This window comes from Leptospira jelokensis (assembly GCF_004769635.1).
Classification (GTDB): Bacteria; Spirochaetota; Leptospiria; order Leptospirales; family Leptospiraceae; genus Leptospira_A; species Leptospira_A jelokensis.
The window spans coordinates 1-57,671 of sequence record NZ_RQGH01000033.1; the positions used below are offsets into that span (position 1 = coordinate 1).

At 38.7% G+C, this 57,671-nt stretch carries 45 protein-coding genes, 2 rRNA genes and 1 pseudogene (1 of these 48 running past the window's edge); 15 read left to right on the forward strand and 33 right to left on the reverse strand.

The window, feature by feature from the left end; all coding sequences use genetic code 11:
* The 11 genes and pseudogenes from EHQ62_RS15510 to EHQ62_RS15565 form a co-directional block, all read right to left on the reverse strand.
* Positions 1 to 2,994: pseudogene (locus EHQ62_RS15510) on the reverse strand (biopolymer transporter TolR); the annotation flags it as partial.
* Between the two features lie 592 nt (positions 2,995 to 3,586).
* The gene (locus tag EHQ62_RS15520) at positions 3,587 to 6,421 is read right to left on the reverse strand and encodes a TolB family protein (RefSeq protein ID WP_244241808.1); all 2,835 of its coding nucleotides are present in this window, start codon (positions 6,419 to 6,421) and stop codon (positions 3,587 to 3,589) included.
* Positions 6,418 to 6,993, reverse strand: a complete 576-nt coding sequence (locus tag EHQ62_RS15525; RefSeq protein ID WP_135644519.1) for a DUF1318 domain-containing protein — start codon at positions 6,991 to 6,993, stop codon at positions 6,418 to 6,420. The genes EHQ62_RS15520 and EHQ62_RS15525 overlap by 4 nt, the downstream gene beginning before the upstream one ends.
* Before the next feature lie 7 nt (positions 6,994 to 7,000).
* Positions 7,001 to 10,036, reverse strand: a complete 3,036-nt coding sequence (locus EHQ62_RS15530) for an LIC_11026 family protein (protein WP_135644521.1) — start codon at positions 10,034 to 10,036, stop codon at positions 7,001 to 7,003.
* Positions 10,037 to 10,057: 21 nt separating this feature from the next.
* Complete coding sequence (locus EHQ62_RS15535) at positions 10,058 to 10,399, reverse strand: STAS domain-containing protein (RefSeq protein WP_002989181.1); 342 nt, start codon at positions 10,397 to 10,399, stop codon at positions 10,058 to 10,060.
* A gap of 63 nt (positions 10,400 to 10,462) precedes the next feature.
* Positions 10,463 to 11,275: an RNA polymerase subunit sigma-70 gene (locus tag EHQ62_RS15540; protein WP_135644523.1), complete on the reverse strand. Its 813-nt coding sequence runs from the start codon at positions 11,273 to 11,275 to the stop codon at positions 10,463 to 10,465.
* A 95-nt stretch (positions 11,276 to 11,370) separates the two neighbouring features.
* On the reverse strand, positions 11,371 to 12,741 hold the full coding sequence (locus EHQ62_RS15545) for a Na+/H+ antiporter NhaC family protein (protein ID WP_135644952.1): 1,371 nt from the start codon (positions 12,739 to 12,741) through the stop codon (positions 11,371 to 11,373).
* 3 nt (positions 12,742 to 12,744) lie between these two features.
* Positions 12,745 to 13,992, reverse strand: coding sequence for an NRAMP family divalent metal transporter (locus EHQ62_RS15550; protein ID WP_135644524.1), 1,248 nt, complete (start codon positions 13,990 to 13,992; stop codon positions 12,745 to 12,747).
* Positions 13,993 to 14,030: 38 nt separating this feature from the next.
* Positions 14,031 to 15,998: a PAS domain-containing hybrid sensor histidine kinase/response regulator gene (locus tag EHQ62_RS15555; RefSeq protein ID WP_135644526.1), complete on the reverse strand. Its 1,968-nt coding sequence runs from the start codon at positions 15,996 to 15,998 to the stop codon at positions 14,031 to 14,033.
* A 963-nt stretch (positions 15,999 to 16,961) separates the two neighbouring features.
* A 5S ribosomal RNA gene (gene rrf, locus EHQ62_RS15560) occupies positions 16,962 to 17,078 on the reverse strand.
* A 57-nt stretch (positions 17,079 to 17,135) separates the two neighbouring features.
* Positions 17,136 to 18,083, reverse strand: a complete 948-nt coding sequence (locus tag EHQ62_RS15565; RefSeq protein WP_135644528.1) for a hypothetical protein — start codon at positions 18,081 to 18,083, stop codon at positions 17,136 to 17,138.
* Positions 18,084 to 18,320: 237 nt separating this feature from the next.
* On the opposite strand from EHQ62_RS15565, the gene EHQ62_RS18595 reads away from it, so the two are divergent.
* Positions 18,321 to 18,482, forward strand: a complete 162-nt coding sequence (locus EHQ62_RS18595; RefSeq protein WP_167482888.1) for a hypothetical protein — start codon at positions 18,321 to 18,323, stop codon at positions 18,480 to 18,482.
* A gap of 115 nt (positions 18,483 to 18,597) precedes the next feature.
* Positions 18,598 to 20,934, forward strand: a complete 2,337-nt coding sequence (locus tag EHQ62_RS15570; protein ID WP_135644530.1) for a TonB-dependent receptor family protein — start codon at positions 18,598 to 18,600, stop codon at positions 20,932 to 20,934.
* Positions 20,935 to 21,023: 89 nt separating this feature from the next.
* On the opposite strand, the gene EHQ62_RS15575 is transcribed toward EHQ62_RS15570, so the two are convergent.
* A complete protein-coding gene (locus EHQ62_RS15575) occupies positions 21,024 to 22,208 on the reverse strand; it encodes an FAD-binding oxidoreductase (RefSeq protein WP_135644532.1) in 1,185 nt (394 codons plus the stop codon).
* 60 nt (positions 22,209 to 22,268) lie between these two features.
* On the reverse strand, positions 22,269 to 23,795 hold the full coding sequence (locus EHQ62_RS15580) for a phytoene desaturase family protein (protein WP_135644534.1): 1,527 nt from the start codon (positions 23,793 to 23,795) through the stop codon (positions 22,269 to 22,271).
* A gap of 202 nt (positions 23,796 to 23,997) precedes the next feature.
* On the opposite strand from EHQ62_RS15580, the gene EHQ62_RS15585 reads away from it, so the two are divergent.
* On the forward strand, positions 23,998 to 24,627 hold the full coding sequence (locus tag EHQ62_RS15585) for a TetR/AcrR family transcriptional regulator (RefSeq protein WP_135644536.1): 630 nt from the start codon (positions 23,998 to 24,000) through the stop codon (positions 24,625 to 24,627).
* An 87-nt stretch (positions 24,628 to 24,714) separates the two neighbouring features.
* Here the strand turns inward: EHQ62_RS15585 and EHQ62_RS15590 are convergent, their stop codons facing one another.
* Positions 24,715 to 25,419: a glycoside hydrolase family 25 protein gene (locus tag EHQ62_RS15590; protein WP_135644538.1), complete on the reverse strand. Its 705-nt coding sequence runs from the start codon at positions 25,417 to 25,419 to the stop codon at positions 24,715 to 24,717.
* Between the two features lie 251 nt (positions 25,420 to 25,670).
* A 5S ribosomal RNA gene (rrf, locus tag EHQ62_RS15595) occupies positions 25,671 to 25,787 on the reverse strand.
* A gap of 91 nt (positions 25,788 to 25,878) precedes the next feature.
* Between rrf (EHQ62_RS15595) and EHQ62_RS15600 the strand changes: the two genes are divergently transcribed.
* Positions 25,879 to 26,343: a GyrI-like domain-containing protein gene (locus tag EHQ62_RS15600; protein ID WP_135644540.1), complete on the forward strand. Its 465-nt coding sequence runs from the start codon at positions 25,879 to 25,881 to the stop codon at positions 26,341 to 26,343.
* Between the two features lie 3 nt (positions 26,344 to 26,346).
* Here EHQ62_RS15600 and EHQ62_RS15605 read toward each other — a convergent pair whose 3' ends face one another.
* The 3 genes from EHQ62_RS15605 to EHQ62_RS15615 are packed head-to-tail and all read right to left on the reverse strand — an operon-like array spanning position 26,347 to position 29,341.
* A complete protein-coding gene (locus EHQ62_RS15605; RefSeq protein WP_135644542.1) occupies positions 26,347 to 26,769 on the reverse strand; it encodes a hypothetical protein in 423 nt (140 codons plus the stop codon).
* Between the two features lie 2 nt (positions 26,770 to 26,771).
* Positions 26,772 to 27,536 carry a PrsW family glutamic-type intramembrane protease gene (locus EHQ62_RS15610; protein ID WP_135644544.1) on the reverse strand — a complete coding sequence of 255 codons (765 nt, stop codon included), beginning with the start codon at positions 27,534 to 27,536 and terminating at the stop codon, positions 26,772 to 26,774.
* Positions 27,533 to 29,341: an energy transducer TonB family protein gene (locus EHQ62_RS15615; RefSeq protein ID WP_135644546.1), complete on the reverse strand. Its 1,809-nt coding sequence runs from the start codon at positions 29,339 to 29,341 to the stop codon at positions 27,533 to 27,535. The genes EHQ62_RS15610 and EHQ62_RS15615 overlap by 4 nt, the downstream gene beginning before the upstream one ends.
* 63 nt (positions 29,342 to 29,404) lie before the next feature.
* On the opposite strand from EHQ62_RS15615, the gene EHQ62_RS15620 reads away from it, so the two are divergent.
* Together EHQ62_RS15620 and EHQ62_RS15625 are read left to right on the forward strand one after the other, a co-directional pair.
* A complete protein-coding gene (locus EHQ62_RS15620; RefSeq protein ID WP_167482889.1) occupies positions 29,405 to 30,805 on the forward strand; it encodes a glycine--tRNA ligase in 1,401 nt (466 codons plus the stop codon).
* Entirely contained in the window at positions 30,806 to 31,279 is a 474-nt protein-coding gene (locus EHQ62_RS15625) for a GNAT family N-acetyltransferase (protein ID WP_135644550.1), read from the forward strand. It abuts the gene before it with no gap.
* A 72-nt stretch (positions 31,280 to 31,351) separates the two neighbouring features.
* On the opposite strand, the gene EHQ62_RS15630 is transcribed toward EHQ62_RS15625, so the two are convergent.
* Together EHQ62_RS15630 and EHQ62_RS15635 are read right to left on the reverse strand one after the other, a co-directional pair.
* Positions 31,352 to 33,040 carry a TPM domain-containing protein gene (locus tag EHQ62_RS15630; RefSeq protein WP_135644552.1) on the reverse strand — a complete coding sequence of 563 codons (1,689 nt, stop codon included), beginning with the start codon at positions 33,038 to 33,040 and terminating at the stop codon, positions 31,352 to 31,354.
* A gap of 30 nt (positions 33,041 to 33,070) precedes the next feature.
* Complete coding sequence (locus EHQ62_RS15635; protein WP_135644554.1) at positions 33,071 to 33,772, reverse strand: TetR/AcrR family transcriptional regulator; 702 nt, start codon at positions 33,770 to 33,772, stop codon at positions 33,071 to 33,073.
* Positions 33,773 to 34,039: 267 nt separating this feature from the next.
* Between EHQ62_RS15635 and EHQ62_RS15640 the strand changes: the two genes are divergently transcribed.
* The 4 genes from EHQ62_RS15640 (at position 34,040) to EHQ62_RS15655 (ending at position 38,027) form a co-directional block, all read left to right on the forward strand.
* Entirely contained in the window at positions 34,040 to 34,969 is a 930-nt protein-coding gene (locus EHQ62_RS15640) for an esterase/lipase family protein (RefSeq protein WP_135644556.1), read from the forward strand.
* Positions 34,970 to 35,064: 95 nt separating this feature from the next.
* On the forward strand, positions 35,065 to 36,114 hold the full coding sequence (locus EHQ62_RS15645) for a lipase secretion chaperone (RefSeq protein ID WP_135644558.1): 1,050 nt from the start codon (positions 35,065 to 35,067) through the stop codon (positions 36,112 to 36,114).
* The gene (gene lnt / locus EHQ62_RS15650) at positions 36,083 to 37,705 is read left to right on the forward strand and encodes an apolipoprotein N-acyltransferase (protein ID WP_135644560.1); all 1,623 of its coding nucleotides are present in this window, start codon (positions 36,083 to 36,085) and stop codon (positions 37,703 to 37,705) included. Before EHQ62_RS15645 ends, lnt begins: the two co-directional genes overlap by 32 nt.
* Before the next feature lie 25 nt (positions 37,706 to 37,730).
* Entirely contained in the window at positions 37,731 to 38,027 is a 297-nt protein-coding gene (locus tag EHQ62_RS15655; RefSeq protein ID WP_015676730.1) for a hypothetical protein, read from the forward strand.
* A gap of 124 nt (positions 38,028 to 38,151) precedes the next feature.
* On the opposite strand, the gene EHQ62_RS15660 is transcribed toward EHQ62_RS15655, so the two are convergent.
* Positions 38,152 to 40,152 carry a helicase gene (locus EHQ62_RS15660; RefSeq protein ID WP_135644562.1) on the reverse strand — a complete coding sequence of 667 codons (2,001 nt, stop codon included), beginning with the start codon at positions 40,150 to 40,152 and terminating at the stop codon, positions 38,152 to 38,154.
* 115 nt (positions 40,153 to 40,267) lie between these two features.
* Between EHQ62_RS15660 and EHQ62_RS15665 the strand changes: the two genes are divergently transcribed.
* Genes EHQ62_RS15665 through EHQ62_RS15680 form a run of 4 tightly spaced genes read left to right on the forward strand, consistent with a single transcriptional unit; the run spans position 40,268 to position 44,900 of the window.
* The gene (locus EHQ62_RS15665; RefSeq protein ID WP_135644564.1) at positions 40,268 to 41,572 is read left to right on the forward strand and encodes an ABC1 kinase family protein; all 1,305 of its coding nucleotides are present in this window, start codon (positions 40,268 to 40,270) and stop codon (positions 41,570 to 41,572) included.
* Complete coding sequence (locus EHQ62_RS15670) at positions 41,569 to 41,802, forward strand: FeoA family protein (protein WP_135644566.1); 234 nt, start codon at positions 41,569 to 41,571, stop codon at positions 41,800 to 41,802. Before EHQ62_RS15665 ends, EHQ62_RS15670 begins: the two co-directional genes overlap by 4 nt.
* Positions 41,803 to 41,804: 2 nt before the next feature.
* Positions 41,805 to 43,877, forward strand: coding sequence for a ferrous iron transport protein B (gene feoB, locus EHQ62_RS15675; protein WP_135644568.1), 2,073 nt, complete (start codon positions 41,805 to 41,807; stop codon positions 43,875 to 43,877).
* 30 nt (positions 43,878 to 43,907) lie between these two features.
* Positions 43,908 to 44,900 carry an N-acetylneuraminate synthase family protein gene (locus tag EHQ62_RS15680; protein ID WP_135644570.1) on the forward strand — a complete coding sequence of 331 codons (993 nt, stop codon included), beginning with the start codon at positions 43,908 to 43,910 and terminating at the stop codon, positions 44,898 to 44,900.
* A gap of 13 nt (positions 44,901 to 44,913) precedes the next feature.
* Here the strand turns inward: EHQ62_RS15680 and EHQ62_RS15685 are convergent, their stop codons facing one another.
* From EHQ62_RS15685 to EHQ62_RS15725, 9 genes are all read right to left on the reverse strand, one after another.
* Entirely contained in the window at positions 44,914 to 46,146 is a 1,233-nt protein-coding gene (locus EHQ62_RS15685) for a vitamin K epoxide reductase/DsbA family protein (RefSeq protein ID WP_135644572.1), read from the reverse strand.
* 3 nt (positions 46,147 to 46,149) lie between these two features.
* Positions 46,150 to 46,893 carry a 1-(5-phosphoribosyl)-5-[(5-phosphoribosylamino)methylideneamino]imidazole-4-carboxamide isomerase gene (gene hisA, locus EHQ62_RS15690; RefSeq protein WP_135644574.1) on the reverse strand — a complete coding sequence of 248 codons (744 nt, stop codon included), beginning with the start codon at positions 46,891 to 46,893 and terminating at the stop codon, positions 46,150 to 46,152.
* Positions 46,893 to 47,519 carry an imidazole glycerol phosphate synthase subunit HisH gene (hisH, locus tag EHQ62_RS15695; protein ID WP_135644576.1) on the reverse strand — a complete coding sequence of 209 codons (627 nt, stop codon included), beginning with the start codon at positions 47,517 to 47,519 and terminating at the stop codon, positions 46,893 to 46,895. Before hisH ends, hisA begins: the two co-directional genes overlap by 1 nt.
* The gene (gene hisB / locus EHQ62_RS15700; protein ID WP_051125309.1) at positions 47,516 to 48,097 is read right to left on the reverse strand and encodes an imidazoleglycerol-phosphate dehydratase HisB; all 582 of its coding nucleotides are present in this window, start codon (positions 48,095 to 48,097) and stop codon (positions 47,516 to 47,518) included. Before hisB ends, hisH begins: the two co-directional genes overlap by 4 nt.
* 259 nt (positions 48,098 to 48,356) lie before the next feature.
* Positions 48,357 to 48,824 (reverse strand): LIC11177 family protein, encoded by a 468-nt coding sequence (locus EHQ62_RS15705; protein WP_135644578.1) that lies wholly within the window; start codon positions 48,822 to 48,824, stop codon positions 48,357 to 48,359.
* Positions 48,825 to 48,873: 49 nt separating this feature from the next.
* Complete coding sequence (locus tag EHQ62_RS15710; RefSeq protein WP_135644580.1) at positions 48,874 to 49,827, reverse strand: rhomboid family intramembrane serine protease; 954 nt, start codon at positions 49,825 to 49,827, stop codon at positions 48,874 to 48,876.
* 180 nt (positions 49,828 to 50,007) lie between these two features.
* A complete protein-coding gene (locus EHQ62_RS15715; RefSeq protein ID WP_135644582.1) occupies positions 50,008 to 50,706 on the reverse strand; it encodes a Crp/Fnr family transcriptional regulator in 699 nt (232 codons plus the stop codon).
* A 65-nt stretch (positions 50,707 to 50,771) separates the two neighbouring features.
* Positions 50,772 to 51,590 carry an enoyl-CoA hydratase/isomerase family protein gene (locus EHQ62_RS15720; RefSeq protein WP_135644584.1) on the reverse strand — a complete coding sequence of 273 codons (819 nt, stop codon included), beginning with the start codon at positions 51,588 to 51,590 and terminating at the stop codon, positions 50,772 to 50,774.
* Entirely contained in the window at positions 51,574 to 52,101 is a 528-nt protein-coding gene (locus tag EHQ62_RS15725) for a hypothetical protein (protein ID WP_135644586.1), read from the reverse strand. Before EHQ62_RS15725 ends, EHQ62_RS15720 begins: the two co-directional genes overlap by 17 nt.
* A 92-nt stretch (positions 52,102 to 52,193) precedes the next feature.
* On the opposite strand from EHQ62_RS15725, the gene EHQ62_RS15730 reads away from it, so the two are divergent.
* Positions 52,194 to 53,483 carry a PilZ domain-containing protein gene (locus EHQ62_RS15730; RefSeq protein WP_135644588.1) on the forward strand — a complete coding sequence of 430 codons (1,290 nt, stop codon included), beginning with the start codon at positions 52,194 to 52,196 and terminating at the stop codon, positions 53,481 to 53,483.
* Here the strand turns inward: EHQ62_RS15730 and EHQ62_RS15735 are convergent.
* The 3 genes from EHQ62_RS15735 to EHQ62_RS15745 all read right to left on the reverse strand — a co-directional run.
* Complete coding sequence (locus EHQ62_RS15735; RefSeq protein ID WP_135644590.1) at positions 53,475 to 54,638, reverse strand: tetratricopeptide repeat protein; 1,164 nt, start codon at positions 54,636 to 54,638, stop codon at positions 53,475 to 53,477. The genes EHQ62_RS15730 and EHQ62_RS15735 overlap by 9 nt on opposite strands.
* A gap of 78 nt (positions 54,639 to 54,716) precedes the next feature.
* A complete protein-coding gene (locus EHQ62_RS15740; RefSeq protein ID WP_135644592.1) occupies positions 54,717 to 57,233 on the reverse strand; it encodes a penicillin acylase family protein in 2,517 nt (838 codons plus the stop codon).
* 3 nt (positions 57,234 to 57,236) lie between these two features.
* Positions 57,237 to 57,671 carry the final stretch of a hypothetical protein gene (locus EHQ62_RS15745; RefSeq protein WP_135644593.1) on the reverse strand. 768 nt of this gene lie beyond the right edge of the window, so the window shows 435 of its 1,203 coding nt (coding positions 769–1,203); its start codon lies off the right edge, out of view; its stop codon occupies positions 57,237 to 57,239.

Consider the following 57,671-nt stretch of genomic DNA (forward strand, 5'->3'; position numbering starts at 1 on the left):
TCGGTATTTGTCAGATAATGATTCACGTAAAATCACTTCCTGGCTTCCAGCTTCAGCGGATCGGAAGTAACGGACCAATTCTCGGTAAATTGATTTATTATCAGGGAAAAGTTCCCGTCCAAGTGACTTACCACCTGCAAAACTAAGCAAATACGTTTTTTTACCTAAATCAAAAATACCATGAAACTCTTGTTTGCCGATCATTTTCTTTTTTAATTTTTCTGCATAAATATCAAAAGTTGGGATGTCCCTTACATATAGTAATTCATTTGAATATCTCTCCGAAGTGTAACGAAAGATTTCCCTTGCCACCGCTAAGTCAAAAAAACTTTCAGAACTGTTTTTATCCAAACATTGTTGCAAGAGGTATTGGAATAAAAATTCATATTCTTTTTTCAAGTCTGGACTTAAATATTCATTTTTGTTTTTTCGATTTAAATCGTTTACTAAGGATATATAATCTTCTGGTTTTTTACTCTTGGCTAACTCGTATACTTTCTGAAATGAATTTTCTGGATACTTACCATTACCCGTTTGTTTTTTGAGGTAATCACGTTTCCATAGAAAATCATTCCACTTGTCCAACCAATAGGAATTCCCTGGCCCTAAATCATTCGTTTGTTTTTGAATTTTAGACACCAAGGACTCAGCGAGTTCAAAGTCACCTCGCAGATACAATGTTTTTGCGAATTCTAATTGAAAAAACAAAACTCGATAATTTCGCCCCTCCGCTTCTTCCATTTGCAAGAGTAATTCAAACAAAGAATTCACTTCTTGGTTTTTCTGAAATGGAATGGAATTCACTAACAAATGAAAAAACAAACTTCGATTCAAATGGGAAAGTTTTGTTAAGACTGATTGCCCATTGGTTAAATATTCTGGAGTTAAGGTAAGTACTTCAGTATAACCTGTTTGTAATAAATCCTTCCAAGAGGAATAAAGTTTCAATCGATAGGAATCATAAATAGAATCGGAATAACCAAATTTCGTGAAATCTCGAGAGAGGATCTTTTCATCGAACTGTTTCCAATCTTTTTTAAATCCATAATTATAGGCTGATGTTGAATTCAGAGGAGTGATGTAAATATCTTTGTCACCAAATACAAAAGCTTTGTGGAAATATATTTCCAAAATTCGATTTTTTACTACATTTTTTTCTTTTGCAGTTTTAGCGAACGAGGAGAGTTTTTTTGTTTCTCTTTCTGCCTCATGAAACATATAATTCTGGATGTATAAACTACCCAATCGATAGGCTTGTAAAAAGGGATCTTCTTCTTTTTCTACTTTAGCCCGTGTTTCGTCTTTGGATTTAAAATCATTTAATTTTCCACTTCTCAGCTGCGAATAAAATCCAAGAGCTCCTAAATAGAGATCACGTTCATCCCCAATGAAATTTTTTGATTCATAAGAACAATCTTCCTTTTCCTTGGAAGAAAAACAGGAGACTAAATATTCGTATCGGATTTGATTTTGATAAGGAGAGTTTTCATATTTTTTCCACAACGGTCTAAAAATTGATTTTTTGGAAACGAGTGGAAAGATCTCAGTTCGCAGTTTTGCCAATTTCAATTCTAATGCTGGTAGTTTTTCATTTGCATCATCTAACAAAGTAGATGCGGTATAATAATTCTCATATGCCTCGTTTATTTCTTTAGCTTTTTCATTCTGAAAACCCAACTCCATAAACTGAATGGCACTTTGGGTTAAGTTTTCATTGGAAATTTTAAATGGCCTCCAATTCCCTATGATAAAAGATTTTTGTCTTTTAGCAAAATCTTCAAGCGGAGAAGGAACGTATTCCTTTTCTTGTTTTAGATCAACGGGAATGATATTCTGAATTCTTTTGGAACGTAAAACTTCGTAGATATATCCCAGCTTATCCCAATGTTTTTGAGAAACAAAATTATCTTGGCTTAACCCAACAATCGAAATTTCCGATCCACTGCCTTGGAACATTTCTCGCAGAGGTAATACTTGCGCACCATCATCACCGAATAAACTCCTTTGGTTTTCCAATTTTTCTTTCGAGATCAAATAGTCAGTATTGGATAAAAGAATTCCTAAATTCCCTTCATTCACAGTTCTAATATGTGAATCTCGAAACTTCTGCTCATCACCTCCAAAAACAGTCACCCATTTCAGTCGCCTTTCATTGCGTTCATCAAAAAGTTCATTATGATTTCGATCAAAAATAATGGATGGATGTTTGCCCTGTTGTTTTGCAAACGAGACAATATGATTTAACATTTGCCCATCGATCCTTTTGCCTAGTAATTGAATTTGAGGGAATTCATACATTAGGTTTGGAGTACAAGCATTTACATTTGATTCTGCATTACAGATTTGATGGGTCTGTTTCCCATCTTTAAAATAAAAACTGTGGATCATATTTCCAATTTGGAAATACCCATTCCATTCGGAAAAAAATCGATCATTTGGACTTCGGCTTGGTTCTAAAAAGGATTTTCGTTCGGGTGAGATGGTTTTTAACTTTTCTAATAGATTTGATAATCGATTGGATTCAGATGTTTCCTGTTTGAGAAGTGAGGTAACGGATTCTCTTTTGATCGTTTTTTCTATGGTTTGCGATGCAATCCGTTTGTATTGGTTGTACCATTTTCGAAGGTCTTGATAATTTAAATTAAGTTTTGAATCTTCGAATTCAAACTGAGCAGATATTAAATCACGAAATAATTCCAAACTGCGAAAGTTTTCCCAAAGATTCACCAATGGTATGAAATTCGATTTTTGTAATTGTACCTTTGAATATATGTCTAAAAAGCCAACCAATCTTTGTTTAGGCGTAAACATCCGAACCGGCAAATTGGTTTGGTAAGTTTGGTAAGCATCTTTTAAGTAAGGATCAAATTTACCTTTGGAGTCTGCACTTTCAAATTCCCATTTGGAACGAATGACATTAGACCAAAATCTTTCTTCATCCAAACGAAATTCATAGGCCATCTCCGACGTTTCTTTCCATTTTTTCTCAGCCATCAGTTCATCACCTAGCATCATGTAAATGGAATATAAATTCAGTAATACCCTTACTCTAGTTTGCCTATAACAAAGAAGTAAAGTTCATTAGTCCAATCAACTTATCAAACTACTTGGCGATCGCCTTTCAAAAAAGTGGTCGTTTCCGAGATTCCTATCAAATGTTGGATCTGGCAGAAATGGAATATAAGGATTCTAAAGAATCGTTGTATAGCCGTTGGAAGAAGTGGAGTTTATGGAATTTAGTTCTCGGAGACAATGTTCGGGTGATTGGAGATGGCCGATTCCCAGGCGAGTTCCCACACGACTTTAAATATTTATTAACACTAGGTATCCGAATTGAAAATCATATCGAACAAGAAGAGTATGTTGCCGCCCTTAACGAAATCCATAATCGTAACGATTTGATCACGTCAAAAGGATTGGATGGAACCATCATTGGAAAAAATATTTTAGCGAAATCAAGGCAAGTGGAAGCTCAGATTTACCAAAAGAGTGATCTTTTGGAAGAAGCTAACAAGCGGTATCAGGAACTAGTGGAAGTTCTTTTTAAATCCGCCACCAACAAAGATTTGGATAAACTTTTTCATAATTATAGCCAATCAGTTTTTATGATCCAAGAGGCATTTGGATTACAGGATGGAATTAAAAAAAATGTTTTAACCGAATATTTTTCTGATTTGAAATCTTGGAAAGAAAGAGAGTTGGCAAATTGTAAACAGGGCCTGGAAACTTGTTTTACAAATTTTAGAATTTCCGCCTTACGAACATCAGTCATCGTTCCTGTTGCATAATAATAAGATTCATAAGTTACATACTTATTGATCAAATAATAAGAATAACCATATAAGGTAGCTAAATCCAAATAAGGCCTTGCCCTAGGAACTGCTTGTTTATAATATAACTCTGTCCATCCAAGTGCCTTCGCAGACAATACCTCAATTTTTTCAAAATCTTTTATGTTTACAATCCCTCGAACAAGTTCCCTATCGGTCACGATAGAAGTGATACTTGCCAAGTTGCCAATCAGATTGAGTTTATCCTTACTCAGGATATTGATTTGATTTAAGAGTGCACGTTCTTCTTCTTCCCTGATCTTTTTACCATAACTAAAGATAGTATCCACCATCTTTCTTTGGTAATAAATCGCGTATTCTTTGTACAATGAATCTAAATACAAATTCCTTGTTTTAACCAAAAACATATTTTGGTTATTAAAAAAATAGTGAAATGATGATTGTAATAAGTCCCCTATTCTTTCAAATTCAACGGCTTTGTTTTCAAAATAAAAAAATGCACTTTTGATATCTTCCGCACCCAAATCCACTCCAAGCAATGGATCATAGAACTCTAAATAAATTTTTAAATTCCGAAGGGCATCAGAAGTATTCCCTGCTGCTTTTTGGTTATAATACTTTAAGAGGTTGGCACGTAATAAAATCGGGTTCTTGTATTCGGCCATAAAACTACGGGTCTCAAAGACCGATGGTTTCCCAGGAGGTTCCAAATCCATTTGAATGGGGATTGGAATTATGGAGTCCAATACTTGATTGGATTCATTATATCGGCGCAAATCAGAAAGTGCTTTTGCTTTAACAAATAGGAGAGTTTGTTTGAAAACCTGGTTTTTTGGAGCACCATTTCCATCCAATACCGAATTCACATAACTTAAAACGAGTTCACTATTTTTGGAATCAGTGATTTTAAAGATTACATCCTCCAAAAGATAACGTAAATCTCGTTTACGGTCATTTGAAAATAAATGGCTCGGATCATTTAAAAAAATTTGTTTTTCCTTCTCCCAAGAGAGAATCATATCTTCATAAAAACTCGATAACTGATTTTCGTTAGGATTAAACTCATATCCACCTAATCTACGTTTAATTTCATCTATTTGATGATAATTTGGATAAAACAAATAAATTTTCGATAAAACCTCTTTTGCAGAGGCATATTTTTTTTCTTTTTCGAGTTGATCTGATAAAAGGTGGTATAATACAGCTTCACCATCTAAGGTAAACTTTGTATGAACACTTTGTTTGATTTCATTATCCAAATTAAATGACAAGCCATTTTGTTTTGCTTCATTCCATTTGAGTAAGAGGATAGCAAATTGGTTTTTTTCTAACTCAACTTTTCTTTTGAAATTTTTGATCAGATTTTTTGCTTCTTCGGATTTACCAACCCGATTCAATGTGGAATACTTTAGATACACCACTTGTGCTTCATAAACGGGAAATAGTGGATCTTCTGAATAAAAAAGTTCAACCGAATCCAATGCTAAAAAATAAGACTCGATGCTTTGCCCTGGAGATAAGGTCTTTGAATACTGAAATTGTTCTTTGATATTTGGTTGTTTAGGAATGGATCCATTTTCTGGAATAAAATAAATATTAATCGCATTGAAATAAGATGCGGAAAATAAGATCGACCCACCATTAAAATTGGAATACCTGACATCAAAATTGGATGTTTCCCCTGATGAGAGAACACGTTCTTCTCCCGTTGTTAAGTTCTTTTTGACTAAAAGGCTATGGTCTCTGTCATCCAAACGTCCGTTTCCATTGGTATCTTTACGAATCGAAGCATAATATAAATTTTTCGACCGACTATCCACCGTAGGAGAAAAATCAAGAAATTGATCGTTTGTGATCCGGTTCACCGATCGATTCGAAAGTTGGAATTGGTAAACTTCACCTTTTTTATCTTCAAAATACGAAACAAAATAAATAAATTGCCCATCAGAAGAAACATATGGTGAAGTAACACCGACTGTTGTTAGCTGGTTGATTTCTTTTAGTTGATTGAGCTGGATAGAACATAAATTCGGAATGCCTGGAGTGAACCGATCAGAAACAAAATAAATCGTTTTTCCATCGGGTGACCAAACTGGATCTGTATCAATGATGCCTTTTTGGTACTCGCCTTTTCGATTTGGTTGGTTTGTGAGATTGACAAACTCATCACTGATAAAACGATTTCCTTTCAGATATTCTTTGATCCATTCTTCAGTTTCAATAGGCAACAAAACCAAATCACCTTCCGAATCAAATTCTTCGGACACAAATACAAGGTATTTTCCATCCGGTGAAATGGCTGGTTTCGTTTCCGAAAAAGAATTATCAGTGATGGGAACAACGATGGAGCTCTGTAGGTCACGAAACCAAACGTCAAAATTACCTTTTTGGTCTGTTGCATAAAAAAGATAACGACCATCCTTAGTGGTAGAACTGTATAAATTATTTCCCCTTTGCACTGTTAGCGGGAATGGTTTTGATTGCGATGGAGAAAAATAATTTTTGGAAATAGCCGAATAATCAAAATTTACATTCGAATATTTTACATTGGATTGGAATAAAGCACAATTGGTGGCAAAAAAATAGATAAAAAATAAAAGGAATAAAATGAAACGTTGGTTGGATTTCATTGGTATTTTTCCCATCGACCAAGTGTTGTTTCAAAGTATTCTCCAATCGAAATATTTTTATAATACTCATCAATGAGTGATTGTTTGAGTTTGAGTAATTCGTCTTCCTTTTTTCCTTTTTTCTTTTGAGTGGATATTTCTTTTTCCATGATGAACTTTCTAGACTCATTTAGAAATAGGATTACGTCCTCCACTCGTTTTCGTTTTGCTGGGATTTCATAATGTACATATGTAGGCAAAGAAGATGCCAATGGATTAATTTTGACAAAACCAAGTGGTGTTTCACCCAAAATTCCATCTGCTTTGTATTTCTTAATTTCAGTGGAAAGATAATTTAATCGTACGCGGTGGGCTCGAATTTCTGGATCGGAATCTTCTTTCGCCAATCTTTCTTGGTTATTTTGTCCGTTGGTGGAAGATTGGATGGAACCAATCATCCATCCTTCTTTCTCCAATTCACGATCTTCACCTACCATCTGTTTTTCGGCGGCAGTTTGCGCATTGGTAATGGTAATAGGAGGTACTTTTAAACTACATCCCATCAGTAAAAAAATAACCAATATACGTTTCATAACTACCTCACTCTTGGTATGTCTGGATTTCGTTTTGTGCTCTTTTCAAAAAGTTGGCAAGAGGCATCCTTTGTTGCGAAATTTTCCCATCTTCTAAATTCATAATTAAAGACAATAAAGACCTATCAAAGTAAACATCTGCGTAAACCAATCCCTTAGATAAAGAAACATCAATTTTACTGATAGGATAACTATCAGTGATCCTATCGATTAAAAAGTTCTGAGCTGAAATTACATTGAGTGCACTTTTCCCAAAATCCCTTCCGATCTGAAAGATAGAAAAAAATAAGTCTAAGTTAGCAATGGGTTCACTCAAATCTCTGACTTTGATATTCAAATCAGCTTTGAGTTTCCCATCGTCAATTTTGTCCCTAACCTTAGGAGCCATTAATTGTTTGAGATCAATGTCTCGAATGAGTAAATTCCCACGAAACTCCATGGACTTAGGATCTAAATTCCCCAAATTCAAAACTAAATTTTTACCTAAAATGATTCCATCCATGGAATAGGATTTAAGTGATTCGATGTTTGCAAAATTTTCTTTGTATTCTATAAAAGCACTGAAACCAGGAGAATCGTTTTGTTTTTTTACATATTCAAATGGCAAATTGGGAATATTCGGATGGGTTCCGATCACCTTTCCGATGGTGACATTTGGTGTGTTCATCCTTCCATAGTTTTTGATGAAAATTGATTTGTCTCCAATGATCAAACTTTCTTCTGGTTGGAAGGCAAGATTATGTTGGATAGGAATTTTGGAATTGATTTCTTCAATTAAGTATGCCTTACAATTTTCACCAGGGCATTTTTGATTGTTATACGCCAGTGCGGGCAATTTTGTAAAAAACTCTCCATTGATATCATAATCTTTGATTTTTAAGTTTAATCCAAGGTCACCATGAACGGAAATTCCTTTGGCCAAATACTGTTTCGATTGAGAATGGATTAAAACATTCAAATCTAAATTTCCAAAATATGGGCCAAGGGGTGGTTTTTGTTTTTCCAGTTTATTCAGTTTTCCACTTAATGATGACTGTAACACACCATTAAAAGCCATAAGTTTTAATTGTTTGATTAGAATTTCATTGGCATTGGCGCCAGAGATGGAGAGATCCGTAGTTAATTTTAGATCTCTCATTTCCAATCCAGGTAAATCTGCATTTATATTTGCCGATATTTGTTTTGCATTAGGTTCTTGCACATAACGGGCATTTAATTTAATTTTTGGCTGCACACCGAGCAAATTCTGAATCGGGGAAATTTTTTCTTTTAATACAAGTGGCAGAACAACTAATAAATTCGGAGTTGTTAATTTTAAATCCAAAGCGGACAGAGAAACAAACATGGTTTGGCCCAATTGGACATTGCCTTTTACCTGCAAATCCAAGGCTTTGTTTCCTGTGATTGTCTTTTGGTCTAAGAACAAATTTGAGATTTGAATTTCTTTTAATCCAAATGGCTTATCAAAAATTAAACTTGTTTCTAAATCCAAACCTAGGTTGGAAGCAGGAGACCTTGAACGATCAATTTGGTACCGAAAACCATCAATGTTAATTTTCGATTGTAAAAACAAATTTTGAAACGTCTCCCCTAAAACGGTTAGGTTTAATTTTAATTTCCCGTTTACTCCCTTTGCATATTCACCTAATTGGAGTTTATCTAACGAGAGGGATAAATTGACCCCTGACTCTTTTGCATACTCTCCAGATAAAAAAATCGATGTTTGGTTATATACTAATTGGGAAGGAGTGATTCGAAATGATTTTAGGAATGGCAAAGGGAATTCAGCAGTTTTTTCCTTTTGATTTGCCAAATTGAGTGTTGCTGTTAAATCTAGGTTGGCTGTCTCAACTGAATGTGGTTTCGTTGTGCCAACACGCGCATACACTTGATTTGCTTTTATTTTCACATTGGCACTCGACTCATTCCAATTCCCGTGAATGCCAGTCCCCTCCAAAGAAAGATCACCTGATACTTTTAATTCTGGTAGAATTCCTTTTAATTGTTGTAAGGTGTTTTGCAAAGCACCCAACTGTATTTGAGAACGAACTACATCTAAATTTACGTCAGGAGTTTCTTTGGATAAATTGGAGATGGAACCAAATAATTGGATCCATGTTTGGCCAACCACCCGAAGGTCAAATTGTTGTACCTTTAAAACATCTTCTTTTGCATCAAAATGGATATCGGTTAACAAACGTAAACCTGTTTGGACTGCCTTTCCGCGAACATCCAAGTTGATCTCATCCTTTCCCATATCGGTCGCAAATAAAAATAATTCGGGATTCTCAGTACGATCCCATTCCAATCGCAAAGACATAGGAAAAGATTCTTTCCATTTGACCCCATTGGAATCCAGTTCTATGAGGAGTGGCCTCTCAGAATTCAAATGGACAAGAACCTCATCTAACTGGTCTAAGGCTTCAATGCCAAGTGGGATTGAAGTAAATCGATTGGTGACAAGTTTTGTTTGAAAATCAAGATTTTGAAGTGAGAAATAACGAAGGTTCCCCGTTTCTCGAATGTATTGGAGAGATATTCCTTTTAAGTTTAGATAGGCACTGAGTTGCAACGGAAGGTAGGTAGAAATTTCCGTGATAGGTTCTTTCGGTTCCTCTATTTTTGGTTCTTCCTCGGCTTCTGCCTTCGGTTTCAATAGGTAGGCTAAGTTCCACTCACCTGCTTTCTCTTCCATGCGAAGGTTGGCTTCCGTAAGGCTGATGTCTGAAATTCGGATTTTACCAAATGTGAGGAAAGGGAAATTGTAACGAAGTCGGACTTCTTTTGCTGTGAGTAGTGGGGATTCTGAAAATGGACCACCTGGAGTCACCCGCAGGTTTTGGATTTCGATTCCAAAGAATAGGGAAAAACAAGTAAACTCCCCTTCGAGTTTTGCCATTGTGAAATGGGAAACAAGTTTTGGGAGGAGCCAATTGGCCGTAAATTGGTTAAAAACGAGTTTGTAGAGGAGGACGAGGACAAAAAGACCTCGAAAGGTTTTGGTTTTGGCGATTCCTAAACTACCCTTCAGGATTGGATTCATCACAAGAATCGCCTCTAGCGACTAGTATTCGAAGGAGTCTTCAGCCTCTTCCAAAGTTTTGTATATCTCAAACACGCTGGAAAGTTTTGTAATTTCCATTAGGTTTTCGATATCGGAGTTTAAGTTCGCAAATACAAGACGACCGTTCAGCCCATCAATGTGTTTATAGATATTGAGAAATGTTCCAAGACCTGCGGAATTGATGAATGGAACCTTTTTCAAATCGATAATGAATTTAGGGACTTGGCCTTTCTTGATGTACTGTTCTATCTTTTCAGACAACTCGAACTCATTTCCAGCTTTGATGGCACCTTCAATTTTAATGATGTGCACGTCGTTTTTACTAGTAACTTTGATTTTCATAACCCTTCGGAAGATGGTGTTGCCAATACGATCTGTCGAATTTTACGAATGTAAAGCAAATTTTTATGCGGAGTGCAATAAATCTTTGCCGACTTTCCTAAGTTCATGTTTTCCTTGTGACAAAAGATTGCGAACTGCCTTCCTTGTGATGCCCAATGCTTTTGCGATTTCACGTTCGGAAAAAAAACTGCGATCAAGGGCCCTCGACCTTCGTAACATCCAGATTTTTTTCTGTTTTCCATACCAAGACCTGCGATTCGCATCTGTGCACTCGTATAATTTTCTGGTGTAACGTGTGATCATCACTGTGAGGCGTTGGATCATTTCTCTTTGTTCGTTCCGTCTCTCCTCCCATTCACGAAAAAAACAATCTGTATCCAAATGGTTCTCTCGCAATTTCCAGAGTAAGTATTGCCTGGTATTCTGTTTCATGGGAAGGTCAAATTGTAAGGAAAGCACCAAGGCAGTGAGGGCGGGAAGGGTTTCTAATTTCTCTTTGAGAAGTCCTAATTTTTCCTCGTACGGATCTTCTTCGTTTGCCGGAACTTCATAATTCCAAAGTTGCAAATACAATTCCCCTGATTCGGGAATTTCTGATTTACGAAATCGATTTCGGTATTGGTTGAAAACATAGGTAACAAAAAATCCAAGCACATGTGTGAGTTGGTATTTCAAGCTGAGAATCCACATTTTGGAGAAAACTTCCAAAATCGTTACCACCATTTCGGAACTCTCATCTTCTGAAATATTCCTTTTTTTGGCCAAACGATCCACCATCCAAATTGGTAAATGTTCTTTCACTGTTCCAAGTTCTTGGGTGATCCTTGCTTGGCTGATCATGGGAAGAATGTTTTCATCTAATATCTTTGGTAACATAGGGAAAGTTTTTACCAAATCGAAAATGGAATGAAAACCTTTATTCAATTCTTAACAAACGTTAGAATCTAGTAGAATGAAATTTAAATGTTCAATTATGAACTTTTTATTTTAAATTTTTGGTAGAATAATAGCGAAATCGTAAAGAAAACATGGATCAAATTAAAGAATGCAAATGGTAAAAAACCAAGAACAGAAACACCTAACGAAGAAGCCATAAAGGCACCACAACTATTCCATGGGATCAAAGGAGATGTGATGGTTCCTGAGTCTTCCAATGCACGTGAAATGTCCTTTTCTGGGATCAATTTTTCTTCAGCAAGTGTACGAAATGCACGAGCAGGAATGACTAAAGAAAGGTATTGATCAGCTGTTACCAAATTGAGTAAAAAAGAAGTACCCATGGTAGACAAAAGGATATCAAATTTGTCTTTTGCCCAGGTTTTGATCCGCAAAAGGATTTCATTTAGGTAACCAAATCCTTCCACAACAGCGCCAAACCAAACAGCCGTTACAATTAAAAATTCGGTAGGCAAAATGGAAGAAATCCCTCCTCCACTTAAGAATTGGTCCCAGGTTTCGACTCCTGTCTGTGATTGGTAACCAAATACCAAAGAATTCCAGACACCTAATGAAAGGGAATTATCTAAAAATGGGAAAACAAGTGCAGAAACAATTCCTAGAAAAAAAGAAATGCGAACAGGCAATTGGAAAAAAGAAGACCCAAATACAATGAAAACTGGGATCAATTTCCAAAGTACAATTTCCTTCTGTAATAAGAGTGACAATTGATTTTCATTCGGTAACAATTCTTTTCCTTCAGGATCCCAAACACAGAGATTTAAGAGGTAAAAACAAAACACAGCCAATCCAAAACTAATACAAGTAGTCTTTAACATATGGCGGATGTGTTTCCAAATGGGGACATGGGTCAAACTGGAAGCTAGGTTTGTTGTATCAGAAAGGGGAGAGAGTTTATCTCCAAAATAACAACCACTCACGATCGCACCCGCAGACATCATATCAGAAAATCCCAGTACTTGGGATACACCCATAAGGGCGACACCTAACGTACCTGCGGTGGTCCAAGAGGAACCGGAAACCATGGCTGCAATGGCGGATACAAGTGCAAGAGAAGGCAAAAAAAACTTTGGTTGGATGAGATTTGTTCCGATTTGCATCATCGTAAACAAAACCCCTGAATAGGCCCAAGAAGCAATTAGGATGCCTACAAAAAATAGAATCTCCATAGCAGGGAAAACAGAGAGTAAGTTTTTACGAAAGGCAGATTGTAAAAATTTAAAATTTCGATGATACCTTTGCAAGTAGGATAAAATGCCCGCAAAACACAATGCAAACGGATGAGGGTAAGGAATTACAAAAACGAATCGAAAGAGTAAAATAAAAAGAACTAAATAAAGGATAGGTGTGAGAGAAAAAAATATGTTTTTTTTCTCTCCTTCCATCATTTACAAAAAGGTGATGTTGATATAATAAACGGAAAATCCAAACAAAAAGAGGATTCCAAACCAAGACAATAAGTTCATCCAAGGTTTTGGCCTTTCTTCTTTAGGGATCTCTTTTCCAAATAAAATCAAATGGTGGATCAATGCTAAAATAGGTGCATTGAGAAAAGATACAGTCGTTGCAAAGTCCACCAAACGTTTCATATTTGTTTGGAAGAATAAGAGAAGTAAAATGGAACCTAAACCTACAACCAAAATCCAATACCAATATAATTTTTCTGAAGAAATTTGATTGAACTTCGCGAACAATCGACGACTTGCATTGGAAACAACTCTTGGATAAGCATCAAAACAAGTTAAGGTTGTGGAAAACATGGTAAAAAAAGCAGCAACCAAAATGATGGGGTACGACCAGGAACCAATAGCAGTCGTGTATAAATTAACCAGTTGGGAAGCAAATCCAACCGCTTGTGGTGAAAATTCCATACCAGTATTGTACATCATATTTGAACCTAATGCCAAAAAACATACGGCAAGCAGAGTGGTCCCAATATAACCTATGTTAAAATCAAGAAGTGCATACTTCATTGGAGGTAATTTCCCATCCGGAGTTTTTTTCGCCAAGGTCCAATCAGATTGCCATACTGCTGCTTCAATTGGGATCGGCATCCAACCCATAAGAGCAATGAGAAACGCGACATCCCCTAAATCCGAAATCGAAAACATTTTCCCTTCTGTTTGTAATTTCGGAATTTCAGCATAAAACGAGAGTAACATTGCAAGTATTGTAGCAACCGTTAACAAAACGACGATCCATTTCATAAGACCGTCTAAAGCCTTGAATTTACCAATCGCTAATAATAAAAAACAGAATAATAAGATAATGGAACAAAGTAACCAAGGTTCCATCGTGATTCCAAGTAAATTGGAAAACAAACCGGATGTGACAAGTGTCACAGTTGCGACAATGATACACATTGTTCCAACTGAGATACAAAAGAAAATCCAAAGTGGCAGTCTACCTAAGGATTCATATCCATCTAACAATGATTTCCCTGTAACAATTGTATACTTTGTTCCAACAACAAAAAATGGATACTTGATTAAGTTCGCAAATAAAACAACGGCAAGTAAACCATATCCATACACGGCACCAGCACGTGTGGATTGAACCAAATGGGAAACACCAACAGCAGCTCCTGCGTACAAAAGACCTGGGCCAAGGTAAGCCAGAAAGGGAAATCGTTTCATTTTGGACAAAATGACGAAGGGAGAAAGTTTTTGCTACTCTAATCGAGTTTCGTTGGATTCAAATAATGGTAGAGGACTTGGTTTAAGGCCAAAATATCAATCGGTTTGGTCAAAAAATGATCCATTCCCACATCAAAACATTTTTTTCGTTCTTCATAGAGGGCACCAGCTGTTAGGGCGACAATTGGAGTTTGTTGATTCAGTTTTTGCTTTCGGATTTCAATCGAAGCTTCGAGACCGTCCATCTCTGGCATTTGTACATCCATAAAAATCAAATTTGGTTGGGATTCATTTGCCATTTTGGCCGCATCAAGTCCATTTTCCGCTTCTAATACATTGGCATTCGGGATGTATTTTAGGATCATCCGTTTCAAAAGGTCGCGGTTCATGGCGTTGTCTTCTGCGATTAAAATTTTCGGTTTGATGTCGAACAATTTGGATTGGTTGATTTTTTCCCAAACTTCTTTTTGCAGGTTTTCCTTTTCACCATCCAAACCCTTTTCATTTTTTACTGTTAGGCAATCAATGGAGAATCGGAATTCCGTTCCTTTGCCTTCCTCAGAAATAAACTCAATTTCGCCTCCCATCAAATCAATTAATGATTTAGTGATCCGAAGGCCGAGGCCAGTCCCTCCGAACCTTCGAGTGGAATTGGATTCGCCTTGCCAAAATGATTGGAAAACCTTATTTTTATGTGTTTCAGGAATTCCGATCCCCGTATCACAAACGATAAACGTAAGTTTCGTTTTTTCATTTTCTGCTGGTTCGGAAGTGATTGACAATCGTACACTTCCCTCTTCTGTAAATTTGACAGCATTGCCAAGTAAGTTGATTAAAATTTGCCTAAGCCTCGTTGCATCAACGAGAATCCATTCAGGCAAATTTGGATTATCTTCAAACTCCAATTGGATTTTTTTTTCGTTTGCTTTCCACTTCAATACGCCGATCGAATCTTTTACAATGTGTTTTAAATTGGAAACTGTTTCATTTAAAACTAATTTTCCTGCTTCAATCTTCGAAATATCTAAAATATCATTGATGATACCAAGCAATCCATGTGCACTACTGATTGCATTTTTCACAAATTCTTTTTGGTCTTCATCTAAGTTAGTCGTCAAAAGTAATTCATTAAAGCCAATCACTCCATTCAGTGGAGTTCGGATTTCATGACTCATATTGGCAACAAAATCGGACTTGGCTTGGTTTGCACGTTCTGCTTCTTTTTTTGCTTGGATCAAATGTAACTCAGCGTTTTTTCGATCCGTAATATTATTAAAATGTACTACAAAATATAGAGGTGCACCATTTCTGTCTTTTACGAGTGAGTTTGAAATTTCGATCCATAATATTTGATTTGTTTTCGAAATGTATCTTTTTTCATAAACCACATCCACGTCTTTCCCTCTTAACGCAGTTTCACGGTATTGATGGAAAATGTTTTGGTCTTCCTTATACGCAAACTCTTTTGATGGCTTACCTACGAGTTCGCTTTCATCATAACCTAACATTGATTGAAGTTTTTTATTGACTCGTAAAAATTTTCCATCCAAATCAAGTAGGCAAACTCCAATCCCTGCATTTTCAAAACTCATGCGGAATCTTTCTTCACTCTCTGCCAATTCCTCTTGGATTCGATTTTCTTCAGTGATGTCTCGATTGATGGCAATGACACCAATGGTTGCCCCATCTTTGTCTTTTAAAAAACTGGCGGCCGATCTGATTTTTAATTTGGAACCATCCTTTTTAAATTGAAAGACTTCCCCTTGCCAAATCCCATTCGTTTGTAAGTCTGCTATACTTTTCGCGCGGTCCCCGTCGAGTATGATGGTTTTTAAAATGTCTTTTGTGGTTTTCCCAACCACCTCTTCCATTTTGTAACCGTAAATCCTTTCCGCCGCGAGGTTCCAACTTGTGATCCGGAACTCTAAATCTGTCACAATCACGGCATCATAAAAGTATTGTAGGATGAGTGAGGAATAAGCCTCCTTGGGAATTTTATGGTCCATCGTGGTATTAGATCGGAAATTTTGCTAAAATCATGCTGATGGTTTCTAAAAAATCAATCACATTTGGTTCAGAACCAATTCGCTCTATTGGTTCATTGGTCCTTCCTTGTCGCGGCACAAAGTTTTCACAAAACTCTACCAAAGCGCATACCTGTGCGAAAAGATCCTCCCTATGTAAATTTATAGGGCAAATGGTTAGATCGCTTTTGCCTTGCTTTTTTAAGAGTGATTTCGTTCAAACCCGGCAATCATGCCGGAAAGAAAAGAGTAAGGCAACTTGCTTTGTGTTTCCGGCAGCGACCGCACTTGCTGCGTCGCGGACATTAGCCGGACCAAACTACGCCCAAAAAATAAAAAAGGCGTTCACTTTCATGAACGCCCTCACAATCGATAATGACTAACAGAGGCAATGTCCTACTTCCACCCCCACTCGCTTCTCCGCTCCGCGGGCGAGTGTCCGAGCCTTGCTCCCTATGGGTCGCAAGTCTGTCATTTCGAGAACAGTTGTTACTGTTTACTATTGGGTTCTCTCAATGGAATTTTATTTGTACACAAAAAAGCCAACCTTTCGGTTGGCTTTTTCTTTTGAGTTATAAGTGCTAACCCGGCAATCATGCCGGAAACAAAAGAGCAAGACACCTTGCTCTTTTGTTGAGGCAGCGACCGCTACCGCGAGTCGCGGACATTAGCCGGACCAAACTACGCCCAAAAAACAAAAAAGGCGCTCACTTGCATGAACGCCCTCACAATCGATAATGACTAACCCGGCAATGTCCTACTTCCACCCCCACTCGCTTCTCCGCTCCGCGGGCGAGTGTCCGAGCCTTGCTCCCTATGGGTCGCAAGTCTGTCATTTCGCGAACAGTTGTTACTGTTTACTATTGGGTTCGCTCAATGGAATTTTATTTGTACACAAAAAAGCCAACCTTTCGGTTGGCTTTTTCTTTTGAGTTATAAGTGCTAACCCGGCAATGTCCTACTCTCCCATTGAGCGAACCCAATAGTACCATCGGCGATGAGAAGCTTGACTTCCGTGTTCGGAATGGGAACGGGTATGGCCTTCTCTCCATAATCACCAGGAGTAATTACCATTACTTCTAAGTGGACCGGATTTGCAAGTACAATTTAAAGAAAAAGTTATAAATTTAGATCGTATGTGGCTCCAAATTTCAAACCAGAAAGTTCAATTTTGTGTTCCGCGGTCGCGGCAACGTATTCCATGAGGGTTCCCAAACGATCTAAATTGTCACCACCCACACTGAAAGCAACAGGGCTTTTTGATTTTGCGATCATATTCTCACGGTCTAGTGTGACAAACAATCTAAGTTTTGGCATGACAACAATGCTTGCACCTAAACTAATTTTTTCGGAATAAAAGCTGTAACCACCGTTTGCATAGTTAAAAGCAAATCCTCCATTATAGATTCGAAATTGTTCCGAACTATACAATCCTGATGAGTTGAGTAAAAAAGGTCCAAAGAGTAAGATATCACCAAATAGAGTCGCGCGATCATTTAAATCAAATTCGAACCCCACACCAACAAGTCCTGAGGTTCCTGTTGTCGTTTTTGAATCTTGGCCATAATAACTAGGAGCACCTAACCCTAAGTAGGTCCCTTCAAGGGTTTGGCTTAAACTTCTTAAAACATATTTTGGAAGGATTCGAAAATTGGAAGTGGGAGATAAAGTGACTCCTAAATTGATATCAGAATACAATAAACGATAATCAGCTTCTTTGATCCCAAGACCTGTTGCATAAAAAGAATTCCATTCATAACCCCTTGCAAATCGATTGATATGGAGTCCCAAAAAGACATTGGACAAAATCCCTGCGTTGATACTTTTAAAGTAATCAAAACCCCAATCATTGATTAGGCTTGATGAACTATCATTCTGCCAAGGTTGGTTGTATTCCAATCCAACAATATCTGTATAAAAATTTCTTTTTTCCAGATCGGTTTTGAGACTACCTAAAAATAAACCACCTTTTAACCTTAGAGCATTCCCTTCCACTTTCCCTTGCGCAAAGCTTGGAGTTGTCAACAGAGCAAATAGAACCAAAAGAAAAACGAAATATCGTTTCATTACTTGAATTACCTCTACCATCCAATAACAAATGATAGGAAGCCCACTCAAGGAAAATTTTATCACACCATTCCTTTTTGGAACAAACGAATTTGTTTCATTCGTGCATTCTAGTTTCCATTTGCCGTTAACTTCACTACAATCCTTGGAAGATTTAAGGGAAAATAAGGAAAAACAAGCAAGACCCAACTGAGATGGGAACATCTTCATCATTCGGTAGGTAAGAAGTTCGATCCGATGGAAGCTACATCGATGTTACGAAAGCAATCGAAAGGCCCAACGATTGGCTATGTGTTTCGATTCGTAAGCCAATTTGATTTGGATGAAACTGTTTCCCCAAAGGAGAAGTGGTCTGTTGCCAGCCCAATCCATTTGCCGTTGGAAACCCAAAAACAATAGAGTGAACACTCACTCTTCTTTAAATCAAAACGTCCTTAGACGCAAGGTCCAAAAGATTCGGCGCACAAATGAAAAAAAAACTAGATGGTGATGCTTTCGAAAAAACAATGGCTTTATGCTAAATGAAAATGAGAACAAAACTCAGTCTAAAGGAAAAGCGAGCATTCGGCTCCTCCTTTTGGCATTCATCATTCCAACTCTCTTATTTTCCCAAGAGGAAGGCATAGAGAAAACTCCAGACCCAAAAGCGGAACCACAAACGAAGGAAGAAACACCTTCCATCCGTGTAAAAGCCAAAAAGGAAACAGATCGCGAATTTTTGGGTGATGTGGAAGGAACCAATATCTACGCAGGGAAGAAAAACGAAGTCATTCGTTTGGACAAAGCCAATGCAAACTTGGCTCTTGGTAACACTCGTCAGGTGTATGCAAAAGTTCCAGGGATTACCATTTGGGAAAATGAAGGCAGTGGAATCCAACCAGGGATTGGTGCAAGGGGACTATCACCAAATCGTAATTGGGAATTCAATACTCGCATGAATGGTCATGACATTGCTTCCGATTCATTTGGATACCCAGAAGCCTATTTCAATCCTCCATTAGAAGCACTTGAAAAAGTGGAAATTGTGAGAGGGGCTGGTGCTTTACAATACGGACCACAATTCGGTGGTATGATCAATTATGTTGTAAAAAAGGCAGACCCCACTCGCCCGGTGAAAGTGGAAATGAAAACCACTGGAGGTTCATACAATACACTCAACCAATATAGCTCTGTTAGTGGAACTGTTGGAGATTGGAGTTATTTTGTTTTTTACCAAGGAAGAAGTTCTGATGGATGGCGAGACAATTCACAATACAATATACAAACAGGATTTGTGAACTTAGCTTATAAGGTTTCTGAGAAGTTAAAAATTTCTTTGGAGATGGCAAAGTCCACATACATAAGCCAACAAGCAGGGGGTCTTACCGATGAACAATTCCGTGTAGATCCTAGACAATCTAGTAGGACAAGGAATTGGTTTAGTGCACCTTGGAATGTTCCGGCAATGAATATTGATTACGAACAAAGTCCAACCTCTCGCACCAATGTCAAAATCTTTGGTCTATATGGAGAAAGGAATTCTGTTGGTGTTGTTTCCGCCGCCAATGTTTTGGATACAATCCAATCAAGGACCTTGGACTACAGTCCAAGACAAATTGACAGAGATACGTATCGCAATTATGGAATGGAAGCAAGGCAAATCTTTAACTATGATTTGTTGGATAAAACTCATACGCTTTCATTTGGTGGTCGTTATTTCAATGGTAATACTGATCGTTTCCGTAATCCTAACGGAACTACTGGATCAAAATTTGATCTGAGAGAAACGAATTTCACGAACGTTTGTTATGATGGTTCCAGAAATTGTAGAGTGGCTGATTTAGAGTTCTCAACATTAAACTATGCTGGATTTGTTGAAAACTTATTCCGTATTACTGACGCACTCTCCCTTACGCCAGGTGTAAGGTATGAATGGATACGTTCCACTGCATCAGGCCGCGTGAATGAATCAATGCCGAGCGCCACTAGGCCGTTTGGCGGGATGATCCAACCGCTGGAACGAGTGCAAAGACAAGTTCTCTATGGACTTGGTGCCCAATACCAAACCACAAAAACGACCAATTTCTATGCAAACTACTCCAGAGCGTTTCGACCAGTATTGTATTCGGAGTTATTTGCACCAACAGCGACTTTAAACGAAGTTGATCCCAACTTAAAAGACCAATCAGGTTACAATGCAGATGCAGGTTACCGTGGTAAATTTGGCCAATGGGTACAATTTGATATGAGTGTATTTGAACTTCGTTATAACAATCGCGTTGGACAACTTCCAGGACTTCTTCCTGGCCAAGCAAATTTCCAAACGAATGTGGGAGATTCATTACACCGAGGAGTGGAAGCGTACATCGAAATTGATCCGATAGTAGCTCTCACGGAATCACAACCTTTTGGTTCTGTTAGTTTTTTCACTTCCAGTGCAAACGTTAATGCACGTTATATCAAATGGGAAGACCCTCGTGTGTTAACAAATCCATCAAATGCGCAAAACTTTTACCGAGTGGGAAAACTTGTGGAGAATGCTCCTTCACAAATCCATCGTTACGGTATCACCTATCACTATAAAAACGTTTTTAGTTTCACGTATTTGATTAGTTATACGGGTGCAACGTATGCAGATGCTGCCAATACTGGGCCATTCACAGCCAATGGACAAATTGGAATCATCCCTTCCTATACAGTTAGAGATTTTACTTTTGTTTGGAATTTTTACGAAAACTTCTCACTTCGTGGTGGCGTAAACAACTTAACAAACCAAATGTATTTCACGCGACGTGCAGGTGGTTATCCTGGTCCTGGTATCATGCCTGGGGATGGAATCTTTTACTTCATCGGACTCAGCGCTGTATTCTAAAATTCAATAGGTTTGTAGCTCATCGGTGTATCCATTTTCTTTGATGATGGGTCCACCGAAGGACAACCTTCCCTTGTTCCAAATTTTGTTTAAAGTTGGATTTCAACATCAGTGATCGGGAAAGCCACACAGGAATGGATCCAACCAAACTTCCTATCAGACTTTCTGATTTTGGCTTCTTCGGGGCTAAATACCTTTCCCGTTTTTAATTTCACACGGCATAAACTGCATTCACCAGATCGACATGCATTTTCTTTGAAGATGCCGTTGCGTTCTAGGCTATTGAGAAGGGGTTCCCCTACTTTTGTTTGGAATGAAAAATGATCTCCCAGTTTGACATTCACTTCCTTTGTAGGGTGAAGTGAATCTGGCCAACCATCCATAAGTTCCGGATTTGGTGGTGGACCGTTACTTTCAATTAAGACACGACTGAATTTCACGCCTAGTGACAAAAGGAGATTCGCACAATGTAAATTAAAAGGTGTTGGGCCACAAACATAATACATCTTCGCTAAAGGATTTTGTAATAACGTTTGTAAGATGGATTTATCCAAACGACCACGATACCCCTTATAAGTAGGGCTAACTTCCCTCGTTAAAAATTCAGTTAAAGTAAAGTTATCGTGATCTGAGGCGAGTTTTCGCAGTTCATCGATAAAGATAACATCATGTTCATAACTATTTGAATAAATGATATGAAAACGAAATGGCTCTGGTGAACCTAAAAATGACTTTAACATACTGATAGCGGGAGCGATGCCTGATCCACCAGCAAAGAAAACTAAATCATATCCATGGAATAAAGGGTTATGATGGAAAGAACCCATTGGACCAGAGGATTCCAGTTGTTGACCAACCTTGATCTCATCCAATAAATAGGGACTCACAAATCCATCTTCTTTTCGTTTGATGGTCAACTCATAGGATTTTAAGTTTTTGGGTGAAGAGGAAATAGAATAAGGTCTAGCTGTTAACACTCCACCAATCGAGACAAACAAATTGATATACTGACCCGCTTGGAAAGGAGGTAAATTTTTTCCATGAACGGGGACCATTACCAATGTTTTTGTGGAAGCAGTATCAATTCGAATACTCTCTACACGTAATTGAATTCGTTTTGGATGGAGTTTGCCAATGGTTTCTTTGACAAAACCTTTTGCTTCACTAAAATTGGTTCCATTTTTTTCTAAATCCTCTTTTTTTAAGACCGCATCACTGTATCCCACAACAGAGTTTAAAATATTAGTTTTGGAAGTTTGGTTGTTATCTAACATACTAATTTCCTTTAATTTCTAAGATCGATTGTGAGAGGGAAATGGAGAACCCACTTCGCTCTAAACCGAGACGGTTGGTTTTGTTTTTCGACGCAGTTGTTTCATTACCTTACGCGCGGTGAAGTATCCATTCAGATAGGTAGGTTGGAACCCACCCATACTTGTCCAACTACTAGAAGAATATAAACCTTCAATTTCATCCAACGAATCACGAAGGAGGTGGCCATCTTGTAAGATTTGTTTGAATCCATAAATTGCACCACCAGGAGTGTTTAAATATCGCATCATCGTCATCGGAGTAGCAACTTCCGCTTTCTCAATATGTTCTCTGATTTTAGGATAAGCTTTTTCAATTAGAGTAATCAATTTATGACCAAACTCATATTTTGTGGCAAAATATTCTTCTGCCGGGACTTGATTCCAAGCTTCTCCGTATTGTAAAGCAACTAGGGTGACAACAGATTTTCCTTTTGGTGCAAGTTCTTCATCAATGAAATTATAACAAGTAACCATACCCCAATCTGGTGCATCCAAAGTATACATTCGATTTTCAGTGACATCTGCATTAGAAGTCGTCATTACAAACGTGGAAGCAGTTTTGAATCCTAACTCTTCAGGAGAACAGTCCAAACCCAAATACAAACAAACTGCAGAAACACCCATCCGTCTTGACTTAAAATCTTTGAGAATGGATGGAGGTGGAGTTTCTAAATCTAACATTTCGTGATAGGTGATGAGAGGACTCACATTCGAAACAACAGCATCACATGTAACAGTTTCCCCCGTTTCAAGTATGACACCTCGCACAACTCCTTCTTTTGTGAGAATTTTTTCTGCTGCACAATTAAATCGCACTTCTCCACCTGCTTTTTCAAATGAAGAGAGAAGTGCGGTTGATAACATTTGGGATCCTCCCTTCAAATGCCAAGGTTTATGCACACAGTAAAAGTATAACATCCCTATAAATTCAGCAAATACCAATTCAGATGTCGGAATTCCCACATAACTCCAATAAGGAGTGATCACATTAATTAAATCCTCTGTAGAAAAAAATTCGTTTAAAACATCCGTTGTCGTACGAAGTCCATACGCTGAAAAATTTGGGCACTTGGTTCGAATTTTTTCTTCGTCGTTCGATAACCTAACTCGGGGCAATACAAAATAATATTCATTCACAACTGCTTCGCTTAGTTTAAAAAACGTATCAATTGCTTCTTTTTCATTTGGAAAAAGAGTTTTTAGATGAATTTGTAATTCTATCCAATCGGCGGGCAAAGTCACATCTAACTTGCCTGGCATGATGATCCGATACAGTTCTTCTTCCTGCACAAGTTCAATTTGATCAAGAACACCTAACTCTTCAAAAACACGTCGCATTATGAATGGCTCTGATTCTGTTCCCACACCACTGAGTTGGTGGAGGGCAACTTCAAATTCAAAATCCCCGCGGACAAACGAGGTAGCACAACCTCCAGGGACATTATGCCTCTCAACCAATAAGGTTTTTAGACCTTCCCGTTGCAATCGAGTGGCTGCCATTAAACCAGCGTTCCCTGCACCAATTACGACTGTATCATAGTGGGACATTTTTTTCTCCCTTCAAGGTTTTCCCTCTTGGTGACAACCAATCTTTACAGTGTAAAGATTTCAATTGTTTTTTTCCCTTCTTTTTTATAAAATTTGCCTAAGTAGAGGGAAGGCGGGGTATTTCGTCCCGATTGGTTTGAAACTCTCTGAACTGATGCCTAAAAGACTTTACCTGTCTTTGTGAAAGGCCTACTAGGTTGTAATGGCTGGGAAAAAACAAATCCAACAAAAACAAACAAACCCCTACCACCATGGAGACCTTCGTCCTACTCTAATCCAGGCAGCTCGCGATTTTTTAAAAGACCAAGATGCAGATTCCCTTTCTTTAAGAGGGATCGCTTCCGCCATTGGTGTTACCCACATGGCCCCCTATGCACATTTCAAAGGGAAACAAGAGCTATTGGAAGCAGTGGCAGCCTCTGGATACGATGATCTAACAAACAATATGTTGAAGGTTCAGAAACTTCAATCAAAGGTGCGTGGTCGTATGTTAGCATACCATTACGGAGTCGAATACATCTTGTTTGCCATAGCAAATCCAAACTTATACCGCTTGATGATGAGCCAAATCAATTTAAATCAGAAAACATCTTTTGAAAATCCCAAAAGTGAGATTTCTTTAAGTTCACAACGTCCTTTTCGTTTGTTGTATACTGCCTTCGCGACAGAAAAAGTAAGTAAAGAATTAGCACATGCAAGGGCACTTGGGGCTTGGGCAACTGTCCATGGCATTTCTTCTCTTGCCATCGAAGGTCACTTATTACTACCGAATGGGATGGATATCATCCAATTGTTTAAAACAACTGTTAGTTCTACGGTAGATTGGGGATGATTCAAAGAAAAAATGAATGCCCCTCAAATGAAATGAAATTTCGGAATTCGTTCTTTCCTGATTCAGAAAAGTAAAAATCTATGCAATTCATCTGAGAATGGATTCTAAATTACCATTCATTACATTGATATCAACTGGACCTTGGATTCCGTTCACTCGTTCCCTATTTTTATACTGCCAAATGACCCAGTCTATCGACGAAAAGGTATTGGGATGAGTAAAAATATTGCGAATCCAGATCGGATGGTTAAAAAAATGATCACCCAAATATTTACTGATAAACTCGTTTGTTAAATAGAGTATCGTTTTCTTTTTGAAATGAGAATCAACATGATCTAAAAAAGTTTGGATTTCATTTTGAACATTTTCCAAATTTGGTCGTTCTTTGCAATTGCCTTCAAATTCGAGATCAACAACGGGTGCGAGAGATAATGAATCGAATGGTACTGTCTCAATGAAATTTTTTGCTTGTTCGATCCCTGGTTTGCATAAGGTGAAAAAATGGTAGGCGCCAACTTTAAAACCTTCTTTCTTTGCTTCACTCCAATTGGATAGAAATGATTTGTCTTTAAAATCTCCCCCTTCTGTAGCTTTTACATAGACAAATGAAATTTCGTTTTTTGGAACCAAACTCCAATCGATTTTCCCTTGGTGGTTTGAAACATCGATACCTTTTATGGGATACTGTTCCTGTGACGGATAAACAAACCAGATCAAACCCAAATCAAACATTTGGTAAATGGAGCAAACGATTAGAAACAGGAAAGAAACAAAGATAAGTTTTCTCTTCACAATGGATCGATCCTCCACATGCTTAGACTACGAATCCATTTTTTGATTTGGTATAGCATAAGGGATTCCTACGACGGATAGAAAAGTTTCCACCCGGCAATCATGCCGGAAATAAAAGAGCAAGACACCTTGCTCTTTTATTGAGGCAGCGACCGCTACAGCGAGTCGCGGACATTAGCCGGACCAAACTACGCCCAAAAAATAAAAAAGGCGCTCACCTACATGAACGCCCTCACAATCGATAATGACTAACCCGGCAATGTCCTACTCTCCCATTGAGCGAACCCAATAGTACCATCGGCGATGAGAAGCTTGACTTCCGTGTTCGGAATGGGAACGGGTATGGCCTTCTCTCCATAATCACCAGGAGTAATTACCATGTGTACGGAAGGACATAGGAAGTCAAACCGATAAAGAAGAAAAGATTGCTTTTTTTAGGAAAAATGAAAATCTTTCTGTATGGCGGAATTGGCAGAACCACTTGTGCAAACAGAAAGTTTTTCGGTAATGGGGCTTCGAGTGAGGACTTCGAACGCACCTGGTGATGCTGATGTCAAAATCCCTTCCATTTATTCAAAATTCTACAAAGACGACATACCTAAGAAAATGGAATCACTTAGGAAATTTGATCCTCTTTTTGCAGTGTATTCTTCCTATGAATCCGATGAAAATGGAGCGTACGACTTCTTGTTAGGTTATGCAGTAGAACCAAATGCAAAACCACTACCTGGAATGGAAATTTTCCACATCCAACCACAAAACGGGCGTTACTTTGCCATCCAACCAGGGCCACCAGAAGAAGTGGTTCCTAAATTTTGGGCCGAAATATGGAATCACCCTGAAATTCCAAAAATCAGAACCTTCCAAACCGATTGGGAAGAATATTCGGAAGCCGGGATCAGAGTCTTTTTATCAACTCATTAAGATTTAGCTGTTCGTTGGAATTTCTCCAATTTTAGTTTCTACGCAAGAGGATGTTTTACCGGAACTTCCCTGTTCAATGGTTTTGTATTTGTTTTTCTCAACATTCACCATCTTCACTTTGATAAAGTCCCCAATAAAATCTGAAATATCTGGATCATTCGTTTCAAGCAATGTGACTGTATAAGAACAAGGACCTGTCCAAACAATTTTTTCTTTGATGAATAGAGAATTGTATTCCTGTACTTGGTAGGTAGGGAATCGTTTGAAACGCGAATTATGACCCGATTCACATCGATTATCAAAAATCCCAGTTCGGAAATAGGAACATTTGCTGTTCGATGGTTTTACTGGATTGGATTGGTATGTTTGGATCGAAAAAATAGAACCGAGGAAAAGAAAAACAACGATGGATATCCATTTTTTCATATTCAATCAATCCCAATAGGTTGGCTTAGATTTAGATTCGGAATATTTTTTTTACCCACAACATAAACTCGCCAATCCGTTACGACCCAAACCCAAATGCCTACAAACATGGCTGTGGAAATCCAAAGTCCGATGGTAGCGCCAGGGATCAGTAAAAAATCAACCACTCCATGTTGCAAAACTGCCAAAACGAAACCAAAAATGATGGTGGATGTTTTCGCATTCATATTCAATTTTTCATTACTCTTTAAAACAAAAAGGGAAAAACACAAATTGATTAACAAATGGATATTTGATGAATGAATGGTCCTTGCGATAAAAAGATTTAATTTTTTTTCATCAGGCTCACGGAAAATATAATGTGTATTTTCAATAAAAGAAAATCCCATTGCCACGAAACCACCAAATAACACTACATTAGGTGAAAACTTTTTTTCTTTTCGATCATAACCAAAAAGGAAGGAAAGGAACATAATGAAAAATATTTTGAATGTTTCTTCCGTGATTCCTGCTTGGATAAATGCCAAATGAGCCGTTTGTGTGAGTAAACTATCTTTCTTTTTAGGTGAAAAATCTGTTTCGGGCCAAAGGATAGGATGGAGTCTTAAGATCAAATCAGTAGAAAGCCATCCAAATACTAAGGCTAGAAGGATACCGACAACTTCTTGCCATCCTTTTTTTGGTTTGTAGGCTTTCCAAATCACGACTGCCCATGGAAGTACAGTAGCGGCCCCAATCAAATAATCAAAGGTTCCCATTTCTTTCATTCAGGTATCTCTTCCATATAACGGCCGTCAAATAAGTTGATCATTTCTTTTTGTAAGGGGGTAGGAACAAATTCAGGATCAATGGGACCGTTCCAAAATAATTCCGTGACTCTAATGTCGTTTTTTGTGCCAGGAGGTGGCATGAGTGGACCTAAACTTTCAACGAGTTGTAAGGTTCTTAAATCTTGGTCCGGATAATCAGAAGCTTCCACAAGTTCAACATCAATCACATCTCCATCTTGTGTGATGGTATATGCAACAACGCTTGAATACGGATGGGGAGCTTTTGCCCAATAGTCCATATAACTTTCGGGGATTCGCATTTTGGCTGATATATAATTCGAGTAAGTTGGTGGTACTTTTTTTCCTCGGATTTTTTTAATGGTTCCTTTGACAGGTCCATTATCGGCCACCTTTTCATTGGAGATTTTTTCACCTTTCTCTTTATTCTCTGTTTCGTTTCCTGTAATGACACCACCATTCAAACCTTGGGTATCATCGGGGACATTGGGATCGATGAAATAGAATTCCATTTTCTCGGGACGGAAGTGGTCATTTTTCTGCGCCGACTGTTCCTTTTTTTTGCCTCGTTGCAAACTGATAGGAATGAGAAATACCAAACAGAGTAAAACCAAATGGAATAATAAAGATAATGGTAAAACATTACGAAAACCTTTACGTAAACCTGGAGTGAAAAAAGGTTCCACTTCTCCATCTTTGTCTTTTTTGATGCCGAGGTTTTCTAAACTAAATGACTTCTCTAAAATGGATAAAGAATAAACATACAAACCTACGAGCGCCGCAACAGAAAAAACCGCATAAGCAATGTTTTGTGAAGAGATAAAAAAGTTTTTATCAGGAATTCCTGGTTTTAAACCAAACCCGGCAAGGAATTGGATTCCAAAAATTGGACTAATGTAAGAAAACACCCAAACCGCAGAAAATAAGTATAATAAAAGTGTTAAAAATAAAATCGGGAACCCACGCCAATATTCATATACGTAGATATGACCAAACCCAGGCAAAATTTTATCACGGAACTTCGCTTTTTCTTTAATCAGGAGTTCCAAACGCAAAGGAAATTTTCCTTCGGTTTTGACAGCCTGTTTCCAATTTTCTCGAATACGGATTGCTTCCATATAACGTAGATAAGGTTTTGCAACTAAAGAAGGGACTTTATTCCGATTGAAACTAAAAAGCAAAATGCAAACGGATATGGAATAATTAAAAACAAATTGATGGACATCATAAAGTGGTGCTAAAGGTGATAAATTCTTTTGAGGGTTTAAAGACTCTGTAATGAATAAAAAAGCATATTGGATGACAAGGGCAAGAACGAGGACAAGGAGCACTGTATCAAACTTGGAATCACGGATCCGCATTTCCGTACGGAGTTGGGTGTTGGGGAAATCTTTTTGGATGCGGTTAAGTCTTACAGATTCCCGTTTGCGATTCCTTTGCAGGCTATAGATGTAATTGGTTAAGAGCAAAAGAAACGTTACAATCACAAATCCAAACTTCAATCGGAATGAGATCCCATCTTCGGCCAAAAATGCATTGACCATCGCCTCCATTTCCATACTGGACCTGTGCAAAAGTTCCACAGGGTAAAAGAGAATCCAATTTAAGATGTAAACAGCAATGACGGAAAGTGCCCGAAGGCGAAGGCGGAATTCTTTTGGGAAGGCAAAGAGGATACCAAAGGCGAAAAAAGGACCCAAACTGAAAAGGGGTGAAAGCCAAAGGAAAAACGTTAAGGATTTTTTTGCCCAGGGAGAGAGGTATTGAGAATTTGCGGAATCCATTCTTTAGTCTTATCTCAAGGAAAATACTTTGAATTTTCATGGAAAACAAAAAATTTGGCGGATATGGCACAGCCGAAAGAGAAAGAAGAACAGTCGCTCAAACCCATAGTCGCAGTCTCCAAACGAAGAGGCTTTGTTTTCCCAGGGTCCGAAATTTACGGAGGCCTCTCCAATACATTTGACTATGGCCCGAACGGAATTGAAGTTTTGAACAATTTAAAACGACTTTGGTGGGAATACTTTGTCCACCGTCGGGATGATGTTTTGGGACTTGATTCTTCGATTCTACTCCACCCACGTGTTTGGGAAGCGTCTGGCCACATCTCCAACTTCAATGACCCACTGATGGATTGCAAAAAATGCAAAACCCGTGTGAGAGTGGATAAGTTTTTAGAAGATAAGGAAGGCGAAGGCGCCGCTACTGGGAAAAGTTTAGAAGAATTAACAAACACCATCCGAGACAAAGCCTATGCTTGCCCTACCTGCGGAACGGTTGGAAGTTTTACGGATGCCCGCCAATTCAATTTGATGTTCAAAACTTCGCACGGAGCATCAGAAGAAGGTGCCACTGATATCTACCTCCGCCCGGAAACGGCACAAGGGATCTTTATCAATTTTAAAAACGTCACCCAAATTGCTCGCAAAAAAGTTCCCTTTGGAATCGCACAAATTGGAAAATCCTTTCGTAACGAAATCATGGCACGCCAATTCATCTTTCGTACGCGCGAGTTTGAACAAATGGAAATGGAATTTTTCTGCGAACCTGGTACTCAGAAAGAATGGTTTCAGTACTGGGTGAATTACTGCATGGACTGGCTTGTGAATGTAGTGGGTTTAAAAAAAGAAAACTTACGTGTAAGAGAACATGAAAAAGAAGAACTTTCTTTTTACAGTGATTCCACAAGTGATATCGAATACAAATACCCGTTTGGTTGGGGTGAACTTTGGGGTGTGGCATCAAGGACAGATTATGACCTCACCCAACACGAAAAATTTTCCTCTGAAGATTTGAAGTACCATGACCTAGACCAAAAGAAAAAATACCTTCCTTATGTAGTGGAACCAGCGCTTGGACTGAATCGACTGTTCCTTGCGGTGTTATGTGATGCGTATGAAGAAGAGAAATTAGAAAAAGACGACATTCGTACCGTATTACGTTTTGGGAAACGGGTGAGTCCGATGAAGGTGGCGATTTTCCCACTCATGAAAAAAGACGGACTCGATGCCAAAGCCAAAGAAATTTATTCAGACCTAAGAAACCATTGGTATGTGGATTATGATGAGAGTGGTGCGATTGGAAAACGGTACCGCCGCCACGATGAAATTGGGACCCCATTTTGTATCACTGTGGACTATGACACAATGAGTGATGGGACTGTCACCATCCGTGAAAGAGATTCCATGAAACAAGAAAGGATCCCCGTCGCAGAACTCAAATCTTACCTCATCCAAAGAATGGTTTAGTTGGTCCGCGATTTACTAGAATCTGATAGAAACCAAACCATCGAACTTGTGAACCAGTTTTTCCGAAAGGTAAACGAACTCGAGTTAGATGGTTTGTTTCGAATCCGACCACGGGCTGCAACCAAATTCACCGATATCTATTTCAAACTGATTGGCACTGGGAAAGTGTACATGCGTGGGTATTTTATAGAAGAGGAACTTGTCTCTCTCGTGATCGGAAGGATCGAAGAAAAACCACATCTCGAAGAAGAAAGAAGCCTCTTCATTGACCTAGCCGTGACCAAACTCGGCAAAAAGAAAAAAGGGTATATGTCAGAACTTTTAAAAGACGTAGACGAGTGGTGTTTGGAAAAAAACATCCCTTCCATCGAACTGCGAGCCATCCTAAAAAACGAAGAAGCCATTCAATTTTGGAACAAATCTAGTTTTGAACCTTTTTACATCCGATACCGCAAACGCGTAGCGGGAACATAAACGAAATGGAACCCAAGGGAAGTCACTTCCCAAGGCCAGTAACAGAAAATTACTTTCTTCGTCTCCGATTGCCTACCAACTTCCGGAACTCCCTCCACCTCCAAAACTTCCCCCTCCCCCACCGGAACTAGAATTCGAACTTCCGCTATAGGAACTAGAAGAACTTCGATAACTCGAAGAGGAAGAGCTTGAACCTGATGAATAGGAAGAATAAGAACTTCCATCACTTTCTTCCCAAACCGTATAAAAGAAATGGAAGAGTAGTATGATAAAATAGGAAAAAACGAAGGTTGAAATTGAAAAAAGAGAGTGATCCTTATAACCAAGGATCTCTTCGATGGAAAAACCAAATGTCCAAACAAGGGATACCAATCCATACTTAAACACCCTTGTTTTCCAAGATTTCACTTGGATGGATTTTGCCAGAACATAACCTAACACCAAACAAAGAAACCATCGGAAAGAATGAAAGAGGTTATCGTAATCCATTGGCGGAGATGAATTTTCATCCGTTGGCAGGTAAAAATAAATGAGTGCCACTACCGTGAACCAAACCAAAAATGCGATGCCATAGCGAATTACATGTTTTTGGAATACTGAAATGGAAAACCCATAAATGGTAAAAAGGATCAAACCTTGGTAATACAATATGTAAAAGAGACGTTCCTCGTTCCAAAACGATTGGATGGAAAACCATAAACTAAAGGTGGCAATGGTATGGAAAAAAAGTTCACTTGCAGTGAATCCTAATTTTTTGGCAAAGGTTTTGTATCTTTCCTTTAAAACATCGTCTAACGAAAGCTTAATGACAACTAAAATACCACCAATGATCCCAATCACCCAAAGAAGGACAATCCAATCTGCATGGAAACTAAATTGCAAAAATGGAATCCAAAAAAGAAGGGATAGGATGGCAAGAGGATAGGAAAACCATTCCCAAAGGCCATACAATAAGTATAAATTGAGGGCAAGGATACCTAAGCAGAAATAATAAAATACGGCATCGGGAAGGAAATACAATAGTCCCAAGAATACAACGGATCCATACGATACTTCTAACCAAAGTTTTCGTTTGTATGTTTTCCCATCTGTCATAAGGAAAAATCCAATGAGCGCTGCCACAATCACACCGGTAGCAATTGCTATGTTTTTTGCCGTATTTTCATTGGAGATGGCATAACCAATTCCATCGGGATAGTCTGACTGTAAGTTGGGGTTGGAATCTGCTGCCCCCAGGATGACTGATTCAATTGCGGAATACCCGAGTAGGACCCCACTTGGTAAATCTCCTTTTTTGAATTCGGGGATCATGATATTTTTGATGATACGATTGCACAAAACATCGGTTAACGTTTCTTCCAAACCATAACCAACTTCGATTCTCACCTTCCTGTCACCAACAGATAATAAAACAAGCACACCATTGTCCCTTCCTTTCTGGCCAATTTTAGAAAGTTCCGCTACTTGAAAGGAATATGCCTCTAACGATTCTCCCTCCAAACTTTGGATGATATAAAGGAATACTTGTGCTCCCGTTTTTTGTTCAATCCCGGAGATAATGGACTGCAAGTTCGTGATTTCATCAGCACCTAAAATCCCCACTTCATCAGTGATGGGTGTTGTGAGTACCTTTGTTTCCCTGGATTCTACTTTTGTTGCAAAGAGAGTCAAAACCAAAAGCAGGGTAATGATAGATTGAAGTGAAGTTTTCAGATCCAAACGCATAGGGCAAAACAATACCAAAGTTTTCTTTTTTGGCAAGTAGAGTTTTCCCTTGGGCCTCGAGTCTTTTTATGTTTTGACTAACCTTACCATCCGAAAAATGGGTCCCATTACATTTTTAAATAAAGGGAAATTGGAAAGTTTGATGAGTTTAAAAGTGAGGTCCAGAGAATCATGGATCATCAGTTTTGTATGATGATATGATTTTGAGTGATCCGTTAACCAATAAAATAAAATTCCCATCTGTTGCATCCACAATAGGTCTGGTAAAACTTTACTCAAGTCTTCCCGAAGTTTGGAATTCGAAGTGGCCATGGCTTGTCGGATGATTCCAACTGCTTCCTCGCGTAACCCTTCACTCTCTTTGCTAAATGGAGATAAAGGATCATTTGGATCCCCAGCTTGCCTTGCTAACACTTGTAAGAACTTTTTATGACCAGAAAAAAGTTCCAATTGGGTTGTGATGGTATACTTAAATCGAGTTTTAAAATCTTTTGTGGTTTTGAAATAGGATTCGCAAAGTCTCTTTAATTCTTTTTGTGAGCCTTTATAATACTCTAATACTAAATCTTCTTTCGAGTGAAAGTGGTAGTAGGTAAGACCAAGAGATAGTTTTGATTCTTTTGCGATCTTACGCATCGTTGTCTTTTCGTATCCATCCTTTTGGAAAAGTGCCATTGCTGTACGATAAATCTTTTGTTTGGTCTCTTCCCTTTTGGGAATTTGTTTCAAACCCTTTGTTTTGGTTTGGCTTTTCAAAGTCTGTGGCATCTTTCATTCCCTTTCGATTAAAAAAACAGATGAGTTTCCAAATCCGATGTGTTTTCAAATTTTTGAACACGTTCAAATATCTCACTATCCACTCTGTTTTCCAACCAAACTGAGAGCATTCATTGCGATATCCATCATGGTCTTTTTGAACATGTTCAATTATGACATTAATTTGCCATTTTTTTATTTGTCATAAAAAAATTTTCTTGCCTCATATAAGTCAAATTGCCACAATTTTATCTTAGAAAATTCAGAGGTGAAATATTTATGATTCGAAAAAGTCTATTGGCCTTTTTTGTAACTGCCATGATGGCAACCCCAGTTCTTGCGAGTTCTGGTTCTTCTTCTAAACCACTTGCGGGAACCTACCCGATCATTCTATCCCATGGTCTATTCGGTTGGGGCGAAAATTCTGGCGGAATCATTAGTATTGTGAATTACTGGGGTGGGACGGACGACTACCTCCGAAGCCAAGGTGCCACTGTTTATGCTCCTGCCAAAACGGCTGCCAACTCCAACGAAGTACGTGCACAAGAACTCAAAGCTGCCATCCTAACCTATGCAGCCGCAACCAATTACTCGGGAAAATTCCATATCCTTGGCCACTCCCAAGGTGGTCTCGATAGCCGTTATATGGTATCGAACTTAGGATTGTCCACTCGCGTTGCCACTCTCACCACGCTCAATACCCCTCACTACGGATCTCCGATTGCTGACATCATCAAAACAGTTCTGCCAGGTTGGATCCAACCGTTTGTGGCAAGCATTGTGGAAACACTTGTTAAGATTGTGTATGGTGGAACCAACCAACAAAATGCACTGGCGGCACTTTCTTCCCTAACAAAAGAAGGTTTGTCTTCCTTTAACTCTTACACACCAAATCGTTCTGGAGTGAAGTATTATTCCTACGGCTCGTACATCACCATCCCAGATTTGATCCAACACCCTCTTATGGGAATTTTACACCCTGCTTGCGCTGCCGGTGGTCTTTTCCAAGGACAAGGGGCAACGAATGATGGCCTCGTTCCTCTTTCTTCTCAAAAATGGGGAACATGGAAAGGTGGTCCTTCTTACGGAATTTTAACAACAGGTGTAGACCACCTTCAAGTTTCGAACACACTTCGTTCTGGAAGTTTCTGGTATGATGTGGAAGGATTTTATATGAACATGGCTTCTAATATGAAGGCGAACCAATAATCTACTTCTGAAGATTTTTTTAGAAAACCCAAGCAATCGCTTGGGTTTTTTTGTTTCCAGAAAGAATTTGTCTCTTTTACTACACTACAATCTCCATGAATGCAAAATACCTTCGACCACTCAGTATCGGTCTCATCGTTCTTATTTTCCTATTTGGGATGTACCATTTCACAAAGTCCAATGAGTTTGGTTCCCCAAGTGAGGAGAATCCAAATGACAAAGCGGAATCTTTTTTTCGAACGCAAAGTGATGGGTTTTCTGTGGATCCCTTTTATTTAGAATCAGCAAAATCTATCTTTTCACCCGATGGTCAATTTTTACGTTTTGATGAAATCATCGCCAAAGCAAAGTCAGGTGAACTAAATCTCATCTCTGAATTATGGAATTTAAGGCGTCAATGCCCAGAAGGTAGCACACGCGAACAATGCCACGAATACATCAAAGCGTTTATCCAAAACGAGTATTCTGGAGAGGATGCTAAAAAACTTTTGAACTTACTTACAAATTATTTGAAGTATGAAGAAGCAATGGTTCAACTTGATCCAAGTTCCAAGTCTTATACAAATGCTGAAAGATATGAACAAATCAAACAACTCCGAAGGAAGTATTTTTCAAAAGATGATGCTGAACTTATTTTTGGATTGGAAGAAGCAACTGCAGATTTTAGTTTCAATAGAAAAAATTTTTTGGATGAAACCAAAAACCTAAAAGCAGACGAACGAATTCGTTTGTATGAAGACTATCGAAAAAAATCCTTTGGCCCTTATTACAATGCAATTGTCAACAGGGAACCACAGTATGATAAATTTGAAACTGAGATGGACCTTAGACAAATCGAACTTTCAAAACTCTCAAGTTCAGATAGAGAAACAAAGGAAAGAGAGGTGCGCATTCGTTACTTTGGAAAAGATGGAAACGAACGAATGGAAAAGGTCTTAAAAGAAATCAGAGAAGAAGAAGAAAAAATCACCAAACTCGAAGTAGAAGAATCTAATTATCTCAAAAACAATCCCAATCTTTCCGATTCTGAAAAAGAAAAAAAATTGATGGAACTTCGTATCAAAACATTAGGCAGTAAAGAACTTGCAGAAGAATACACAAGAAGATTGGAGTATGAAAAAACACTTAAAAATTCCGGGAATTAGTTCTCCATTCGCGTATCTTCTATTCGCTGCGATTTTTTTTGCATTCTCATTAGAACCCTTTGGATTTGCCACCTCTGGGTTTTTGTGTTTATTTTTTATATTACTCGTTACAAAAGAGATCATTAGGGAAAAAAAGTTTCTCCAAACAATTTTATACACAATTGTATTTTCGTTTTTTGTTACCTGTACTTCTTTTTATTGGATGGGGAACGCAATCCAAAACATCACCGGACATGGAATCCTAGTTTCAACCTTACTCTTTATACTGTATGGATTTTTTTCCTTTTATAAAATAGGAACCATATTCATCGGAACGTATCTCATCTCCAAATACCGTTTGGTCACCGATACAAAATTTTATTTATTCATTTTCCCATCTCTCTTCCTCATTTCTGATTGGCTCTGTCCAATGGTGTTCCCTGTCTATTGGGGAGATCTCTTTCGCAACCAAATCCTTTGGCGTCAAATCGCCAGGTTTGGAGTAGAAGTCTTGGGTTTTGTTTCCATCCTCTCAGTGGCTTTGCTTTACCTTTTGGTCCACAAAAGAGTAAGTGATGGGAAACAATCGTTTTTGTATTTGGCACCCATCTTTTTTATTTTTTGTGCCAATCTCTATTTTTTGGCTGAAACCATCCCTTCCCCTACCTCACTTCACTTAGCTTTGGTCCAACCGAATACACCCTATGCGAAAAATGAAATCCGGGAAGACTTTGGATTCATGACGAAGGCCATACAAGATGTGTATAACCTCGCAGAAGAAGCCATTCGCAATGCTCCCAAACCCATTGATGCCTTGGTTTTACCAGAATCATCCATTCCATTTTTAGGTACCCTTACATCCGACCATCCTCGGTCTACCTATAGCAAAAGTTTTGTGGAGATCACGGAAACACTTGTCGAACGATCAAATTCCCCACTTCTTTTCAATGAACTTGTTTGGGATGGAGGTTCCAGAAATTCATTTAGCATATTAAAACCCATCACCTTACAAACTGATAGGCGGTACAAACACATCCTATTGCCGTTCGGAGAATACCTCCCCTTTGAATCTGAATTCCCTTACCTACGAACCATCTTCCCCGAGGCAAGCCAACACATCCCAAATGGAGAATTTTTATCTCATTCCCTATCATCCAAAGAAGGACACTCGGTAGTTTTCACTCCTCTGATTTGTTACGAAGTATTGTATCCCGAATTTCTGAGAAGAATGGTAAACGAGTCCCCGTCAGAGCTCATCATCAACCTCACGAATGATTCTTGGTTTGAAAGTGTAACCGAAACCAAACAACATGCAGGAGCTGGCAGATTAAGAGCGATTGAAACTGGTAGGCCATACATTCGGTCTGCAGTTTCCGGTATGACAACGGCATACGATCCTTGGGGGCGAGAGATGATGGGTGAACTTCCTATCTTTCAAAAGGCAATTGGGTACCTGGATGTGATGACAGTTCCCAAAGAAAGGAAAACAAGTTATTTGTCCATAGGACCCTATCCATGGAGGATATTGGCTCTTTTTCTCTTATTTTTCGCATTTTTCACGAGTCCTAGAGCTCTAGACTCACATAAAAAGAAAAATGAAATTGAAATTTAGCATAGGATAGAAAGGCTATTCGAATATGGAATGGGAAAAAATACTTCGCGATGCAGTAAAAGAAAACTCGATTAAGGAGTTGTATCTGAGAAAGGTACCATCACTTAAGACTTGCGAAGATTGGAATAAAGTTGTAGAAGTGGGAACTGTTGACCACAAAACCAAATATGCATACTACAAGGGTGGGCTTGTGAAATACGGAGAACGATTGTTCTTTGTCACACAAGAAAGATTGGATGCGGTTTCCCCATTTCGGAAATGGGATTTTAAAAGCAAAATCAAAGTCACCGATCCAGAACTCACGGTTGGCGAAAAAAAATAATCATTTCGTTGCATAGCCCCCTCGCTTAAAGCAGGAAAGCATAAAAAAGACCAACAAAAGTTGGTCTTTTTTTTTTAAATGGATCTGATTTAGAACGAATCTACCAGGAGATTTGTTTTTGGAGCTAACGATTCAAACGGATGATCATATTGAGTTTTTCGGCAATGGCAATCACTTCCATCACTTTTGACTTTTCAATGATGATACCCGTTGGGCTCACTTCTTCTAACACAAACTTTTTCCCTTTGATCTGACCAAGAAGCAGTTCCATCACTTGGGAGTCTTTGGTTCTGAGGAGAACAGAATCTTCCGTAATGGTCACAATTGGTAAATTGTTCCCCCAATCATCGAGCAAAAAGAGTAAGTTTTGGGCAAGTTCCGCCTTGGAAGACTCTCTTAAGAAATGAATGAAAGTTTCTTTGTCATACCCAAGTAAAATTCCCAATTGGAAACTGTCCTTTGTGAGTAAAAAGGTATACACTCGATCATAATCTTTGAGTTCACAAAACGCCTTGAGTAAATGGATCCCATGTAACGAAACACGATCCGGGAATGCGATGATGGAAAAGTCTGGGTTGATGGTAATCCCACCTTTTTCCGTCACAGTCACAAGTGGTTCGTGGTTGAAGTAATGGAGTCCAAGCTCCGATAAACTCAAATTTCTTTGAGGGTATTCCACTTCAATGAGACCAAAGAGTTGTAAGTAAAAAATTGCAGAGATGATTTCTTTTCGAAGGTCTGCCAAATCCTCTTCATAGGTTTTGATTTGGAAGGTAGGAGCAAACACCAAATGGTCACGGATGATGTGAGAAAAAATCACAGAAGTGTTGATTTTACCATGTGCCATGATGAGTTTTACTGTTTTGTCCAAAATTCCTTTTTCATAAAATGGAACTTCTGTTGCAGTGAAAACTTCTGGAGGGTTTAGCCTACGAGTCCTTGCTTCATTCACTTCGTGAATCACAAGTTTCATGATTTCAAAAATATCTTTTTTGAGAAAATCATCCGTTTCTTGGATGAGAATTACATTTTCTCCCTTGATGTCTACATAGCCTAACAGCTTTAAGATGGGAAGAATGAGTTCAATTTGATAAACCTGGCTTTTTTCAGGGAAAATTTCAATATCTGGAGATAATAGTTCCGTTTCCGTTCTTTTATGATCTGCCTGTTTGATTTTTCCTGACTTCGCAAGGTTCAATCCTTTTCTGGAAATATAAGAAATCAGTTTTTTAACGTTTAAGAAAAAATCGAGGCCGTTCGCAGAAATTTTTTCCTGACGAACACGAGTTCCTTTTTTGACAGGTGGTAAAATCGGTGAAAACTGTAGATGGTCGAGAATTTCTTTTGGGATGACAATCACACGAATGAATTTGTCTTCCACATAATACAAATCACGCACCAAATGAAGCGCTGTTAGGTGAGGGATTGTTTGTTCAAACTTCCCACGATTGACTGTGATATAATTACGGATTGTATCAGCTTCAATCACTCCACCATGGATGTAAATTTGGTGTAAAACATCTTTATCGAAGTCAGAAAGATCATCGATTATCTTTTGTAAGAACTCTGCACTAAGTGCATGTTTTAAAAAGGTATCAATGTGTTCCCCTTTTTTGACACCAACTGCTTCTTTCCACTCTTCTGGAAGTTCCGCAAGTGTAGCCTTGTGAAGGGATTTTTCAATGGAATACTTAAACTTTTCACCCTTAGGGTTTGTTTCTACTTTGATGAGTTTTTGGTATTCATCATAGGTATGGTATTTATCTAAATTATTAGTAAGGCGTTCGCGGTTTTTTCTTTGGTATAAAAGATAATACTTTCGAAGGACGTTTAACTCCATCTCCACGTTGATTGGTGGGATGTTGACCTTTCTCGAAATTTCTCCGAGTGTCATCACCCCTTTGTTCTTCAAGATGGAGGTGAGGATATTGACTTGCAGTGGAGTGAACTTTTCCAAAACACCTTTGAGGTAAAATTCGTTTTGGAAGATCTCCATGAGACCCAAAATGGTCGATTTTTTGTCCTTTCCTGGGATCTTTTGGATGTTCCAAAGATTTGCGATTTTTTTGATCTCGTTGAGATCGAGTTTCTCTAACTCTTGGTACAGGACAGTTTCTTGGCTCATGGGTGCGATTTGATAAGTTTTTGGTTGGGACCTATTCCTGCAACTCTATTTCAATTGTAGGTTCGGAGTCCATTTTGTCGTTTCCAAACCCCATTTGCATCGCAAATTAGGGTTTATGGACTCATTTTCCGAGATTGTTTCTTTTGGCCTCCACTCAAGCCTCCGAGTGGCACATTCCAGCTTTGTGTTCTCGACTAGACTTGTTGGAATCCTGGCAAAACTTGCCAAAGCCGAGCCGAACCACAGAGAGATTGCCATCTCCCTAAGAGAAGCCTTTTCCCAATTGGGAGCTACGTACATAAAACTCGGACAATTCATTGCCAGTGCCCCTTCCCTTTTCCCCTTGGAATACGTGGAAGAGATGCAGGCCTGCCTCGATTCCGTAAGGCCAGTCCATTTCCGTGAGATCCGTTCTTCCGTCGAAAGGGAACTTGGTGGAAAACTAGAAACCCTATTCCATAGTTTTGACGAAACACCATTGGCTTCGGCTTCCATTGCGCAAGTCCATGCAGCTGTCACAAAAGAAGGATTGGATGTAGTCGTGAAAGTCCAAAGGCCAGATGTCCACCTAACTTTAAAAACCGATATGCAGATTTTAGGAATCCTCACAAAGGTGTTAGAGATCATTGCCCCTGAGTTTAAAAAATCGGGACTCACCGCTATGTTCCAAGAATTCCAAACCTCTATTTTACAAGAAATTGATTTCATCCAAGAAGCCAAAAACATTGAAGAGTTTGAATCTTATCTTTTAAAAGCAAAGGAAACACGAGCCCGAGTTCCACGTGTGTACCATACACTTTCCACAAAAAAAGTATTAACCATGGAAAGGTTTTACGGAGTTCCCATCACGGATGAAAAAGGATTAAAACAATTTACAGACAACCCAAGAAAGGTTTTGAGTGATGCTCTTGAAATTTGGTTTTCCTCTTTGTCCAACCAAGGTTTTTTCCACGCTGACGTACACGCTGGAAACCTCATGATCCTAAAAGATGGTAGCATTGGTTTTATCGACTTTGGAATCGTTGGCAGGATTTCACCTAAAATTTGGCGAGGTCTTATGTTATTCACACAAGGGATTGGAATCGGCGAACCGACTCTCGTTGCCAAAGGACTGGTTGAAATGGATTCAACCGATAGTGGTGTGAACCCCACTCTTCTTGCCAAAGAATTAGATTCTGTGTTTAACGAATTAGAATCTGTTTATGTGCATTTGACAGAAAACGAAATGTTTGATGAATCCAAGGTGAATCGAATTATGTTCGATATGAAGGAAATTGCCGAAAAAAATGGATTAAAAATCCCAAGGGAATTTGCCCTCCTCATGAAACAAATGTTATACTTCGATAGATATGTAAAATCAATGGCTCCAGAGATCAACTTGTTCCGTGACTCACAAAATTTTGTGATAGGGAAAACATGACCTTACTTGACTTAAGCGAAGGTCAATCCGCAGAAATAGAGTCCATCAATATGGACAAATTGCCGAAACCGATGCTCACGGAACTTTTGGAACTCGGATTTTTTCCTGGTGCTAGGATTTTATTGAAAACCAAATCAGTCGTACTTGGTAAGTTGATATGCACACTCGGTGGGACAACCATCGGCTTACGAATGAAAGACGGAGAAGCGATTTTACTGAAAACCACCTAACAATGAAAGAAAAAAACATTTATCTTGTCGGAAATCCAAACTGTGGTAAAACCACACTATTCAACCAACTCACAGGCCTAACACAAAAAACAGGAAACTTCAGTGGTGTCACTGTCGAAAAAAAAGAAGGTTTTGTTTCACTACCAGATTTTGAATTAAAAATTACCGACTTACCGGGAACCTATGGACTTGGTGGGATTGCAGAAGATAAAAAAATTGCTTACGAAGTATTATTACAAAGAAAAGAAGACGAAGTTGTTATTTATGTTTTGGATGCACTCAATTTAGAACGTGGTTTACAATTTTTATTACAAATCATCGATATGGGAGTGCCTACTCTCGTTGTCCTCACGATGAAGGATGTATTAGAGAAAAAACGAATCCAATTTGATTTAGAAAAACTAAAACAATCCCTTGGTTTACAGATCGTACTTGTGAACGCTAAGTCGGGAGATGGGATCACCGAATTAAAAGCCTTACTGACAAAGGAAAATACATTTCAAAAACAAAAAAGGCTCTGGAAGTGGGAACCAAAAGAAGAATCGTTATTAACTTCATTAAAACAAAAACTAAACATCAATACAAATGAAGCAGAGTTTTTCCTGTCCCAAGCATTGAAATTTTTGAATGGGGATACCCATCTACAAGACAATCGTTACCTAAACCAATTCCCTGAACCAACAAAACTTTTATTAAAAAAAGAACTAACGGCAAAAGAATTTCAATTTGGGTACCAAGAGGAAATGATCCATCGATCAATTCTCATTAAAAAAATCATTTCAGATACCATCAAATATCCGATTTCCAATAAGGGTAGCTTCGGAGAAAAACTGGATTCACTTTTTTTACACCCAGTTCTCGGTTTTCTTTGTTTTTTCTTTTTGATGGGAATCTTATTCCAAAGTTTATTTAGTTTTGCGGAAGTTCCGATGGACTTAATTGAATTTGGAATCACCAACTTACAATCCTTTGTTGCCAGTTATTTACCCGATGGGCCATTTCGATCTTTACTCGTTGAAGGGATACTCGGTGGTGTAGGTAGTGTGATCGTATTTATCCCACAAATTGCCCTACTCTTTTTATTCATTGGGATTTTAGAAGAATCTGGATACTTGGCTCGAGCAAGTTTTTTAACCGACCGATTGATGGGAAAATTTGGCCTCTCAGGAAAATCGTTTATCCCACTTCTTTCTTCTGCTGCCTGTGCAGTGCCTGCCATTCTCGGGACAAGGACCATCGAAAACAAATCTGATCGCTTCACAACGATTATGGTGTCTCCACTGATCATGTGTTCGGCGAGATATCCAGTTTATATTTTAATCGTAGGAACTGTCTTTAGTTACCCACCAATTTTTGGAATTTTTAATGTACAAGGTTTTGTTTTGTTTTCTATGTTTTTTATAGGAATGGCAATGAGTTTTACCTTTGCACTTATCTTTAGAAAAACTGTATTTAAAGAAAATGCTTCTTACTTTGTGATGGAATTGCCCAGATACAATGTTCCTTCCATAAGAAGTTTGTTTTTTACGGTATACGGAAAAGTGAAATCATTTTTGGCATCTGCAGGCCAAATCATTCTTTATATTTCCATTTTGTTATGGTTCCTAAGCCACTTCCCTGCGGAATACAAAAACGATGTTTGGGAAACAAGTCCGATCGAAACTTCATATATCGGTAGATTGGGGAAGGGAATCGAACCTGCGATTGCTCCACTTGGATTTGATTGGAAAATTGGAATTTCCATTCTCACTTCCTTTGCCGCAAGGGAAGTCATGGTTTCCACCTTAGCTGTATTATATGGATCAGAGGAGGAAGGTGAAGAATCAGAATCTCTGAGAGAGACGTTACGGGCTGATAAAAGACCAGATGGATCCCTTGTTTGGACTCCTCTCACTGGGCTCTCACTCCTATTGTTTTTTGCGTTTGCAAGCCAATGTATGTCGACCCTTGCTGTCACAAAAAAGGAAACAGGAAGTTTATTTTGGCCAAGCATCCAATTCCTATATATGACAACACTTGCCATATCTTCTTCCTTTATCGTTTACCAATTGGGAAAAATTTTAGGATTTGTATAATCTGCCGACAATGAAATTTAGAGGTTTACTTTGGATTTTCATATTGGTAACAAAACTTTAACACGTAACTCAGAACCATATTTAGTCGCAGAAATTGGACTGAACCACAACGCTGACCTAGAAATTGGAAAACGTACGATTGAAAAGGCAAAAGAATCGGGCGCACATGCAGTAAAATTCCAAACCTACAGAACAGAAGAGTTCATTGATGCCACAAATCCTGATGTAAAGTTCTTATTCGATATCTTCAAACAATATGAACTAAACGAAAAATTCCACAAAGAGTTCCAAAAAACTGCTTTAGACCTCGGATTAGATTTTTTTTCCACACCACTTTGTGATTCCGCAGTGGATTTACTCTCAAGTCTCAATGTTCCTGTTTTCAAAATTGCTTCTGGGGACATTGTCAACTTATCCTTGTTAAACAAAGTGATCCAAACAAAAAAGCCTATCATCGTATCCACGGGGGCAGCATTACCTGAAGAAGTGATCCGTGCCATTTCCAAATTCCAAAGAGAGAACGTAGAAGTTTGTCTCTTACATTGTGTATCGATGTACCCAACTCCTTTGGGCAAAGTGAACTTAAAGTCCATTCCCTATTATTTGGATACAACAGACTATGTGGTTGGATTTAGTGACCATTCTGATGGGACAATCGCTTCCTCAATTGCCATCGGATTTGGGGCCGTTGTCATTGAAAAACATTTTACCTTGGACCGAAATATGGATGGTCCAGACCATACCATTTCCATGGACCCTGTTTCGTTTAAAAAACTAGCAGAAGATACAAAACAAAGTTTTTTGATGCGCGGTGATTATGGAAAAAACACACATAAAGAAGAAACTAGTGGTTGGTTTTATGGAAGAAGGTCTCTTTACAAACAAGGTGATTCAGTGATGAGTCTAAGGCCTGCTCTTCACACTAAAGAAAAAGCGGTTTTGAATTCTTGGGAATTGGAATTGGTAGGTGATCCTTCCCTATTACCGGAAGGGCCCATCCGATTGGCACCTATCAAAAAATAGGTGCCAATAAGTTTTACATCTTTTGGATGATTTGTTCGAGTAAGGTTTTTAAGAACACAGGGTTTGGTGTTCCACTCTCAATTTTTCTATCATTGATGTAAAGAGAAGGAGTGGATTGGATATTCAACTTCTCAGCTTCATCAATTTCTGCATTCAATTGGTTTTGTGCTTCTTTTGATGCCATACATGTCTTAAGGGAATTGACATTCAATCCAATCAGATTTCCTAAATTGACAACACTTGCGCCGGAATGGGCCACACCTTTTTCTAAGTTATCATACAATCCACGGTACATTGGTTCAAATTTCCCTTGTTTATCGGCACAAATCGCAGCCATCGCAGCAATACAAGACGTCGCTCCAGGTCTCGGTTGTTGCATCAGCCGGTTACAAGAACCATCCAAAGGAAAGTTTTTATACACAACCTTTACCATTCCATCATATTCAGAAAGTACAGTGTGTAAGATATGGCTTGTGTGAAGGCAATGACCACAATTATAATCGGCATACTTGACAATTGTAATGGGTGCATCTTTTTTCCCAATAAAAGGTGAACCTGCGGTGTTGATTCCAAGTGTTGGTTCTTGGAAGTAAACATTGACTTTGGTTTGGATTTCTTTGGAGTCCATTCCTCTTGAAGTAGCAAGGGTATTTGATGATTCACCTTTTACCCACATCTTACTGGAAGCAAAACCGACTGAAAAACTAAAAAAGAAAACAAGGCCGAACGTCGCATAACCTTCTTTAATTGAAGATAAAATGTCTAACTTAGGTTTACCTTCTGTTTTCCATAACAAATAAAGAATCACAAGTAAACTGATCGTCACAATGTAAGTGATAAAACACAATTGGCAAATGGTTCCGATGATCCCAACAGAAATTCCAAATAAAATTAGATCTAAAATAAATCCCAAAACCAAAACGGGAACCAGTAGAGAGATAAGTTTTGAAACTTCGTCTGAGTTTGTACTTTTGTAGATGGTAAAAAAAGTATAGGTTACCAAACCATAAAAACCAAATCCAAGTAATGCAATGGGAACATTTCCAAGAAATGGGATACCGGGAATGGCAGAATAAGAACTTTCTGCTACCTTTAAACAAGAATCTCCACCACCTAATGCGGAACAAGCGGCGCCGGCAACGTTATCTGTCCCAATTCCAAAGTATTCCACTGCCAATAGGAATGAAAAAAGAAGTCCCAAAACTCCTACGACTAACCCACTGATTGCCAAATTTTTACGATTCATCTTCTATTTTTCCCTCTTTTGATTTAGAATCCTGATACTTGTTTTTAGATCCAATTTTCCTTCATAAATGGCTTTTCCTGTGATGGCGCCAAATAATTTTCCATTTGTTTTGTCATACAAATTCACCAAGTCTTCAGTGGAAGAAACACCACCCGAGGCAACAAGTTGTAAGTCTGGAAAACTTTCGAGTAATTCGGTATATGCTAAGGTATTGGGGCCTTCCATCATTCCATCTTTGGATATGTCGGTGAAGATCACGTGCCGAATTCCCATCCCTACCATCGTTTTCAAAAAATCTTTATACAAAATACCAGAATTGGTTTCCCAACCCTTGGTTCTTACGTATCCATTTTTTGCATCCACGCCAATGACGATTCTGTTTTGGCCAAATAAAGAAAGTGCCTTCTCAACAATGTTAGGTTCTTCCACAGCGACTGTTCCTAAAATAAGCCGAGAAACACCAAGTCCATCGTAAAACTTCATATTGTCGATGGTTCGGATTCCACCACCTAACTCAAGTTCTACCGAACATTTCTCTTTGATTTTTTTTATCGTTTTTTCATTTTCTGATTTGCCAGTTTTTGCAGCATTTAAGTCCACAATGTGAATCAATGTGGCCCCTTGCTCTTCAAAGACTTGGATCATTTTTTCTGGAGAAGATGAATAAACAGTTTTTTTGGAATAGTCTCCTTGCAATAGGCGGACTGCTTCGTTATCGAGTAAATCTATGGCTGGTAATACTAACATTAGAGTTCAATAAAGTTTTTTAGGATTCCAAGTCCTAGTTTGTCTGATTTTTCGGGGTGGAACTGGGTTCCAAATACAGTTTCTTTTTCTACCACTGCAGGAAAGGATTCACCATAATAATGGCAGTTCGCAGTAATATCAAGTCTATCAACTCCAACTGGCCTGTAAGAATGGATGAAGTACATAAAAGATTCGTTTGGAATCCCTTTTAGGAGTTTGGTATTCTTTTGTTTGATATCAAAGAGTTTGTTCCAACCCATATGGGGAACTTTTAAATTGGGTTTGCCTTCAAACTTTCTAATTTTACCTCGGATTAGACCAAGGCCCGAGATCGTAGATCCAAGTTTATTTGTTTCATCGGAATCTTCAAATAACACTTGATAGCCGATACAAATACCAAATAAATATTTTTTAGCAGCGACATGTTCTTTGATAAGCGAAGTAAAACCCAATTGATTTAAGTTCTGCATTGCTTTGTCAAAATGCCCATCACCAGGTAAAATAATTTTGTCCGCGTTTTTTACTTGGTTTGGGTCACTTGTGAAAACAAAATCTTCTGTATAAAGTGAAACTGCTTTTAACAAGGAATGGATATTTCCCATTCCAAAATCTAAAACAGCGATCACTCGAGCATTCCCTTGGTGGAAGGGATTTGGTCTTTGGCACTGGTATCAATGGCAATTGCTTGCCTGAGCGCCTTACCAAGTGCTTTAAAAATGGATTCATGGATGTGGTGTCTGTTTTCGCCGTAATGGACCACAACATGCAAATTCATTTTAGCGTTGAGAGCCAGTTTCTGCAAAAACTCTAACGTAAGTTCGGCGTCATAGATTCCAAACTTACCATCGAGTGTTGGCCCGGTGTATTTAAAGTAAAACCTTCCGCCGAGATCCACTGCCACAGTGGTCAAAACTTCGTCCATAGGAAGGGTAAAATTTCCATACCGAAAAATACCCTTTTTGTCTCCCAATTGGTTGTGGATCATTTGGCCAAGGAGGATCGCCGTATCTTCCACTGAGTGGTGGCAATCAATGCCAATGTCACCTCGGAGTTTTAAGTCCATGTCGATGAGGCCATGTTTCGAAATATGAGAGAGCATATGCTCAAAAAACGGGATTTCTGTATCAAAGGAATATACACCACTGCCTCGGAGGTTTAGGTCCAAGCGGATGTCCGTTTCGGATGTTTTTCTGGATTCCACCATATTCCTAAGCATGTTTGGCAGAAAACCCAGGTGTCAAGAGAGAATGTGCGAGAGTTAGGATGCGAAACTCAAAATACCAACCAAATTATACCCAACAAAGACCCAAAAAAAATAAACAACAGCAATCACCATAAATACCAAAATTCGTTTCCAGTGCTCTTTCAAAAAGTTCCCCTCTATAGGGACTAACAATCCAAAGGGGATTCCTTCTCATTTTTTTTAGGGAAATCCTTTTATTTTTTGGGAACCTGGGCCAAGTTCACTTGCCAAACCTTTGGTTGAACATACGAACAAGTTCTGAAATCGAATCTTCCACATACTTAAAGTGTTTGGGTTTCATCGGTTCCAGAGGCATCATATCGTGGATTTTTTTGTACCGGTCAAAGGACTCACGAACATATTCCAAATACTTTTGGCTCGTAATTCCATACCGTTTGAAAATGGACTCGTTTTCAACGAACAGACGTTTGAATTCGTCAGCAAAATTGCCATCATTCAAAAAATAATATCGTAAGTCAGCTTTTGCCTGGGAAAAGGCAATGTCAATATTGGTGATGAACTTAGAAGTTTTGGTTGGTTCCGAGTTCAATTGGCTTTGGGAAGACAATTTGGCTGCCGCTTGCTCAATTGCTTTTTGTTCCGAAATTCGTTTTTCTTTTTCGAATTCTTTTGTCAGTTTTTCCCGTTTCAGGACTTCGTCTACTGAGGACTTTTTATCGTCAGGCATAGTTTCATTATCCCCATCTCACACAAGTGTCAAGGAATAAGACGAAATTTTATTCCTTTGCTCGACGTAGGGCACAATTTGGCAACCATTCACAGCGTAAACAAATGGGATCTTCGGTATTATACGTAGAAGGTGGGCAAATATTGGCATTTTCCACTTGTAATGGTTGTAAATAATTTATTACCGAAGCCCTATCTCGTTTGGATTCAATTTGTTTTAGAACAGATTCGTTGATTTTTTTTTGGTCCAAAAATAGGTCTTCGACTGGAGCTTGTTTTGCTTTGGCATTGGGAGATGTTTCATTTTGTCGCGGTGCCTCCCATTCTAAACCAGGTAGATACGGAACTGTGCCTGGTAAAAAATGTTTGGGAAAAAGTTTCACAAGGAGGAGCGCCGTTAAGGCTCCACCCAAATGGCAAGTATTGGAGATTGAGCCATTCCCAAATTGGGAAATCAGATAACCAATGGCTATGGATACCCAGACTGCATTTTTTGCTTTCACAGGGATAATGAATAATAAGATTTCGGCATTAGGATAAAAAAGACCGAATAACGCAAGTAAACCGAATACAGCACCAGAGGCTCCAATCGTTTGTGATGCCATGGATTCTAAAACAGGTACTTGCCCACCTAACATGATGTTTAAATAGGCAGACAATACCACAAAAATGCCAGCGCCAATTTGTGATAAAAAATATAAAATGGTGAACTTAGTTTTTCCAATAATCGGAATGAGATTATTGCCCAACATGTACATTGCATACATATTAAAAAGTAAATGTAGAGGTAAGGCTTCTACTGCATGGAGGAATCCGTACGTGAATACTTGCCAAATGGCTCCACTCAAAACAAAATCAGGTGTGAGTCCAAAACGATAGATGAGTTGTTGGTTAGCAAAGTATTGTAAAAAAAACACCAAACTATTGATGATTAAAATGACATTCAAAGGGTGAAGGATCGGATTCCCGAATAAACTAGGGCCCTGGCTTCGATTTCGACTCATGGTACTTCCAAAATTTACAATGGTGGGAAAGAAACAAGGGAAATAAAAAAAGGGGGAATCCTTTCGGAAGCCCCCCGGGAGTGATTTAAGGTAAAATCAGGCAACAGACCCTACCTTGATTATCAATCACTTCTACCATCGGAATTCTATGCTTCCTGCTTAATAGTTCAGAGAAAAAATTTAGGCAATTTTTGAGAGAGAATAGAGGGCTTCTCTGTTCAGGATGTCGATGTGGTTTTTGTCCACTGAGATAAATTCCCGTGCCTTCAGGTCAGAAAGTGCACGTACCAAGGTTTCCGTTTTGGTACCAATGAAGGTAGCAAGGACATCCCTTGTGACTTTGAGTTCTACATGGTTTTTTCTGCCTTGGGCATTGTCCAAAACGATGAGGATCTCCGCTAATTTTTCGTGGACCTGTTTGGTTCCGAGAGAGACCACATGTTCTTCCATCTCACGCCACTCTTTGGCCATTTGACGGAACACTTCTTTTTGGAAATTGCTATCATCTTTTACAAGGGCATCGATGAGAGCTCCTGTGATGTAACAGGCATGAGTGTCTTCTATTGCGACAACATTATGATGAGAGATCGAATCAGAAATACAATCGCGAAACCCAACCCAATCCCCTGGACCACTGAGTCGGAGGGTTTGTTCTTTGCCACTGGCAAGTTGCACATAACTACGCACAAGCCCTGACTTAATGAAAAAAAATCCTTCGGCTTTCACCCCGGCCGTGACCAGTTGTTTGCCCCGAGGGAAAATGGTAAAATCTTTACCCGCATTGATTCGTTCGATTGTTTCATGTGCCGCACAGTGGAGCACATTATGATTTTTGTAATCACAAAGAAAACAATCTGGATTGAGAGGGCCTTCAGACATCAAACTTTTTTGTAACCTCTTAGCCGTCACTTGTCGAGACAAAATTTTAGAAACTTTCTAAAATTTCATTTCCCTTTGAATTTTGGATCCCGCTTTTCTATGATACTTTGGATCGTCTCTTTAAAGTCATCCGAGATAAAATTTCTGGCTTGGGACTCTGCTTCTTTTTTGAGTGCTGAATCCAATTGTTTCCAATGATATAAATTTGTTTTGAGTTCTTGTAAGGCAAGTGGTGCAGCTTTTGATAAAGAGATCGCAAGTTCCATGGCTCGTTCATAAACAGAGGATTTAGGAACTGAATCGAGAGCAAGCCCCCATTCTTTGGCAGTATTACCATCAAATGTTTCCCCTGTTAGGAGGAGCCTTCCTCCTAAACTTTTACCAAGAAGTTCTGGCGCAAGGTAACTAGAACCCATACCAGGATGGATACCCAATCGAACAAAATTAAAGGAATACTTTCCTTCGTTTGCAAAGATGCGAAGGTCACAACCAAAGGTTAAAGAAAGTCCTGCACCAATCGCATGCCCATTCACAGCAGCAATCACAGGAACTGGCAATTTCCGAACAGATAAAAAGAAACCATAGAACTTTCTCATATCACGTCTGTTTTGCGAGAAAGATTTTTCAGAGAAAGATCGTAATAAGTTTAAATCTCCACCAGCACAAAAGACATCATTTCGTCCGGAGACAATGACGGCTCTTGGAAGTTTTTTTTCTTTGCGGATGGAATGGATGAGATCAGAAAACTCTTCTCCCATTTTCCAAGTCATGGAATTTCGAGAAGAGGGATTGTTTAAAAAGATGGAAAGGATGGTTCCATCTTCAGTTTCACGGGATTCTATTTCTAGGAATTCATACTCTTTGGTTTCAAATCGCGATTTCATCTATCTGAAAGGATTCGTACCAGGCTTTATCTTGTAAAGATAAAGGTTTTTTCCCAATCTCCATATTTTCAAAGTAATTGAGTAGAATCTCTAAGTGTTGGCTTTCTAAGTTTTGCTCGGGGGATGCGGAATCAATGCCTTTGCTAAACAAAACATCTCCTCTAATTTTATCTTTGTAATGGTCAGGTTTGCCACTAAAGATCAAATGTGCGGAAATCAAATCAAAACGAATGGTATCCACAATCCTACGAAGTGAATCCTCTGTTTCTAAATAATACCGGGAAGCCACTTCTGTTTGGAAATAATCACCCCATGTGATGAGATCTGGAACTGATCCTGTTTTTTCCAAAATTTTGGCTTGGGTCTCTTCGTCTGTATAAAGAGATCCTGCAAATCGTTCCACGATGGAATGGAGGTCTGACAAGATCGCAAGTTTTTCTGGGTTCAGGAGGCCTTGGCGGATCATTGGCAAAAGTTCGGAATTTACATGTTTGGGGAGAGTGAGTTCCATATACTTCCCATTTCGGCGGATTCTGTCGTTTCCCAGCACATTTTCTCCACCGGAAAATCAGTTTTCGCCCTCTAAAAATCGATAATTTGAATATGGCTATCGGCAGAACAGATTCGATGCAAGAACTCATCACGATCCTCGAATCGTTATTTGATGAGACCATCATAGGCTCCGATGTCAATATCGTAAAACACCTCTTTTATTACCTAAAGGCCGATAACCGCGAATTCGAATTCATTTATGAAGAAGACAATTTAGTGGCCGCAGTTGAAGAAATTGAGGCGCATTCTGTCACCTTGATGATCCCAGACCTTGTGGAAAAAGGTTCCAGACGAGCCCGTGTTCGTTTTGAAGTGATGAACATCAACTATCAGTTTGAAGTGGTCATCCTCGATATCCAAAAAGACCAAATTGTCATCAAAACTCCTACCGAGTTACAATCATACCAACTGAGGACCAATCGAAGGATTCCTGTTGATGATTTGTTTATGAACTTCATCATCCTTTTTAGAAGTTTGTCAGGTGGATCTAGGGAAGTAGGGAAAAACTTGTACGCAGAAAGTCGTTTCCCTCACCTAATGAAAGAAGTACGAAAGGACAGACCCGACAGTAAACTCATCAATATCATGTTAACCGAGGCCATCGAACGAATTTCTAAAGATTATGAAATTCATTTTTTCAAAGAAGAAAAGTCTTTAAATGAGTTTGATGATTTTATCAAAAAAACGATCCTTCGCACGGCAAAAACAATTTATATCCCAGATTGTAACCGAATCACCTCATACATCAACGAAACAAATGATGATGTTTTATTTAATTACCATTCCGATTTCAAGGAAATGTCAAAAGATTTGGGTGAGGAGTTTTCATTAGAGTTTTTTGAATCCATGCGTAAACATGAGTCTAGAAACTTTTTGGTTTCTTACATCATCACGCCCATTCGTTTGTATGAAGATGTAGTTGGATACATAAAGGTGTATTCCACTGCAATGGAACGATTCACCATTTCCCAAAACCAAGCTGTTTATATATTTGAACTCGCAGAAATCATCAGTTATGTATTCACAAAAATTGCAATTCAGTATGGTAGTTATGAAACCATGCAGTCCACAACCAAAGTTGTGGATATTTCACTAGATGGTCTTCTTTTTGAAATTTATGACAAACGTCTTTTCCATTACCTAAAACGGCACAATATCATTAAAATGTTTATCCCTTTGAACAAGGAGAGGACTATGATTTTACGCGGTGAAATCATACGTTTCCTTGATAAAGGAGACCATTACCATTTAGGGGTGAATTATTTCAGCTCGGCACCTGATGATATGTTGTACTTAGAATCCTATTTATTCGAAAAGAGTATGAAAATCCTTTCAGAGTAATCCAGACTGTTTTTCAGCCAAACGTATTGCATTGAGTAAATCTTCTGATAGGGTAGTTTCACCTGTATAATACAATCGGAGCAGTTTCCCATGTTCCACAAGTTTGGAGCGGTATTTGGATTCCTCTTGGCTTCCTCTAGTTTCTTTCCAACGTAGATTATAAAATTCACAAGCAAGTTTGTGGAGGTAATAATCAGATTTACGAAGGGTATATGCTTTGTTCAAAAATTCTTCTGCATGAGTGGAAAGTTCATCTCTTGATTTTCTGAGGTCTACGGTATTACCCGCTAAGTTTGTATGTAATAAGTTTAAAAAAGTAACCTCAAAACTATATAACCATACTTCATATATCTTAGGGTATAGAGTACGAGCTTCTTTTGCCACTTGTGGCATAAGTTCCAATTGTTTTTTGTTTTCTTTTCCTTCTACCTTAAAGTAAAAAGTCAAAAATCGTAGATAGTCTACTAGGAATAACAACCGTTCCTGGGGATTAGAAAAACGTTTTCTATTTTTCCATGCCATCGAATATTCAAATGCTGTTGATACGTAGCCTTCCCCGTCTTTCCAATGGGCTTTCCCTAGCGCATAATGTAAGTCAGGTGAGCTCTGATCAAGGGAAACTGCATGTTTGTATTTTCGAAGGGCTTCTTCCATCTGGCCTTTCGCAAAATAATGATCTCCTTGTTTTTTCGCAAGGAATGCCTCATCGTATTTGGTTGTATCGAGGAGTCTTGCAGCAGTGACAGGGCGGTCTTCAATCAATCGTAAGTAGCCTTCTCCCCGCACTTGCCACCCAAAAAAAGTGGTGAGGTAAACGGATTTCACAGTAATCATCCCTACGATGTTTCCATCTCGGAAGGTTTTGTGGTCCTGGTTTTTTTCGAGTAAGTATAAAGTTTGTCCTACACGAATCCCTTTTGGATCAGCAACTTTAATGGTAACCGTATCGGGCCTCGTATCCACTTCAAGCTCTTGGGAAAGTTTATCGACTTCATAAAAACTTGCTTTTTCGATCCCTACCACTTCCCCAACCACAATCATTCGCAATGGATCCAAAGAAGATTGGCTTCGGAAGGCAAATGCCAACCGATCAGATGGAGACTGAGCCGAAAGGAAGGTTACAAATAAAAATGGGAGAAAAAACAGTCGAACCATCTATCCTAAGGATCGACCGTTTTGAAAAGAGAGAGAGAAGAAAAATGAAATCCCTACGAAAGCCGTAGGGAAAATCGTTTACTTAGGGTGGAATTCCAACCGAAATTTCCCGGCCCCCACCTGCTCTTTCGAATACAGAATCTTTCGGTGTATGCCTTGGTTGTAATCTTCGACGAGGTTGCCATAAAATGGACTGCCTAAATTCCCACTATTGCCAATGGGAAGTTGGGTCACCGATTCTTCAAACCTACCATAATCGATCACCCTTCGTTTGGAAGGCCCAGCCATCGCTGTCCAATCTTCTTTCATCAATTTGTACTTTAGGTTATTGACCACCTCTGCCCCACCAGCACTTGGCATCGGACCAATATTAAAAATATTTCCAATGAGAGGCAAAACTCCGAGTGGGTGAGGGTGTTTGATTTTGTAGAGGTATTTCCACTTCCATAAACTCGGAGAGGCAGATACATGGGTTTCTAGATACTTTGCTGTAGCTTCAACGGATCGCTTTAAAATATCATCCCTTGTTTCTTTCACACCCACAGTCCTTAAGTCATCCCAATAAAGAGAATTTGGATTCCGAACAAACCTTCGGTAGGCATTCCAGTATTCTGCCATTTCACCGTAGAGTTCAAAATGATCTGGTCCCATTTCATCGATGAGGAGTTCTTTCATCGTGATGTAAAAAAATACATCATAAACGGCAGCACCTTGTGACTCAGGGAAATGTTCAAAATTCCAATTTTTTAAAATCTCTAATACTTTTTTACCACCTAACGACTTTGAGTCTTTGACTGTAGAAAATAGGATCTCCAAATATTCAGGAGCAAAAGAAGCTACTGTATCATTTTGGATGGCAGCAAGTTCTTCCAAACTCCATTTCTCTTGGGTTTCTAAAATCCCCACTAACCTTTGAAAACGATCTGGTGGTTGCCAATTCCCATCTGGTCTTCCAAGGCCTGGTAAAGATTTGTTTGTTACTAAATTATTCGCTGTAACGATGATTCCATTTTTAGGATTGATGATTTTAGGATTGTCTTTTGTTGCCACATACCCAATGACATCATTTTCTCCAGTAGAACCTTCTAATATTTTCCTAGAATTGCCTGATTTTAAAATAGGGAACCTTCCCACAGCATAATAAGCAATATTCCCTTGTTTGTCCGCGTAACTAAAGTTAAGCCCAGGTGCACCAATTAAGGAAGAAGCAGAATCTAATTCCTGGAAAGACTTGGCCTTTCCCATTTGGTACAAAACATCGAGCAATGGATTTTCCAAATGGTGGTGGGCCCAATACAAGCTGACTGGCCTTCCTTTATAACCTTTGATGTGTTCTGTGATGAGAGGTCCATGATTGGTAATCGGGATTTCCACAGGGATCGTAGAACCATCTTTCATTTTGATTTCATCTTTGTAATAGGTTAACTCTTTCCAACTAGAACCAGATTTGTAAGTACTACCTTCTATGGTTTCCCAATACAAATTCACGTCGTCCTGTTCCAACATTGTGAGTCCCCATGCCTTATCACGGTTATGCGCAATCAATGGGAAGGGGATGATGGATAAAAAATACCCATAGTTTTCATAACCTGGGTATTCTATGTAGGCTTCATACCAGGCCCCTGGATTGGACAAAGCAATATGTGGGTCATTGGCAAGTACTGCCCCCCCACTAGAAGAACGGTTTGGTGCCACAAGCCACGAATTGCTCCCTTCCAAAGGTTCGATTGGGAGTACAAGATCATTCACAAACCCAAGTAAACCTTTGAGACTGGCAACATCCGTTTTCTCCGACAATCCTATTTGGTTTGTTAATTCCTTCGGTTTTACAAATGAATTGAATCCACCATCTTTCATTGGTTTTGGTAAATTCGCTGTTAGTTGTTTTACACCTGGTTGGGTTTCTAAAATAGAAGCATTGGTTTCAAAATCATATCGTGGGAAAAGTTCACCAGCGGACCTACCAACTAACTCTGATTCCATGATCGTGTATAAGCTGTCTGATTTTATCCCTTCTGCAAAGGAAAACCCCATGTAAAATAAAAAGGAAATGGCATCAACACGATCAAAAGGCCTTGGGTTGATTCCAAGGATTGTGTATTCGATGGGCAATGGTTCTGTGGCAAGAAAATGATTCACCCCTTCCAAAAACCAATCCAATTGTTGCCAAGCCTCTGGATGTAATGGATCCTTTTGGTTTGCATACACTTCTGCCGTCTTTTTTAACAAAAGCGATTTTAGAAATCGATCCGTCGGAATGAGTTTTTCACCAAAAATTTCAGAGAGTTCCCCCTTCCCAATCCGCCTTTGCAATTCCATTTGGAAAATACGGTCTTGCGCCATTGTAAAACCTAATGCAAAATAAGCGGACTTTGCATCTTCTCCCACAATATGAGGGATCCCAATTGTATCCCGTATTACCGTTGCTTTTGCCGATAGGACTTCAGAACGAACTTCTCCTTGGTACCTTGGTGCTTTTAAAGAAACAAGTCCCCAAAATACAATGTGTAAGGTCACGGGAAGAGTGATGATGAAAAGTAGGAAGAGACTGATAAATGGTCTCTTCTTCGTAAATGTTTTTAAGTTTCTTAACATAGTTTATTGTAATGCTTTGATTTGACGAATTCGATTTTGTTTGTCTGCGGAATCCCAAGCTGCATTGGAAAAGGATTCTACTTTATAATACTTGGTTTTGTATTCCTCTTTATATGGTAACACTAACTCTCTATCGGGTTCAGTGGTCTTCGCGGCTTGGATTTTACGAAGCCCTTCTGCACCTTGGTTGAACCATTCTGGGTCAATTGGCAAATTCACACGGTGTCCGCGAAATGAAGTGGCAATGTAAGGGCCATCTAAGTCTTTATCACGTAAGATTTTACCAAAAAAAGTAAATTCAACTTCGTTAGATCCTGAAACTAAATCACCATCATACACAGCGTAGGCGATATACTCTCCGTTTTTTTCGTCTTTTAAATTTGCTTCTAAGTGGTATTTCCCTTTTTTATAAACATTTACCACTGCCCTTACGATGAG

Bases quoted from the DNA above. Each gene is read 5' to 3' on its own strand.
- EHQ62_RS15520 (WP_244241808.1), bottom strand. From the start codon at position 6,421: ATGAAATCCAACCAACGTTTCATTTTATTCCTTTTATTTTTTATCTAT.
- EHQ62_RS15525 (WP_135644519.1), bottom strand. From the start codon at position 6,993: ATGAAACGTATATTGGTTATTTTTTTACTGATGGGATGTAGTTTAAAA.
- EHQ62_RS15530 (WP_135644521.1), bottom strand. From the start codon at position 10,036: ATGAATCCAATCCTGAAGGGTAGTTTAGGAATCGCCAAAACCAAAACC.
- EHQ62_RS15535 (WP_002989181.1), bottom strand. From the start codon at position 10,399: ATGAAAATCAAAGTTACTAGTAAAAACGACGTGCACATCATTAAAATT.
- EHQ62_RS15540 (WP_135644523.1), bottom strand. From the start codon at position 11,275: ATGTTACCAAAGATATTAGATGAAAACATTCTTCCCATGATCAGCCAA.
- EHQ62_RS15545 (WP_135644952.1), bottom strand. From the start codon at position 12,741: ATGGAAGGAGAGAAAAAAAACATATTTTTTTCTCTCACACCTATCCTT.
- EHQ62_RS15550 (WP_135644524.1), bottom strand. From the start codon at position 13,992: ATGAAACGATTTCCCTTTCTGGCTTACCTTGGCCCAGGTCTTTTGTAC.
- EHQ62_RS15555 (WP_135644526.1), bottom strand. From the start codon at position 15,998: ATGGACCATAAAATTCCCAAGGAGGCTTATTCCTCACTCATCCTACAA.
- EHQ62_RS15565 (WP_135644528.1), bottom strand. From the start codon at position 18,083: ATGAAACGATATTTCGTTTTTCTTTTGGTTCTATTTGCTCTGTTGACA.
- EHQ62_RS18595 (WP_167482888.1), top strand. From the start codon at position 18,321: ATGGAAGCTACATCGATGTTACGAAAGCAATCGAAAGGCCCAACGATT.
- EHQ62_RS15570 (WP_135644530.1), top strand. From the start codon at position 18,598: ATGCTAAATGAAAATGAGAACAAAACTCAGTCTAAAGGAAAAGCGAGC.
- EHQ62_RS15575 (WP_135644532.1), bottom strand. From the start codon at position 22,208: ATGTTAGATAACAACCAAACTTCCAAAACTAATATTTTAAACTCTGTT.
- EHQ62_RS15580 (WP_135644534.1), bottom strand. From the start codon at position 23,795: ATGTCCCACTATGATACAGTCGTAATTGGTGCAGGGAACGCTGGTTTA.
- EHQ62_RS15585 (WP_135644536.1), top strand. From the start codon at position 23,998: ATGGCTGGGAAAAAACAAATCCAACAAAAACAAACAAACCCCTACCAC.
- EHQ62_RS15600 (WP_135644540.1), top strand. From the start codon at position 25,879: ATGGCGGAATTGGCAGAACCACTTGTGCAAACAGAAAGTTTTTCGGTA.
- EHQ62_RS15605 (WP_135644542.1), bottom strand. From the start codon at position 26,769: ATGAAAAAATGGATATCCATCGTTGTTTTTCTTTTCCTCGGTTCTATT.
- EHQ62_RS15610 (WP_135644544.1), bottom strand. From the start codon at position 27,536: ATGAAAGAAATGGGAACCTTTGATTATTTGATTGGGGCCGCTACTGTA.
- EHQ62_RS15615 (WP_135644546.1), bottom strand. From the start codon at position 29,341: ATGGATTCCGCAAATTCTCAATACCTCTCTCCCTGGGCAAAAAAATCC.
- EHQ62_RS15620 (WP_167482889.1), top strand. From the start codon at position 29,405: ATGGCACAGCCGAAAGAGAAAGAAGAACAGTCGCTCAAACCCATAGTC.
- EHQ62_RS15635 (WP_135644554.1), bottom strand. From the start codon at position 33,772: ATGCCACAGACTTTGAAAAGCCAAACCAAAACAAAGGGTTTGAAACAA.
- EHQ62_RS15640 (WP_135644556.1), top strand. From the start codon at position 34,040: ATGATTCGAAAAAGTCTATTGGCCTTTTTTGTAACTGCCATGATGGCA.
- EHQ62_RS15645 (WP_135644558.1), top strand. From the start codon at position 35,065: ATGAATGCAAAATACCTTCGACCACTCAGTATCGGTCTCATCGTTCTT.
- lnt (WP_135644560.1), top strand. From the start codon at position 36,083: ATGAAAAAACACTTAAAAATTCCGGGAATTAGTTCTCCATTCGCGTAT.
- EHQ62_RS15655 (WP_015676730.1), top strand. From the start codon at position 37,731: ATGGAATGGGAAAAAATACTTCGCGATGCAGTAAAAGAAAACTCGATT.
- EHQ62_RS15660 (WP_135644562.1), bottom strand. From the start codon at position 40,152: ATGAGCCAAGAAACTGTCCTGTACCAAGAGTTAGAGAAACTCGATCTC.
- EHQ62_RS15665 (WP_135644564.1), top strand. From the start codon at position 40,268: ATGGACTCATTTTCCGAGATTGTTTCTTTTGGCCTCCACTCAAGCCTC.
- EHQ62_RS15670 (WP_135644566.1), top strand. From the start codon at position 41,569: ATGACCTTACTTGACTTAAGCGAAGGTCAATCCGCAGAAATAGAGTCC.
- feoB (WP_135644568.1), top strand. From the start codon at position 41,805: ATGAAAGAAAAAAACATTTATCTTGTCGGAAATCCAAACTGTGGTAAA.
- EHQ62_RS15685 (WP_135644572.1), bottom strand. From the start codon at position 46,146: ATGAATCGTAAAAATTTGGCAATCAGTGGGTTAGTCGTAGGAGTTTTG.
- hisA (WP_135644574.1), bottom strand. From the start codon at position 46,893: ATGTTAGTATTACCAGCCATAGATTTACTCGATAACGAAGCAGTCCGC.
- hisB (WP_051125309.1), bottom strand. From the start codon at position 48,097: ATGGTGGAATCCAGAAAAACATCCGAAACGGACATCCGCTTGGACCTA.
- EHQ62_RS15705 (WP_135644578.1), bottom strand. From the start codon at position 48,824: ATGCCTGACGATAAAAAGTCCTCAGTAGACGAAGTCCTGAAACGGGAA.
- EHQ62_RS15710 (WP_135644580.1), bottom strand. From the start codon at position 49,827: ATGAGTCGAAATCGAAGCCAGGGCCCTAGTTTATTCGGGAATCCGATC.
- EHQ62_RS15715 (WP_135644582.1), bottom strand. From the start codon at position 50,706: ATGTCTGAAGGCCCTCTCAATCCAGATTGTTTTCTTTGTGATTACAAA.
- EHQ62_RS15720 (WP_135644584.1), bottom strand. From the start codon at position 51,590: ATGAAATCGCGATTTGAAACCAAAGAGTATGAATTCCTAGAAATAGAA.
- EHQ62_RS15725 (WP_135644586.1), bottom strand. From the start codon at position 52,101: ATGGAACTCACTCTCCCCAAACATGTAAATTCCGAACTTTTGCCAATG.
- EHQ62_RS15730 (WP_135644588.1), top strand. From the start codon at position 52,194: ATGGCTATCGGCAGAACAGATTCGATGCAAGAACTCATCACGATCCTC.
- EHQ62_RS15735 (WP_135644590.1), bottom strand. From the start codon at position 54,638: ATGGTTCGACTGTTTTTTCTCCCATTTTTATTTGTAACCTTCCTTTCG.
- EHQ62_RS15740 (WP_135644592.1), bottom strand. From the start codon at position 57,233: ATGTTAAGAAACTTAAAAACATTTACGAAGAAGAGACCATTTATCAGT.